Origin of the sequence: Hafnia psychrotolerans, from assembly GCF_014639435.1 — a bacterium.
Lineage (GTDB): Bacteria > Pseudomonadota > Gammaproteobacteria > Enterobacterales > Enterobacteriaceae > Ewingella > Ewingella psychrotolerans.
The window spans coordinates 1-57,671 of the sequence record NZ_BMFZ01000010.1 but is presented as its reverse complement, the minus strand read 5'-3'; the positions used below and the strand labels follow the sequence as shown (position 1 = coordinate 57,671).

Sequence of the window (57,671 nt, the reverse complement as noted above, 5' to 3'; positions counted from 1 at the left end):
GGCGTGGAGTGAATACCGACGGTTTCACGAACACAGTTGACCAACCCATCATGGAGAAGTTGCGAGGTAAATAGGTTTATGCTGCACGTTAAAAAAGGATATTCACGGCACCATTGATTCATTTGAGCAAACGCTTCTTTGATGATCCACTCTCCGACATCCCCAGAAAACGGGCTAACGCTCAGTGTTTCAATAAAGGAAGACGGCTTCAACATACCGCGAGTGGGATGAGCCCAACGTAAGAGAACTTCACAACCCGCAAGCTGAAGCGAGTCGCTGAAAAATTTGGGCTGATAAGCCAGAATAAACTCTCGCTTAATCAGCGCCTGATTAAGCTCATTTTCAAAGGTTCTTTTCGCCTTGTCTACTTCACGAAATTCCGGAATAAATAGCTCATAACGTCCTTTCCCGTTAGCTTTCGCACGGTAAAGAGCAAGGTCTGCAGCCTTCATGACGTCACGTTCATCCTTGCCATGCGTTGGATATTGAGCAATACCCAAGCTGGCTCTTATTTCTATAAGGGTTTCCTCATAGTAAACGGGTTTCAGCAGCCGCTGGAGGAGGCTTGAAGCCATGGTGTCGATGCTATCTTCGTAGGCACCCGCAAGCAATATCGCGAACTCATCGCCGCCAAGCCTTGCATTGACCACCGCATCTTTGCAAATATCTTCCAGCAAAGACGCCACACGACAGAGCACCATGTCTCCCGCCGCATGCCCATAGCCGTCATTAACCGCTTTAAACCCGTCTAAATCGAGTAGCAATATGGTGAAGGGCCTATTATTGGCGATTTTCAAAGCAAGCTGGCGGTACCAGGCAGCCCGATTAGCAAGACCCGTTAACATATCAAGGGATGCGAGGCGAAAAAGGCGGGCTTCGCTTTCATGACGCTCGGTGACATCTCGGACAATGATGCCTATGCTGGTTCTGTCCCCATCCTGCCAGGCGGACAATGACACCTCAGCCGGAAACTCGACGCCCTCTTTTCTCAGTCCACGTAGCGGAAAGACCTTTCCTTCCAGGGCAGAACCTTGCCCATGACGAAGCTTGAGAAACTCCTCTTTGTAAACAGGGATATCTTGCACCGAAATGATTTTTGCCGTCATTTGGCCCAGCATTTCAGAGGGTTTATAGCCAAACATTTTTTGCGCCGCCGCATTCCAGAACGTGATCCCCTGACTGATGTCAGAACAGATAATGGCATCGGGAGAGGTTGACGCAATACTTTCAAATCGCTGTTGGCTGACACTGCGGAGAGACTGAAGACGGTGGAGTTCCATTCTATCCATGACTAAGGCCGTGAGATCGATCAGATTTTGTTCTTCACTTCGACTTAACCCATCTCTTGGCACACTATCAATGATACAAACAGTTCCCAATCTATCACCTGTTGCCGTAACCAGAGGCTTACCAGCATAAAAGCGGATAAAAGGGTAACCCAGCACCAAAGGGTTGGTGGCGAAACGAGGGTCTTTTAGCGCATCAGAAATAAGCAGAATATCGTCCTGCGCTATTGCATGACTGCAAAAAGAGACTTCGCGTGCAGTTTCACAAATAGAGATACCTTGACGGGATTTAAAGAACTGCTTATTGCGGCCCACTAGCGTAATCAAGACGATTGGCACCTCAAAAAGCCTCGCCGCCAGCGCGGTCAGTCGATCAAACGCTTCTTCAGGTGGCGTATCGAACAGCTGAAATTCTGCCAGGGCATGTAGCCGCTTGTTTTCTTGTTCTTGCTGGCTGTCAGCTATTTTCACGGCAGGGCCTCTGGGTTACATTACAGGTAATATACACACTATCATCCACTCTCAAAAATTGTAGAATACCCCTTTAAAGTACTTACTCTGTGTTCATATAGCTCACTATGCCATATCAATTTAGGGATAACGCTCAGTTAACGATAGTTGCCCTGACGACTCTATGCCATAGATCAACTGGACTTATATATAAGCATTTAAAATATAGAATCATTAAATCAGGAAAGAGCCTGGATTGGTCGGAATTAACCGTTCTCACAAAGATGAAATCAGTGTCCTGCTGCTCATTGGCTAGTGCAGATTCTTTTTAAAGGTTGCGAATGCCTTGTCATACATCCAATAACTCACTGGCAGGTCTACGTTTCCGGCTTACACGCAATGCATCAACGACCAGTGAGAATGCAGGGGAATGCTGTTTGCGACTAGGATAATATAGGTAGTAGCCAGGAAAAGGCCTGCACCATTGCTCCAGTGCGCGAACCAGACGACCGTCTTCAATATGTGCTCCAAACTCTTCTTCTGGCAAAAAAGCAATTCCGAGTCCTGCAAGCGCCGCATCAACAATATGTTCCGTTGTATTAAAAATAAGCTGCCCGCTGACGCGCACATTAAGATCGCCGCCATCCTGATCAAAATCCCAAACATATAACCCGCCAGACCTAACCATGCGTTGATTTATGCACAAGTGTCGAGTCAATTCATGGGGTGTCTTTGGGGCCGGATAACGCGAAAAATAATCCGGAGATGCCACGGCGGCCATACGCAATTTAGGACCGATAGGTACTGCGATCATGTCTTTATCAATGGTGTCACCCAGTCTAACGCCTGCATCAAAACGGTCTGCCACAATGTCACGGAAACCATGGTTGGCATAATAACGTACCCGCCGTGTAAAATTTTCAGCAAGAGATCATTAAGCGATGGCGGATAAACGCTATTGCTCTTTTCATCTTTCTTTCACTTTTCAATTTATGACGTTATTCCTACGAATAGCGTTCGGCCCCGGCTTGTTTGAAAACAGCCGGGGATTATTCGGAGTCAGCAATTTATGCCCAAATTATCGAGTGGTACACCACGTCACAAAGAACGCGCGTACTGGAGCGGCGTATTTGCCATGACGTTGTGCGTCTTTGCGCTAATTGCTTCGGAATTTATGCCTGTGAGCCTGCTGACGCCTATATCAGAAGATTTAGGCGTCAGTGGGGGACTGGTTGGTCAGGGAATCGCTATTTCCGGCGCGTTTGCGGTATTGACGAGTCTGTCCATTTCTACACTAGCCCGGGCTCTCAATCGCAAGATATTACTGTTGGGTATGACTGCGTTGATGGCATTTTCCGGAGCCATTATCGCGCTTGCACCCAGTTATCTGATTTACATGGCTGGCCGTGCCCTGATTGGTATTGCTATTGGTGGGTTCTGGTCTCTGTCTGCCGCTACCGCTATTCGCCTGGTTCCACAGCACCGTGTTCCTCATGCACTGGCTATTTTTAACGGTGGCAACGCGCTTGCAACCGTTATAGCTGCACCACTTGGTAGCTATCTGGGTTCTGCCATCGGTTGGCGAGGGGCGTTTCTTTGCATCGTTCCGATCGCGGTAATTGCCTTTATCTGGCAGTGGTTCAGCCTGCCTACAATGACAACGGATAAAAACGATAAACGTACCGACACTGTTTTCCGTCTTTTTACTAACCCGCTTGTAACTGTTGGTCTTGCGGCCTGCGGATTGTTCTTTATGGGACAGTTTTCTTTGTTTACCTATCTGCGTCCATTCCTTGAAACGGTAACTCAGGTGAATATCACCACGCTGTCGCTCATTTTGCTGACCATCGGTGTTACTGGCTTTATTGGTACCTTGGTGATTGGTCTATTTTTGAAGTCCGCCTTTTATCTCACGCTTATTACCATTCCCTTGCTGATGGCCGCAATAGCCGGAGCGCTGATCGCCTTTGGAAACAGTATATGGATTGTTGTACCACTGCTGGGTTTATGGGGATTAATCGCCACTGCTGCACCCACAGGTTGGTGGACATGGATCGCCAGAACAGTGCCGGAGGATGCGGAGGCAGGCGGTGGTCTGATGGTTGCCACCGTGCAACTGTCAATCGCAATAGGCTCTACCCTCGGTGGTTTTGCCTTTGACCATAGCGGCTATCAAACCACTTTCACCATCAGCTTCATTTTATTAATGATAGCGGCTGCCCTGACTTTATTGACGTCACGTAAAGATATCTACCCAACCCACTGAGGATCATCCAATGAGAATATTTACCATGCTACTAGGGCTGTTAATCAGCTCGTTTGCTGCAACAGGAGCGGATATATCTAACGGAGCAAATAATTTTTACAAAAGCGATAAAGTCACCTTGCAAAAGGTAATCTTTAAAAACCAGTATCAAATGAAGGTCGTCGGTAATCTGTTTATGCCGAAAGGGATGGATCAGAACGCTAAAAGTCCCGCTATTGTCATTGGTCATCCGATGGGGGCTGTAAAAGAACAAAGCTCAAATTTATATGCCCAGAAGCTGGCGGAACAAGGATTTGTAACGCTGGCAATTGATCTTTCCTTCTGGGGAGAAAGTGACGGAAAACCCGGTCATCTGATTTCCCCGGAAATATATGCGGATGATTTTAGTGCCGCAGTTGATTATCTGAGCACTCAGCCTTACGTTGATGCAGAGAAAATTGGCGTGCTGGGTATTTGTGGTAGCGGGAGCTTCGCTATCAGTGCTGCCAAAATTGACCCGAGAATGAGGGCAATTGCTACAGTCAGCATGTATGACATGGGGTCTGTTTTTCGCAATGGTCTTAATCATTCGTTTATGCTTGAACAGCGTGAAGCGTTTATTAAGTCTGCTACAGATCAGCGCCTTGTCGAATTTAAGGGTGGAGAAACTGCCTATATTCCAGGAACTGTTAACAAGCTTGATGATTCCACATCTGCGGTTCAGAGAGAATTCTTCGATTTCTACCGCACGCCGCGTGGTAGTTATACGCCACTGGGTGAGAAAGAAGAACTGACTACCAAACCGATGTTAAGCAGCATAGGGAAGTTTATGAACTTCTATCCCTTCAACGATATCGAAACGATCTCGCCACGCCCGATGCTGTTCATCACCGGTGATCAGGCGCATTCGAAAGAATTTAGCGAAGATGCTTACAAACGTGCCGGACTGCCGAAAGAGTTGTACATCGTGCCTGGTGCTGGCCATGTGGATTTGTACGATCGTACTGACATGATCCCTTTTGCTAAGCTGACATCATTCTTTAAAACTAACCTAAAATAATGCCCAAAGCCGCATCCTGAAGGGTGCGGCTAACCTTCGCAGGATTCATCGTATGAAATATCTGAGCACTTTAATACCGATCCTGCTTTTGGATTTTACTGTTACAGTCAATGCCGACACGGCTATGATCCCACATATTAAAGAGAACGTGATGACGATGACAATGAACATTAATGAGCAGCAATTTGAAGTCAGACTTCACGACAATCCAGCAGCTAAAGCCTTTGTTAATACTTTACCTTTACAACTTGAAATGGATGAGTTGAATGGTAATGAGAAATTCGCCGACCTTCCTCATACGTTCCCTTCCAGCCCGGTGCGACCTGGGACCATTCAGAACGGCGATCTGATGCTATACGGAACGCAAACGTTGGTTTTATTCTATTCATCATTTGAATCCTCATATCGTTATACCCCCATTGGGAAAGTGATTAATCCAGAAAACCTCCCCGCCCAGATGGACAAAAATAAAATTTTGGTTAGGTTTAACGATCATTAAAAAAACGATGTTTAGAGCCTTGGAATATATTTACTCTCTCTGATACCGGCGCAGGGCATTGATCACTTTTTCAAAAGCGACGAGTAGGTGTTGTCTGCTGGGATAATAAAGATGATATCCCGGAAAATATGGACTCCAATCTGCTAATACTAGAGATAACTCGCCTGATTCGATGTATTGTTCCACCACATTATAAAGAACATAAGCTAACTCGATCTCCTCTACGGCAGACTGAAGCATTATCTGGCCTAAATATTAATAAATGCATGACACTAAGACGGTCTACTCGATCAGGGGAAATAATGAGAATGACCCATTTTGTTTGCGCTGCGGCGTTCACTTTCCTGACCAGCACAGCGATGAGCGCACAGGCCAAAAGTTTCAGTGAAGCCGACTGTCTGGCCATGCAGCAAACACACATCGGCGCATCGCAAATTGGTCTGCCAACTCACGGTGCCGTCATATATTCTGCAGCCATGGTCGGCCAAGCCAGCGAAAGACACTGTCAGCTCGAAGGGGCGATCAAGCCCGTTGACCCCACGGCACCGGATATTAATGCCCAAATTAATCTGCCGCTGATTTGGAATGGTAAGGTATTACAGCTGGGCGGCAGCGGGTTTAATGGTGCAGTCCGTAAAACGGACACCGCGCGCTTTTCGCCCGTAGCCATTCCGGGCGTGCTTAAACAGGGCTATGCCACCTTTGGCAGTGACGCCGGGCATCAGGGTGGGATCTCCGACGCCTCATTTGCGATGAATGATGAAGCCTGGAAAAATTTCACCGGTGCGCAACTGAAAAAAACCCACGATCTGGCTGTTACGCTGGTTCAGCAGGCGTATGGCGCTAAACCAAAGCGGATGTATTTTCAGGGAAACTCTCAGGGCGGCCACGAAGCACTGGCTGTCGTTCAGCACTATCCACAAGACTATGATGGGGTTATTGCCATTCACCCCGTTTATAACTTCATCGAATTACACGTGGCGGGCTCGCTGTTAGGTCAGGCCATTTATAATGCGCCGGGTGCCTGGATCTCTCCCGCGAAAGCCGCGCTGATTTCCAACGCAGTGTATGGGGTATGCGATCAACTGGATGGCCTCAGCGATGGTGTCATCGCAAACATAAAAGCCTGCGACAACACCTTCCGTCTTGCGGGCCTGCGCTGTCGCGATGGAAAAGATCATGGACCGACCTGCCTGTCAGATGTACAAATATCGCTGGTGCGAAAAATGACCCAGCCCCAGCCACTGGGTGTCAACCTGCCCACCGGCAACCATTTTGCCTCTTGGCCTATATTGCAAGGTGCTGATGCGCCAACGCTGGTGAGCATGTTTGGTACGGGGGTTAACCATTCAAAAGCCATTGTTGCCGCTGAGTTAAACGGTCAAACCGGTCCGCAACCGGGTACGGCTCCGGCACCGGCCAATTTGATCATATCGTTCCCTTACATCATGGCTGACCAAATTGTACGTTACGCTGTCACGCAAAATCCCAAATATGACACTTTATCGTTCAACCCGGCAACGTATCAGGCGCGGTTGCAGGAATTAGCCTCGCAGGCCGATGATGCTGACCCGGACATTCGCGCTTTTCAGCAACGCGGTGGCAAACTCCTGCTGATGCACGGCTCGATAGATATGTCTGTTCCTCCGGCAAATACGATAGCCTACTATGAAAAATTGCAGGCACGCTTCGGCGACAAAGATCTACATCAGTTTGTTCGTTTCTATATTGCACCGGGTTTTGCGCATAACAGCGGCACTTTCGCGGTCAGCTGGGATTCTCTGGGCGCGTTGGATAACTGGGTCGATAAAGGCATCGCGCCAGGTACGCAAAAAATCATCGACACTCGTTTGACGACCGCCGGGCGGGAACGTCCTTTGTGCGAATATCCACAATATCCGCACTACCTGGGACATGGCGATAAAAATTCAGCCTCAAGTTTTCGCTGCGTGTTGGAATAGCATGCTACCCAACGGCATCAAGCCAGGCCTTGCAAAGCGGGAAGCTACTTTGATGTAAAGGACAAATGCCCCACCACGCCCCCCGCGCCACCGTCTTTTGGATGATTGATCCCATCGATGACGTTGACAGAAGAAAAATCAAAGGGGGATACACCGTCAATGCAGGCAACATTGACCCCATATATCTCAGGATTAGTACGACGCTGATGGAAGGTATAAATACCGCATACTGAACAGAAGTAATGAGCGGCTTCTCTGCTATTAAAACGATATTCAGTGAGCTTATCTTGGCCCTTTATTACCTCAACTCTTTTTGCTGATACCACCACGGCGCCACGCATCCGACAAAATGAACAATTGCAGCGAAGGACCGTTTTAAACGCATCGACGAGTTCAACGTTAAAAGCAACTGCACCACAATGGCACTGAGCAGAAATTTTATCTGGCATGGTAATCTCCATATGACAGGTGGGTGAAATGCGGTCAACAATAGGCTGCCTTCGCGCCGCACTCTTGGGCCGCCGATATAAGGTCAATAACGCCTCTCAAAACCGCTTCATTTCAGGATGAACGAATCCTCATTCATTCTCAATAGCCTTTGTCGGGCATTTTGCTTAACCACGGCTACCCGGGTATTGTCAGCAGGCGCGGTAATCCCCCGCCGCTTTAAATGAATCCCCAACAAGTCACAGCATAATACGATCGATGACCGTTTAAGGCGGCTTGGTTGAATAAATCGGATGTCAATAACAGCGCCCTCTTTCAGTCATTTTCTCAGACAGTCTGTACACTTTCTGGCATGCCTGCACGCGTACGTTCTGAGCCGTGCTGATTATTTTTCACAAAGGAACTGACGGTTAAGTGATTCATCAAATTATTCGCTACACTCGAATTGACTCGCCCTGTAAAGCGGTTCAGAGAGTCTCCGTAGCTGAAATAAAGTGTCGAGTTTGCAGGTTGCACGGGCAGGAAATCTTTCCACATATATGTATGTTGTAACTAATTACGAATGTGATAAAGAATGAACAACCATCAAGAGATGGTGCAACGCGATCCGGTTCATGAATAATCGTCCGTTTAATAATGGTAATCACAAAATCATAGAATCTCAGGATTACATAATCTCATCATCGTACGAAATTAAAATGTAAAACATTTTGCATCAAGTTGACATTTATTGTTATGTTATTACATATCAATTAACCCGGGACGATGAACGGATTGAAGGGAATGACGGGAGACACGGCGAAGAACGATGGACTCGTGCTGGCAGTAGCAGGGCTGACGCTTTGGGTTGCCGGAGAAAAACGCATCGCAAACTTGAACTTCAGCGTGAATGCAGGCGAACGTGTCTGTCTGTTGGGCGCATCCGGCTGCGGAAAATCACTGACCGCAAAATCGATTATCGGCACACTGCCCGCAGGCGTGAAAATCAGTGGCAGCATTCGCGTCAATGGCGTCGAGGTATGCGGCCAACCTCCGGTGATGCGCAGTCATGCTGGCCGGGTAGCAACAGTGTTCCAGGATTCATCGACCGCGCTTAACCCGCTGATGACACTGGGCAAGCAACTTCGCCTCGCGTTGCCCGGTGCCAGTCAGGATCACCTCGCCGCCATGCTGGCGTCCGTCGGACTTGCCGATATCCCGCGCTTTGCAGCCCGTTATCCGGCGGAACTTTCCGGCGGCCAGCGCCAGCGTTTATGTATCGCGCTGGCGATGCAGTCATCGTCGTCCCTGTTGATCGCCGATGAGCCAACCACCGCGCTCGATGTGCTGACTCAGCAGCGGGTTTTAGACGTGCTACGCCATGCCTGTGATGATCAGAAACCAGACCGCGCGCTGCTATTTATTACCCATGACGTAGCGGTCGCAGCGCAACTTTGCCAGCATGCATTGGTGATGGAAAATGGCCAGTTGGTCGAATCCGCCAGCATGGTTCAGTTACTGCAGCATCCACAACACCCTTATACCCAGCGTCTGGTCCACGCAGCAAAACGGGCAGCGTTACCGTGCAGCGTTGCCGTTTGATGAATCGGGTCCCAGAGCCTTTTCTGCACCTGCACAACGTCAGCTGCCATCTGGCACTGCCCCGCGCTTTCTGGCGGGCAGCGGCTGAGCGCAATGTGCTGTTCTCGCATTTGTCGCTCAGCATTGGCCACCATGAGCGTGTCGGGCTGGTCGGAGCATCCGGCTGTGGTAAATCGTCACTGCTAAAAATTTTGCTGGCGATGGAAGCACCTGACGGCGGCGAGGTGTTCTGCGGCGGTTCACCGATCCGCCCTGGTTCAGCGCGCTCACTGCGCGAGTACCGCCGCCGCGTGCAATATATTCCGCAGGATCCGGCCGGCTCACTGCCGCCGGAAAGTACCCTGAGTCAGATTGTGGCCGAACCGCTGAAACGTCTCGGCTACCACGGCGAAATCCTGACGCGCGTGCGTGAAGTGCTGGCGCAGGTCGGGCTGAATGAAACTCTGCTGAACCGTAAAGCGGGCGCATTATCCGGCGGACAGGCACAGCGCGTGGCGATTGCCCGAGCGTTGGCGATCTCCCCTGAATTTCTGATTGCCGATGAACCGGTCAGCGGGCTGGATCTGCCGCTGCGTGGGCAAATCAAGCAGCTGTTACACCAGGTGACGCAGCAAAACGGCATGGGTCTGCTGATGGTGACACACGATATTTCGATGGTCGCCGGGCTGTGCGAGCGACTGCTGGTAATGCACGACGGTCAGATTGTCGAAGACCGCGCCACGCAGGATATTCTGCGTTCGCCGCACCATGCGCATACCCGCCAGCTACTGCAAGCGGTCCCTCATTTACCTCTGACCGTTAACGGATAACCGGATGTTCATCTGCACTCTTTCTTCGCGCGCTGGCGATGTGGCAAATCTGCCGCCAGCGGCATCCTCCCGCAATCTGACAAGGAATTTCTGATGTCTCTGTTACGCCTCAGCCCGCTGGCCGGGCTGCTTTCTGCTGCACTTTTACTGACCGGTTGCTTCAACGACGCCGATAAAACCACCGAAAACAGCGGAGATGCACGCCTGCGCCTGGCGATGTTACAGCCGCCGCGCTCCGGCCTGACACCGCTCAGCGACGATGCCTTTAAGCTCTCACGCTGGAGCACAGCAGAAACGCTGGTCGTTCTCGACAAACTCGGCGAAGCCCAACCTGCCTTGGCGACCCAATGGCAGCAGACCGGCGAAAATAGCTGGCGGTTCGCGCTACGCCCAAATGTCAAATTCCACGACGGCACCGCGCTTGACGCCGCTACGGTGGTGAATGCGCTGACCGTCGCGGCGCACGCAGCCCCCAAACCGCGGATTCTGGATGGCGTACAACTGACCGCCGTCGCCGACGGCGAACATGCGGTGATCGTCACCACGGCGCTGCCGGATCCACTTCTGCCACAGCGCTTATCCAGCCCACAGCTGGCGGTGTTGTCGCAAAAAGCCTACAGCGCCAGTGGCGTTGTTGACCCGCGCCACACCGGCTCTGGTCCGTTCGAACTGGTGCAGGTTAACGGCACCAGCAGCGCCCGCCTGGAACGTTTCGACGGCTATTGGGGTGAAAAAGCCAAAGCCAGCGGCATCGACGTCAGTTTTGTGCCGGACGGTACCGCCCGTGGTGCCGCTCTACGCACCGGCACGGCGGACATTGTTGAAGCCATTCCGGTTTCGCAGGCGCCGTTGCTTGAGCAAAGTTTAATCCACGAAGTGCCGATGCCACGCACCAACACGCTGTATCTCAATACCCGTCTTGGCGTGATGCAGGATCCGGCGCTGCGGGCCGCTGTGCGCGAAGCCATTAACCGCCAGCAGTTAGTGGATAACGTCTACGAAAAACGGGCGGATATCGCGCAAGGTCTGCTTGGTCCCGCATTGCCCTGGGCGGCACCGCTGCGCCAGCCCGTAAAATATCCAGTGCCAGCGCGTAAAGCGGCCGGTGAGACCATTACGCTGGCGACCTTCAGTGACCGTGCCGAGCTGCCGGAAGTGGCGGTGTATCTGGCGCAGCAGCTGACCGCTGCCGGGTTTAATGTCAAACAAGTGGTACGCGAATATGCACAGATTGAGACCGACGCGCTGGCAGGCAAATTCGACGCCTTTATTTTATCCCGCGCCACGGTGCTGGATTCCGGCGATCCGGTGGCCTATCTGTACAGCGATTTTTCCTGCAAAGGATCGTTCAACATCGCCCAGCTTTGCCGTCCGGACATCGATCAGGCTCTGCAACAGGCATCGGCCATCCCGGCAGGCAACACACGTCACCAGGCCATTATGCTGGCTGAAAACCTGATCCTCGCCACCGATGCCGCCATTCCGCTGCTGCATGAGCGCGTGATTCAGGGCGAAGCCGCTAATGTGCGCGATGCGGTGCGTGACCCGCGTGAGCGAACGCTGATCAACGCCGCAACGCAGCGCGGAGCTAAGATCGACTGATGAGCGAGTCCCTGTATTGCCGCACCTGTGCGGGCGTCAGCCGTTTACGCCGAAGCCAGCCACGAGGTGCTCTAATACCGCTGATTTCGCGCTTGTTGACGCTGGCCATCATTCTGGTGCTGATCGGTGTGCTGCCGTGGCTTTCTGGCACCGATCCGGCGCTGTCGTTACTGCGCGCGCGTTCTGGTGAGCAAGAAGCCACGGCAGAAACGCTGAATGCGATCCGTCTCTCGCTCGGGCTGGATCAAGGGCCGTGGCACGCGCTGGCGCACTGGCTCGGCGGCCTGCTGCACGGCGATGCCGGGATCTCGTGGGTGTCAGGACTGCCGGTGTTACCGGGCATGTTGCGGGCGACCGGTGTTTCGCTAACGCTGATGACCTCGTCGGCGCTGGTGGCGCTGGTCATCGCCTTGCTGCTTTGTGCCGGCACGTTAAAGCGTGGATTACAGGGCGGCTCGCCGCGTCCGGCCGGTTTTCTGGCGGCGCTGCTGACCGCGCTGCCGGAGTTCTTACTGGCTTCGCTGTTGCTGATCGTCGGCGCGGTCTGGCTGCCCCTTTTTCCGCCCTACGGCTGGCATGGCTGGCATTACGCCGTGTTGCCCTCTTTGGCGCTGGGTTTGCCTGCGGGCGGTTATCTCGGCCGTATTTATTCCGATGCGCTGACCGGCACCTTTGGTGAGAGCTGGCTGACGACCTGGAGCGTGCTCGGCATTAAACGCCGCCACACGGCGCTGGCAGTCGTCACCCGCGCACTGCCGGGGGTGATGCCGCTAACCGGTCTGGTACTGGTGGCGATGACCGGTGGCGCCATTGCGGTAGAAAAAGTATTTGCCATTCCCGGCCTCGGGCGCGCCACTTTGGGTGCCGCCGCTGCCGGTGATTTACCGGCGTTGCAGACCGGTGTGCTGATCCTCCTTCTGCTGGCGAGTGCCATCGGTATGCTGGCAGGTGGCGCGCGGCGACTGTTGCTTGGCCGTGCCCTGTCGCTCGGCGCGGTGCCGGTTCCAATGCAGGCTACCGCAACCGATAAACAGCGGGCGTGGATCCCGCTGCTGTGTCTGGGCATGCTGGTGGTGATGGTACTCGCTGGTTTGCCGCGCGATCCGCTGACGTCTGAGTCTCTGCGGTTGCAGCCGCCTTCATTGGCGCTACCTTTCGGGGCCGATGCGATGGGGCGCGACCTTCTGGCCCGCGTCGCACACGGCACGCTCAATACCTGCTTACAGGCACTGGCTGTTTCGCTGATGTGTCTGGCGATCGGCGTTGCCATCGGCGCATTTCCCCGCACCATGACCGGCCCGATCGAAGTGACCAACGCATTGCCGCCGGTGATCGCCGGATTAGTGGTCGCCGCGGTCAACGGCCCTACCGCCACTGGCGCGATTATCGCCGTCACCGCCGTTAGCTGGGCCCCCCTTGCCGCGCATACTGCCGCATTGGTGGCAGAAATTCAGGCACGACCTTATATGAAAATGTTGCCTGTGGTGGGCGTCGGCGATTTCCGTCGCACCCTATATTACGTGTTGCCAGCCCTTTCCGGCCCGTTACTGCGTCACGCGATGTTACGTCTGCCGGGTATCGCACTGGCGTTAGCGTCACTTGGTTTTCTTGGCCTTGGTGCGCCACCACCGGTCCCGGAATGGGGACGCGTGCTGGCAGAAGGTATGCCGTACATTGAACGCGCAGGCTGGAGCGTCTTTGCACCCGCCGCCGCGCTGGCTGTGTTATCAGTCATGGCGGTCACGCTGAGCAGCCTGAGATGGAAAAACCGGTAATCGTGCACTGAGCCGTTATCGGAATCATCAAATCCCGTTACGCTGTCGGCGGCTCGATTTTTATGGGGAGACGGGAAAGGGATCGACATATATGTGCCGATGTGCGGGCAACAGCAGTTGATAGTAACCCTCGATCAACACCGGCATCTGCCGGCGCATATCCGGATTAACGCCGTAAGCACCTTTGTGCCGACGCTGACATTTCAAACATTATTTCTTTTTATTTAGCATCGACTGCAAATCGGCAAAGGGATTGTAGGTTGCTGCCGCCACATCTTTTTGCGCATCCTCGCCCGCGACAACGTTTGTGCCGTACTGGTCAGCTTCTGTGTACTTCGAGTGTTCGTGGTCATGGCAATACAGACACAACAACTCCCAGTTACTGCCATCTTCCGGGTTATTGGTATGGTCGTGATCGATATGATGGACCGTTAATTCACGCAGGTTTGAATAAACAAACTCCCGTGTGCAGCGTCCACAGACCCACGGATAGATTTTTAATGCTTTCTCACGGTATCCGCTTTCCAGCCGCGTGTAGTTTTTTGGGATCAGAGCCATTGCCGATGTTACCTGTGATAAAGAGATAATTTTACGATAGTGTCTCCAATATATCCCAAAGTAGGACAGAAGGAGAAATGAAAGAGGAATAGGACGTTGATGTTGAATGGTAAATCTTGCATAGGGGAATCTGTGATCCGTAGCTCAGGCGCCCCTAAAAATAACCTATAATTCAAAAGATTATCGCATCATGATTGCCCGATTTCGTCCATCATCAAACAATGTGCAACGCTTTCTGTGTCCCAAAAAGCACGATTCATGTAATCGGTCTAGACCTGTGCGTTCAGCCTTGCAATCTGTTGTCTCATCCCGGTAAAAATGGAGTTCGCTAACTCAGCCGGGAATGATTGAGGCAATAAGGTTGCCACGCGATCAATCACCTCGGGTGTCACTGCAATCACCTCATCAATCATCAGTTCCATCTGCCTTTTGCCCAAGCCGGTTAACTCTCCGTGCTTAACCCAGTGTCGTCGCCGTATCCGATTGATATTATAATAATTGTTGCTGCCACGCACCGCCATTGCCAGCTTGCATTTCTGCCATGGAATTTTGCTGTTTCCATGCCCGATCACTGGCCACGCCGACAAAATGTCATAGAGCGGGGTCATGTGATAATGATTTCTGGGAAGATGCGCAATACTGAAATTTTTCGCATGACCATCCGTGGCGGCCAGTAACCAGAAAACAATCTGCGCCTTAAAGAAGTGATAACGGTCATCTTCAGGCTGCTCTGAGCGGTTGAGGATCGCCATAATCTCGGTGATGCCCGGTCCGCCATCAGACTGATACTTACGCAGGGGTGAAACGCCCATCGCCTGGCACATATCTTCCTGCGGGAGACGGATCCACCATGACTCGTCTTTTGATAACCGTCTGTCGAAGCGTTCAACGATCAGCGCTTTCTGATCTTCGAACTCTCCCATCTCCGTCTTAGCTACCGGAAGTCCGTAGGATCTGACAATAAGAGAACAAATCCATTCGTTCTCAACGGAGGTGCTCATATCCGCCTGCATATTCCCCACCAGGCCTAATGGCAGTTTGAAAATATGCGTCGTCGGCGTATTTCCCTCAGGCAAACACCATTGATCGTTGTGCCAAAGCAACGCTGTTTTCTCCTGCGCTCCGGCAATGGACAGGCGCAAATCGTCATCCTGATCGTTTCGGCCCGGTAATACGGATGCCGTATTGCGCAACATACTGGCAATCGCGGACTCCGAAAGCGGATGTTGTCTGATTGAAAATAATCCTTCCGGACGCTCCCCTTCATTCAACAGCTGGATGGCACCTACACAATCCCGCCCCAATTCTGCCAGCAGGTCGAAAGGCTCCAGACTGTCCGCCTGATAGCGCATAGCCAGACGCCTGCGTATCCCTTCGCTGTCGGGTAACAAGTTATCAAAGTAATCACGAACGACATTCCCACGATGAACCTGATTGCCCGGCGTAAAAGGCAAAGAAAGCGAGAGCGGCCTTCCCTGTTCATCGGCGTCCCACTCTGGCAAATACGCTAAGCGGTCCTCACCTTTCTGCTTTTCCCAGTATCCTACAGCGATACCGTTCATCCATATCGCTAAACGTTGTTGTGCACGACGCATTTCATCACCATTGTTCCTTTCTGGCGGGCGAACTTACATAATCCTGCGTGGTTTCCGCGCGCGAACTGGCAGGATCGGATTCAGAAGAGAATGCCATTTCTATTCCTAGCACATTGAACACGCGAAATAATCTCTCCAGGCTGGCCGCAGCAGGATTTGCCTCCAGACGTGCATACGTCTGCTGGGTCACTCCCAACTTTTCTGACACCTCTTTTTGCGTCAGCCCTTTGGCTTTCCGAAAACCAACAAGCAGCGATCGTAACTGGCTGAGTGTTTTCAACGGGTAGCTTGCGTTCAATGGATTGCTCATATTCATAGGCCTCTGTTCTTTGCATCACTAAGATAATACAGAGTATTAGCTGTATTCCACACAATACACCTTACAGGCTGTAAAAAACAAATACAGCTCACACGCTGTAAAACATTAATACAGCTTAAAGGCTGTAATTCATTCTCCCCCACTTCTCACATGTTCAAATACCTTTTTCCGCGATCTCACAGAAGCACCGATGAAGAAAAGTGAATTTATCGCCCAGGATCTGCTGAGCAAGATTTATCAACACAGTGGAGCGTTGCCTGAATAGTTGCGCCGGAACACCCGCTGGGCGTGGAAGAAGGGGTTTCGCCTTTAAGCGTGCGCAAGGCGCTGGAAAAATTGATGAATATCGGGGCGATGCGGATCGTACAGGGTTCGGTTATTGACATTAACCCTGTCATCAACAGTAGTCCGTTGATATACCACTCGATCACTGAGAAGAAATTCACGGACATCAACGTCAAAATGCCTGAACTGCGTTAGGCGCGCAAAGCCAGAGCGATCGGATGCCGATCATCCTCGGTCCGAAAGACAATATCGGGTAGGAGGCGGTTATCTCGTAGCGGGAACCAGTCGCGACTACAACAGGAAATGTTTCCACAAAAGGACGCAAAAGCCTGACCTCGATGTTCATCGCTTTGATCGACCGCGTTGTATTTTATGGATGTGCTGAAAACCGTCTTCACGCTAACGCTGAACTTATTTATCACGGTGTGGATTTCGTTGACGGTTAACCGGTGCGGCGCCGCACCGGTTGTCTTTTTAACGATACAGCGCAGCTTTACCGACAGAATCAAACAGTGCCATTTTTGCCGCCACCACCTCGCTGGCCGCCTGCATAGGCCTGAGGAACAACGCATTTGGCTCATGCCCGCCCTGCTTCAGTTCTTCCTCCAGGGCGACAAAAAAGGCTTTCTTCATGTCGCTTGAAATATTGATTTTCCCCACGCCATAACGGATGGACTCCGCGACTTCACTGTCTTTATTGCCAGAGCCACCATGCAGCACCAGCGGGATCCCCACAACATTGCGGATTTGCTGCAAGCGTTCGATATCGAGTTTAGGCTGTTTTCCCTTTGGATAGAGACCATGTGAGGTGCCGATTGCCACCGCCAGCGTGTCCGTGCCGGTTTCTCGCACGAAGGTTTCAGCCTGCTGCGGATCGGTATAAAGAATTTCGTTGCTGCCGCCCTCTCCGCTGCCTTCGGCCACACCGATAGTGCCAAGCTCCGCTTCCACTGAAACATTGATGGTATGGGCGATCTCGACAATCTTTTTAGTCAACTGAATATTTTGCTCGAAGGGATGAGCAGACGCATCGATCATGACAGACGTAAAACCGGCGTAAATTGCCTTCATGACCTCTTCCAATGTCCGGCCGTGGTCTAGATGGATCACCACCGGCACGCGCGCCTGAGTAGCAAGCGTACGCAGATATCCGATGAACTCCGGCCCGGTAAACGCCATTTCATCAGGGTGAATTTCCAGAATCAGCGGGGAATCCAGCTTCTCAGCCGTTTCAACCGCAAGCCGCGCAAATTCAGCACTGGCAATATTGAATGCACCCACACCAAAATGGTGACGTTGCGCGACACTGAGCAGGTCTTTCATGTTGTAAAGCATAGTATTTATCCTTGTTTTACAGGAACGGAGACGTCTTTTTTAAGAAACAGCAGGATTAGCGCGGTCAGTAAACTCCCCGCCGCGATAGCGAACAGATAGCCCATCACATTGCTGATCACATTAGGGATAAAGATGACGAAGATGCCGCCGTGAGGGGCGCGGGAAGCGCAGCCGAGAATCATAGAAAGTGCGCCGGCCAGACCCGAGCCAGCGACGATGGCCGGTATCACACGCAAGGGGTCGGCAACGGCATAGGGGATCGCCCCTTCGGTGATAAAGGACAACCCCAGAATGTAGGTCACCTTACCGGTTTCACGTTCCTGCTCGGTGAATTTGCGACGAAACAGCGTCGTTGCCAGCGCGATACCGAGTGGCGGAACCATGCCCGCAGCCATACAAGCGGCAATCGGACCGTAGATACCACTCGACATCAGCCCGATGGCGAACATACACACCGTCTTATTCAGCGGCCCACCCATATCGAAAGCCACCATCATCCCAAAAAGAAGACCGAGAATGGCGGAGTTGGCATTACCGAGTGAGTTCAGGAAATCCGTTAACCCGCCTAGCAGCATCTTGATGGGTTCACCGATCAGCAAAGCCATCAATGCGCCGGTCAGCAGTACGCTCAGCAGAGGCACAATCAAAATAGGCTTCAGACCGGCCAGGGCTTTCGGCAGATGAATGTGATTGATGATAAAAAGGGTGATGTAACCGGCGAGGAAACCGGCGATTAGCGCCCCCAGAAAACCAGACCCCGTATGAATGGCCATCATGCCGCCCACGGCACCGGCAACAATCCCCATTTTCCCACTGATTGACTGGCTGATGCCCAGTGAGAGGATCGGCAGCATCAACGCAAAGGCAGAGCCGCCGCCGATATCAGACAACATTTTGGCGATAGGACTGAAATTTGCGTCCCCTGGTGTGGCCGCAGTAATACCGAAGGAAAAACTCAAAGCAATGAGGATCCCGCCAGCAACAACGAATGGGATCATCAGGTTAACGCCGGTGATCAGGTGAACGTAAATTTGTGAAACAAAGGAACGTGAGCCTGCATCATGCTTTGAATTGCCCGCAGGCGCTGCCGTGGATGATGCCCCCAATGAAACCAGCCTTGGTGCAAGTTCACCGCTTACAATGGCATTAAGCAGACCTTCAGCATCTTTCGCTGCCCGGGTGACCGGCACTTCAATGACATTCTTGTCGTGAAAGCGAGACATCTCGATTTTTTTGTCAGCAGCAATTAAAACAACATCTGCCTGATGAATATCCTCATCACTAAAGATATATTCGCTTTCAACAGCACCTTGTGTTTCAACTAATACATGCAAACCCAATTTTTTAGCCGCTTTCTTTAAATTACTTTCGGCCATATATGTGTGGGCAACACCAGTAGGACAGGCGGTAATGGCAATAATGTTCATAAACGTTCTCCAATAATAAGGAAACGATTTTATATAATTATGTTTTTACTTTTTGAAAGGGATAGCTACAGCGGGGTATTCCCCCAACGAATCACATTCAGTGTAAACACTCTTTTTCATCGCATGTTTATTTCTCCTGATCAATTAATTCAGGCGCCAGAGGAAGACAAGAGTAAATGAAACATTTCCTCCCTGTGTTGAACATTCAGCAGACGTTCAACGACATCTTCATCACCTAAAGCAATTGATATTTTTGCTAACATTTTTATATGACCAACATTTTTATCCGATTCTTTAACTGCAAAAAGAATCACCAGACGGACCTTAGTTCCATCAATGGTTTCCCAGGGAATATCTCGACGTAGTCTTCCGACTGCAATACATGTTTTAGCAACAGCAATGGATTTTCCATGCGGTATAGCGATATGGTTTTCAAATCCAGTGGAACCTAACTCTTCTCGTAAATAAACGTCGTTAAGGAACGTTTCTTTGTTTGTCACCGCACCCACTTGACAGAGCAAATCTGTCAGTTTAGAAATAATTTGTTCCTTACTTTTGCAGTCAACATCAAGAATAATGCATTCTTCTTGTAACACATCATTAATAGCAACGGGGGTATTCATAGTCCATCTCCATGGTAATTAATTAATTGAATTGGATACCAGGCATTCTGTCACTCTTGCAATATCTTTAGCCGAAAAGAGTGCCGACACATATACGACCGGTTTTTCCAGCGGTTCCAGACGAATGGTAGAAATCACGACATCACATTCATGCCGCTTCAAAGAATCAGCGATATTTTTTCCGGGCACAATATCGATTATTTTCCAGTCAGGAAATGCGCGGATAATGCGACCATATAAGAGCTGTGATGTTCCAAGACCGCTGGAACAGACCAGTAAGACTCGTTTTACTTTGATGCTATTTTCAATCGCAGCCTGAATATGAACCGTGAGGTACGCGACCTCATCATCACTGATTTCATCCAGGCCGTATTCTCGCGTCAACTGATTTATCACCGCTTTGACTGCGGCAAATACGCTGCCCAGTTCAGTTTGGATATCATGCAGCAGCGGGTTTTTGATACGAATCTGGTATCTCAGACGGTTCATCATCGGCTTAATGTGTGAAGAAAGCGAAACCAGCAAATCTTCATCGGTGGCAATTTCCACATTGATACGCTGTGCAACGCGGGCGATCAGCGCCTCGGCAAACCTTGTCTCACTCTGCGAAATCAGAGAGTCGTCATAAGACGATGGCTCACCCCCCGTTTTACCAGAAGAGACCAGATACTGATAAATCGAGTGGGATTCCTCAGCAACCAGGATGATGCTATACGCTGCTTCGATGCGTTCAATCACGGCCAGTGAAACCTGCCATGCGTGTTCGTCATTCACCTTTTTTACCCTTACCGCACGGGAATCTCTCGGTTGCATAGGAGCATGGCTCCGATGAATCAACACCAGAATGTGGGTAAATAAATTAATGTAGTACGGGTCGCTTATCGTGTACTGAAGTTGCTGTTCAATAAAATTAATCAACTGAAGGGTAAAATGGACAGCCTGCTCGCCAAACTTTTCTGAAAGATCATGCAACGTTCCTTCATCCAACCGGCTTTCCATCATGTCCTGATGATTATAAATTGACTTTAAAACCAAAGCTTTCATTGCCACACGAATATTATGGTCACTGCCTTTTATACTGGTTCCAGTGCGCCCTTTCATTAAGGTTAAGTCAAATTTATGTAACCAGAATTCCAATATTTTAAGATCATTCACAATAGATGCCCGGCTGATAAAGTATTTGTCAGCCAGTTCGCTGATAGACGAACTTTTAGGTGATAACATTAACAAATCAGAGGCAATTTTTAGCATACGAAAATCACTGTTAAATTCATCACTTTCAGTTGAAAAAATTCTGCGTGCAGATATTTCTGATTGAGCATCAGCAAATTTAATTGTGATCCCGCGCCCACTTTTTCCACTAAGATTTATTCCCTGTCCTGAAAGCTTATCATTAATACCTGCAATGTCCCTTCTGAGCGTTCGTGTTGAGATCTCTGTTTTTTCAGAAATACACCTCAAGCTCATATAGCTATTGTGAGTAATAAGTTGTCGCATAATATTCAGTTGCCGCTCAGTCAGAGCCTTCATCATCTTTAGGTTCCGCTAGATTATGTCGCCGCTTGGTGAGTTATCATCTAAACAAAGTGAATATGTAAAGTAAATATTAAAAAGTGGCCACATGTCGGCGGTCAAGTTGACCACCCTAATGAGAAAGGAAGTAAAATCCGAGGAATAAATATTTAAGTCGATACAATAGCAAAAGCGCGATAGATATCACAAAAACGCAATGGATGCTGGAGAACGAAGATTGCATCATGGTTTTGTTCTCAAAAACGAATGTGCTGTTGTAGCCAAAAGCCATCTTCCCATCAAAAATATGCAATCAGTTAACACTACATCGCGAGGAGTGAGGTTGTGACTAAGCCTTACCTCACAAGGAAAAAGTATGACTCCTCGCTTTTAAGTTGCATGGTGTACAAGCCGTCAGAGTGGCTTATGTGGAATCATTTCCTGATCTCACCCAGTAAGTACTTACTAACCCATTAGGCTAGGAAAAATCATGCATCCAGGATATAGCATGTAAAATATGACCAGCCAGAGGCAACGAAAACGGCGTATCCTGTTAGGTATACGCCGTGATGACCGATATCTGCGATGATACGTTTATCCTGCTGTTTTCTTACTGCGGGCGCTGACTTCGGAGAGGATTTCCTTTTGCTTGTTTTTCTCACCAATCATATGGTACCAACCTGAAAGCTTGCGCAGATCCGGCAATGTGGCCTTCTCTTCAACATCGTAACTCTTTAACTTTTTGCGATATTCTTCAAAAATCGAGATACAGCGGCGCGCCCACTCGCCTTCCAAAGCAGAACCTGTCACCGCACGCGGACGACGTGGTAAGCGCGGACGCAGCGGTTTGCTAGCCTCTGGCACTGATTCATCCACATAAGCGAACTTGACCGACACCACAGTTCTGCCCTGCTTCACGGGTTCCCAGACCACGGAAATATCGGTATTCGCGTTGATCCGGTTGATCGTTGGTTCCAGCAACTTCTGACGAAAGTCTCGATAGTCCTCATATTTGCCCGCTAAACCGGCCTTCTCACGCATCCAGTTGAGATCCAGCGTCACTTCAATGGCTTTACCACTACGACGGCCATAGAGGTTCTTGGCTTTGATTAACCAGCCATATAACCGCACAGAGAACGGCGTATCCAGTTTGGCGATATTCGCAAAATTCAGTTTAGTAAAAGATTCTTTAAGTTCATAGAGATACGGCGCAACGTCCTGACCAAACCTCAGCACGACGGCACTGTGGTCATCACTACTGACATATTCCAAACGAGAAAACCAGGAAAGCTGCACGGTACGCACTTTACCGGTTTTGGTATCTGGCTTGTAAATGGTTACCGGCTTTTTCATCAGACTTTCAGCGGCCTCACGCAGTTGCCGATGGCTACTGGTGGGATTCACACCATAGATCCGCTGATAATCCTGAGGGAAAAGTCGGTAAAGCGTATCAGGCTGGGGTTTCCTGCTGTCAATTTGAGCTAATGCCAAATTGAGTAATCGCATCTCATCCAGCGTGACGCTATACGCGCCTTCAAGAAGGTCGTTTCCCTGAACAACGGTCAGTTTGTTAAGTTCCATGTCGCCGGATCCATAGGTGGAATGTAGATAAATTATTCCACATATAAATTAGTGACGTAAAGCAAAAATAATCACTATTTAATTAAAAATAATCAATGAGTTAAACATACATCCAAAAGTTAGGATCAGGAAAAATCTCCACATAAGATTTTTCATCCAAGTTCCTTGCCAGGGATCATCGGCTTAGGTAAACAGGAAAAGTCTCCACATAACGACGAGAAACCCAAATTCCACACTGCCAGTCAATCCGTGACTTGATCTTCCACACCCGCTTCCCCCTTAAATCAGGAAATCTCTCCACATGTTGTCTTTACGGCGCAGGATCCACGTTGGAAATCGACCTCACGGTACCCTTCCAGTTTATATTTCTATGTACTGTGTTCAAAAAACAGCCCACTCACAGGAAATCTCTCCACATTAGCTTTCTGAAAGACAGGAAAAGTTTCCACATAGCGCCATAGTAAACCGTGATAACAAGGGGCTCACCGTAGAGACAGGAGATTCTTAACAGGAAATCTATCCACATAAACGTGGGTGAAAGGAACAGGTAATCTTTCCACATATACAAATGTGACAGCGTCACAATACCCGTAAGTGGATGATTCCTCGACAAAGCGGGTAAATATCTGGTTCAACATCCCCCTTTCCTTCTTCAGCAGGAAAAAACTCCACATAAGCATTTTCTTGTCGAATAGAGACAAGAACGCCACCCAACCCGCTTTGTTTTCCACATAACGGGTTAGAGGGTGACGCTGTCACAGGAAATGACTCCACATTGAACATCCTGAAAACCCCACAGGAAATCTTTCCACATTAGAGAATCGCACCCGCGCCCTGTTCCTCGTGGCAAAGTCTCTGACACAATGCTGTTAAATCACGGCTGATCTGCTACATTTTTGGCAGACACCAAATGCTAAAAGATATCCACAGAAAATCATTCCACATTGATAAGCTGCTGATCGTTCAGAAGTTTATCCACAGGAAAAAGTTCTACATTAATCATGAAAAGGATCCACATCTAGCAGGAATGATCTCCACGCGAAACAGGAAAAAGCTCCACGTAAAGTGCCATAAGATTATGAAAAATAAAGAGTAAACAGCCCTCTAAAGAGAAAGGTTTAAACTTAAAAAGAAACAAAAGAGTTATTGGATCTTGCGATGCTTAAGAAAAAAACGCGTCATGCAAGCGAAGGGATCGCTGTGTTAGCGGTAAGACAGGGAATGGAAATATGCCAGTAACTGCTTACTGTGACTGGCATTAAAGCAGACACACGTTGTGTTAACCCCGTTCGTTGTGAACCAGCCAGCCCTCAATAAGCTCAGTCAGAACATCTTTCATTTCACGATCCTGCAGAAAGCAGCTGGTTTTAAATCTCTTATGCAGATCTTCATCGATATTGGTTTGCAGTTTCTTCACAGCCACTGGGGGTTTAGATACGGCTTCAAGAGCGCTATTAAGCTGACGATGTTGTCCCAGTTTCATTTTCATTTCAGCAACTCCGTGATTTCTTTGGTCATGATCTCGATCTCCCCTTTGGCATTACCATCGCTGGTATCAAATACTGTACCGCCATCCATCATGGTGCGAATATAAACCTGACGTTGCGTTGTACCAGTGCGAAGTGCAGGAACGCCAGTGTCGGCAATGGACGCTTTCAACACTTCTAGCATCTTTGCTGAAGCCACTTTCTTGGTAATAAGAAATCTGGCAATGACAGGCTGAAGATTTTCGCGAGCTTCGACCACGGCAAGAATTGCGCCACAAGCAGCGAAATCTAGCGGCGAAGGTGTTACCGGGATAAGCACCAGATCGCTGACCATCACGGCAGCGGAAGAAATAGCTGAAATAGCCGCCGCACCGTCAATCACCACGTAGTCATATTGTTTCAGTTGCTTTCTAACGGTATAGACTTCTTTTTCCGACCCGGCTTCTGCCAGATCGAACTGACATTTACTTTCATCGTACCAGTTGCTGATACTTCCCTGAGGGTCAGTATCCACCATCACCACTTTGTGTCCTTGTCTTGCGAGACAGGTTGCAATGTTAATCGACGTTGTGGTTTTGCCTACCCCGCCCTTCCCGTTCAGGAAGGAAATAACTTTCGCTGCCATAACAACCTCTTGGTGATGAATTATTGGATTGTATAATCCGATGATACTTGAATCCTAAGATGATGGAATCTTAAATTACGTACATCTTATTATCTTGGGATTTCGTGATTATCGAATCCGTGAATCTCATGATTAACCCCTACTATAATGTTTGCCTATCAGGATTTCAATATCATTGGATTTTAGGATTTTAATATCTCAGGATTACAGGATTTTTATGGGATGCCGTTGTTGGCACACATCTGCATCAGAATATGATTCTGCCATCAAAGGATTATGGAATCCTGAGATTCCACGATAATAGGATTCAAAGATTGATTCTCGCCACGTAGCAGCATCCAGGGATTCTGTCATCCTGGGAGGACTAACGGATGAGATAGTCCTCCCAGGATGTTGTAAGGTTGGGATTTTTGAATCCTGGGATTCTATAGTATTGGGATTCATACCTTCCGAGCACACACATCATCATAGGATACCTGAATGACAGGATTCCAGGATTATGTTAATAAGCCGATTGTGATTAAAAAATTAACCTTATGCCAATATCCATGAAACATCATAGAATCCCACAATCCCACAATCCCACAATCCCGGAATCATGCAATCCTTTTCAAGGGGGTATAAGTTTTACCATTTCCTCGAACAGCAGGGGAGGGGAGACATGAAGGGGAAAGGGCGGTTCTTATATTAGTTCTTAGTTTTGCATGGTGGGGGTACCACCGCTTCAGCTTCCATTACCAAATTCATCTATGTTGAAAAAATACTCATTTGATGAGATGACAGGATCACATAACGATGAGCCTTAATGAATCCCGGCAATCATGAAATCCTATAATCCTCACCACTCAGGATTATTGAATCTTACTCTCGTTCAATCTGGGGATTATGTAATCCTATGATTTATTGATTCTGTCATCCGCATGCTTGGGTTTGCCTATCCCGGAACGCTAAGTAAAAATCCTGAGATTCAATGATTCAATGATTCAAAAATCATGAGATTCGGAGATTTTAGAGTATCCCAAGATTAAAGGATTATGGGATTGCTAGTGTCTACACGTATGGGCCTTAATGTCGTCTTAAGTCTTTATGGGTAAGGTAGCCTTAAATGTTTCCAATGAGTCTCCATCATGCGCACAAAATACGCCTCGCCTCAGATTTTTCTTCACTGGTTGATTTTTATCCTGGTGGTCTGTACTTACGCTTCTATGGAGCTGAAAGGTTTTGTGCCCAAAGGTACACCGGGGCGCGAATACTTCAATTTATCCCATTACAGCTTAGGCTTTAGCATTCTGGTTCTTATGGTTGTCCGCCTGCTGGTAAAAACCATGTATGTGACGCCCGCCATTATGCCGCCTGAACCAAACTGGCAGCGCTTGGCCGCCATCGGTGCACATGCCCTGATTTACCTGATGTTTATCAGCTTGCCGGTTCTCGGAATTCTATCGATGTACTACAGCGGTAAGGAGTGGCTGCTGTTTGGCGTGAAAATGCCACAAAGCGTGGTGCCGGATGTCATCTTGCAAAAACAGCTTAAGGGTTTACATGAACTGATCGCTAACACCGGCTACTACCTGATTGGTCTGCATGCGGCGGCGGCACTGTTTCATCATTATGTTCTGCGAGATAATGCGTTACTGCGCATGATGCCAGGGAAAACAAAGCAGAACTTTGACCGTCCTCCGTCAGGGCAATAATCTGGCTTTCAAATTCACTGCTAACAACAATGTGTTTTTGCCTGCTCATCCTCAGAGAAACCATGGCGCCAGTGGTCTATCTGTGCGCTCGGGCAGGGCTTAACTTCAAAAACGCACCAATATTTGTTATATTATTGCCCATTGACGTTCATGGATCTGGCATTGCAAACCGCCAGATCACGCTGAGAACTTCGTCTATCAGGACAATAACATGTTAGATTTTCGCTTTCCGACGGCGATGCAGATGGTACTTAGCGTCGCTGTAGCTGAAAAGGTGGGCATACGCTCCACCAGCGCGGTTCTTGCCGCCAGTCTGGAAGCTAACCCAAGTTTTATCCGCAAACTGATGGTGCCACTGACGCGTAACGGCATCATCATCTCGACGCTTGGCCGCAACGGTTCTATCCATCTGGGGCGTCCGGCCAACGAAATCACCCTGCGTGACATCTACACCGCCGTTATTGATGATAAACGTATATGGGCCGCCCGTCCTGAAGTCGCGGCACGTTGTCTGGTCAGTGCTAACGCTTGCTGGTATTTCAAATCGGTAGTGAATGAAGCGGAAGAGGCATCGCTGGATGTTCTGGCCCGTCACACGGTTGCGGATGCCCTGGCGCAGTTCGAATGCAATGATAAGCGTGTTTGTACCGAAGAAAGACAGGATACATTGGCCGATAAGTGATCTGCGGCGGATTGTCACGCCAACGTAATTCAGGCATAAAAAAGGTCAGGTATTGCTACCTGACCTTTTTGCTGTTTTAGTCCTGTCAGTCAGTCACGGCCTCAGCGCGTTCTTTACGCGTCACTAACCGGCGCAGCGCGACGTAAAACACCGGTGTCAGGAACAGACCAAACAGCGTCACCCCTAACATGCCGGAGAATACAGTAATGCCCGTCACTCCGCGGACTTCTGCTCCTGCACCGTGGCCGAGGATCAGAGGAATGGTCCCGGCGATAAAGGCAATCGACGTCATGACGATGGGCCGCAGACGTAGACGACAGGCTTCCAGCGCCGCTTCCACAATACCTTTGCCCTGCATCTCCAACTCGCGGGCAAACTCGACAATCAGGATGGCATTTTTACAAGCCAGCCCCATCAGTACCACTAACCCAACCTGCACGAAGACATTATTATCCCCGCCGGTCAGCCATACGCCAAACAGCGCGGAGAGCATGGTCATCGGCACAATCAAGATGACCGCGAGTGGCAGCGTCCAGCTTTCATACAGCGCAGCCAGCACCAGGAAGGCCAGTAATATCGCGACAGGGAAGACAATCATCGCTGCATGTCCCTGAGTGGATTGCTGATAACTCAGGTCAGTCCACTGGATGTTCATGCCGTTAGGCAGCCGATTCTGTGCCAGTTCGGCCACTTCGGTCATCGCCTCGGTTGAAGACAGCACGCGTGGATCGGCGTCACCAATAATATCCGCTGCGGGATAGCCGTTATAACGGATCACAGGGTCTGGCCCATAGGTGGTAGTGATATTGACCATGCTGCCGATTGGTACCATCTCTCCTTTGTCATTGCGTGTACGCAGATTAGCGATGTCCTCGACGCTCTGGCGATAAGGGCCGTCAGCCTGCGCCATGACTTTCCAGGTACGTCCATAGCGGTTGAAGTCATTGATGTATGACGAGCCGAGATAAGTTTGCAGCGTACTGAACAGTTCATCCAGCGACACTCCCTGTGCTTTGGCTTTATCACGGTCAATCTTCACGTCCAGCTGTGGCACGTTGGCCTGATAAGACGAAATAGGGAAGCCCATGCCCGGTGTTTGCATAATGGCCCCCGATAGGGTGTTAACAGCGGTCTGTAGGGCACCGTAGCCCAGACCAGCACGGTCCTGAATATAGAGTGAATAACCTGAACCCTGACCTAAACCAAGGATAGGCGGCGGCATAATCGAGAACGCAAACCCTTCCTGTAGTGTCGAGATCTTAGCGTTGATTTCGGCGTTAATCGCCGCTGCTGTGCGGGTACGTTCACTCAGTGGTTTCAGCGTAAAGAATATCGTGCCGGTATTCGGGGTGTTGGTGAACTGCAACGCATTCAGTCCTGGGAAGGCGATGGAATCGCTGACACCGTCAACACTCAAGCCAATAGCGCTCATTTTGCGGATCATTGCATCAGTGCGTTCAAGCGAGGCACCTTCTGGCATCTTCACTCCACCGATCAGATAGAGTTTATCCTGTGTCGGAATGAAGCCTCCCGGCACCGTTTTGAACATAAACGCGGTCGCACAAAGCAATAGCACGTAGACCATAAATACCGCGCCACGGCGGTGTAGCGCCCGGGAAACACCCTGCTGATAACGCTCAGAACTCTTATTGAAGAAGCGGTTGAACGGACGGAAAAGCCAGCCGAACAGCCGGTCAATAATCCGGGTTGGAATATCCTTCTTCGCACCGTGAGGCTTCAACAACAGCGCGGCCAGCGCAGGTGACAACGTCAGTGAGTTGATAGCTGAGATCACCGTGGAAATGGCGATAGTCACCGCAAACTGTTTATAAAATTGCCCGGTCACGCCTGAAAGGAATGCCATCGGCACGAACACCGCACACAGCACCAGAGCAATGGCGATAATAGGACCTGACACTTCCCGCATTGCTTGATGTGCCGCCGCGAGAGGCGTCAGTCCCTCCTCAATATTTCGTTCGACGTTCTCCACGACCACAATGGCGTCATCCACCACGATCCCTATCGCCAGCACTAACCCAAACAGACTCAGCGTGTTGAGCGAAAAACCCAGCAGATAAAGCACGCTGAAGGTCCCGACGATAGAAATCGGCACGGCCAGCAGAGGAATAATTGACGCCCGCCAGGTTTGCAGGAACAGGATAACGACCAGCACCACCAGCAGCACCGCTTCCAACAGCGTGCTAACCACTGCACTGATGGAGTCACGAACAAACACCGTTGGATCGTAGGGGGCTTTCCACGTCATGCCCTCGGGGAAGCGGGTAGCCAGTTCGCCCATTTTGGCGCGCACCGCGTTAGACAAGTCGATGGCATTGGAGCCGGGCGCCTGAAAAATACCGATTCCCACCGCATCTTTGTTATTGAGTTGTGAGCGCAACGCGTAACTGCCTGAACCCATCTCGATACGCGCGACGTCACGTAAACGCACCAGGGTGCCATCATCGCTGGTTTTGAGAATAATATTGCTGAACTCTTCTTCGTTTTGCAGGCGGCCCTGAGTATTGATCGACAGCAAGTAGTCACTTTTGGTTGGCATCGGCTCCGCACCGAGCTGGCCGGCAGACACTTGCACGTTCTGCTCACGCATTGCCGCTACCACGTCCGACGCCGTCAACCCACGGGAGGCCACTTTATTCGGGTCCAGCCACACCCGCATGGCGTAGTCTCCTGCACCAAAAATTTGTACCTGTCCGACGCCGGGCAAACGCGCCAGTTCGTCCTTCACTTTCAGCGTGGCGTAGTTACTTAGATACAGTGAGTCATACTTGCCGGAAGGGGAGACCAGATGTACAACTAGCGTCAGGTTAGGGGACTGTTTCTGCGTTGTGATCCCTTGTCGGGTCACATCCTCTGGTAGCCTCGCTTGTGCTTGTGACACGCGGTTTTGCACCTGAACCTGCGCCTGATCCGGGTCAGTGCCGGGGCGGAAAGTCACGGTGATGACCAATACGCCATCAGAACCCGCGACAGATTTCATGTACATCATGTTTTCGACGCCGTTGATCGACTCTTCCAGTGGCGTTGCCACCGTTTCAGCGATAACTTTCGGGTTGGCACCGGGATACGTTGCGCGCACCTGCACGCTTGGCGGTACGACGTTCGGGTATTCACTGATTGGCAGCAGCGGAATAGAAATCACGCCACCAATGAAAATCAGTATCGACAGCACCGCCGCAAAAATGGGCCTGTCGATGAAAAAGCGGGAAAAGTCCATGATTCAGGATCCTGTGGAGTCTTAGTGGGAAACGGCTGGCGCATCGTTAGCGGCAATCATCGCGACAGATTTGGCGTCAACTGACATGCCCGGCATAAACACTTTCTGTGTGCCATCAACGATCACACTGTCGCCACTGGACAGGCCTTTTTGCACAATGCGTAATCCACCGTACTTGCGGCCGACTTCGACATCTCGACGCTGAGCTTTACCTTCTTTGTCCACCACGTAGACATATTTACGGTCCTGATCGGTGAGTATGGCGCGGTCGTTAACCAGCATGGCGTTGAACTGTGGGCTGCCCGGCATCTGCACGCGGGCAAACAACCCAGGCGTAAAACGGCGATCGGCGTTGTCGAGCACTGCTCGCATACGAATGGTGCCGGTACCCGCATTTAGCTGGTTGTCGGTAAAATCAACATAACCGGTGTGCGGGTATCCTTCTTCACCCGTTAGCGCCACTTTGACCGGCAATTTTGTGCCGGGGTCAGTGATGTGCTGGCCGTTGCGCGCCAGCGCCTGATAGCGCAGGAAGGTTTCTTCATCCACATCAAAATAGACATACACCTTATTGAGAGATACCAGTGTGGTCAGCACGCTGGCGCTGTCGCCGGCCGTGACCAGGTTTCCGGCGGTGATCATCGCACGGCTGGCGCGACCATCAATGGGGGCGATGACCTGTGTGAAGTCCAGATTCAGCTGCGCGATATCTAACTGCGCCTGTGCGGCCAGTACATCAGACTGTGCCTGTGATGCGGCCGATTTACGCTGCTCCCACATTTCGGTTGAGACGGCCTGAGTGCCAATCAACTTCTCCGTACGGCCTGACTCGCTGCGAGTCAGACTTGCCTGGTTACGTGCGCGCACCAGTTCAGCCTGTGCCTGCTCGCGTGCGGCGCGGTAAGTGCGGTCATCGATGGTGAAAAGCACCTGACCCTTCTTCACTTCCTGGCCCTCGGTATAATTCACCTTATCGATATACCCGGAGACGCGCGGGCGCAGCTGCACGCTTTGTACCGCTTCGATCCGTCCGTTAAAGTCGTCCCACTGGCTGATGGACTGAGTCACCACCTTCGCGACGCTGACGGCAGGTGGCGGAGGTGGCGCATTCTGTGCCACGCTGCGGTCACAGCCGCTGAGCAGCGCGATAAACAGTGATACTGCTGAAAATTGCAGCGCAATAAGGGAACCGCGACGGCTCCGATTAACCAAGGGGTTGTGCAGGTTTAGCATTATTTTTATTTCCAGTGAGTAACCGTCCGAGGCAATACACCCGTTTTTCCCGCCATACTTGACGCTGCATCTGTGTTGGCGATGCAACGTTCACTCTTTTGGGAAACGATCTACGAGTAACATCCTTTACCTGAAGGGTTTTAGTCCGAATTGCATCGTTCACTGACGCAACTTTGCAGCGAGAAAATGGGGCAGTGCTTAATTTAAAGTATCAATGAAAGATACATTAACTTGAAGGGATTGTAGGGAGACGCCTATCAAAGTGCAAGAATTACTGTTGCACTTAATGTGCTCTTTTTATGGGAGTGATAGGGTGCGGAAAAGACCACGACACTGAGAGATATTTAATGCAACAATAATACTTGCATTTATCGATGGATCCCTTCAGGCTAAAACGATTGCGGAACCACTATGTTTCGTCATTGAGACGGGAGAGATAACATGAAAACGGCTGATTTTATTCACGATTTAACTGAGTGGATCGACAAAAACCTCGAAGAACGCTTGGATATCAACACCGTTGCCGAGCGGGCTGGGTACTCAAAATGGTACCTGCAACGGATGTTCAAAGAGCATACCGGCTCCGCGCTGGGAGAATATATCCGTGCAAAAAAATTGAATATTTCGGCTGAAAGATTAGCAAACAGCGGTGAACCTATCGTCAATGTGGCAATCTCTCTGGGGTTCGATTCCCAACAATCCTTTAACCGCAGCTTTAAACGTCAGTTTGGACAAACGCCCGGTGACTGGCGTAAAAACCTGCATTGCCAACCGGAACGCAGCGCCTGTATGTGCAGCTGATAGTGAAGCCCTTTATGTAGCCGCGCCCGGCCATCTCCGACCGGGCGTGTTATTACGCTTTTATCATCTTCAAAATATCCCCCAACTTCTTCCTTTGCGGCTTGCTAATCTCGCGTCCGGCAGAATAACCCGTGTTGTGGATGATGACCTCATTGAGCGCGACCAGCCAGTCGTAGATGTAAAACGCGGTATTGTTGGCGGGCGCCAGCGTCAGTTTAGTCAGACGCTGGGAAGTGCTCCAGGTTTTTGGCGGTTGGGCGAAAATTTTATGCCCGCGATTAATGCGACTGTCAGGACGTTGTGACTCTTCAATGTTGAGAAAACCCAACCAAGCGACGAAATCACCCATCACGGTTAACACGCGAGAGACCTGACGGTCGGCCTGGCTTTCGGCACTTGAACCGCTAAACGGTGTCTCTTCCAGAATGTTGGCCAGTTTCCCCGCCACATCCATGCGGATCCCTGCGGTAATCACCTCTTCAACCAGCATCTCGACGCCGGGTTTACCAATACCGAGCAGATCCACCAGCGGTGCATTGTCCGGCAAGCTGCGTAAATGATTGACCCAGTGATACTGTGCTTTATGGGCGAAATCCGTTTCAGCCACTGCCGGTGCGACAGTCTGCTCGGTAACGATCGCTTCCACCGGATCTTCGCTGAATAAATCAATGCTTATGCCGATGCCGAAGGTTTCAGTGGCCAGCGGTGACGTTGCACCCGTTTTCTGTACCGCAACCACCGGCGCGTTGGATTGTTGCAGATACAGGCGGCGCAGCTCTTCGCGGGCGGGTAGCAGGCGTTCGAGGAGTTCTCCATGAACACCCGCGCGGGTTTGCAGCGCTTTTAACAAACTTTCCGCGATGCGTTGCTTGCTTTGCAGCTCTTCTGCACCGGCCGGTTGATGCCAACTGCCGAGCAGGTTCTCAGCCAGTTCCCGGCGCACCTCTTCGAGCTGTTCGGTGACACGGGCCTGCTTACTTTGCGCGGTGACCTCCGTTGACAACCATGTTGCCATCCGGTCTATACCGCGTTTATCCATCGCCAGCATGGTGCCCCAGGCATCACCTGGCGTACCCACATAACGTTGTACCGCTTCATCGAAATGCTCGCCATGAGTGATGCGCTGATCAAAAGGTGTCAATGCCCAGATTAATCCCGGTTTACGACGGCTGCGCACCTGCACATTTTCGCCCTGAGCCTGTTTTACCCAGTGGTCGAGTGCTTTTCCTACGCGTTTAACCGACTCACGGTCGCCAGCGGCGGTGCATACCATCAGCAGATTGACGTGCTGGCGGTCGGTATAACGTTCCAGCAGGCAGGCATTTTTACTCTGTAAAATCTCAGGGGAAAGCAGACTGTGTGGGCGGTCCAGGGTATGTGTGTCGATATCAGCCGGGAAAGTCAGCAGATCAACCTGTTCAAATAACGTTTCCTGCGGCGCGGACATCAGCGGCAGCAGCAGCTCCACACTCAGTAGCGTCAGGTCCACCAGTGAAATATTGACCGGGCTAGCTGCGACGTCGTTTTGCAACGGGCGCACCGCTACGGTTTTCCCATTGTTTTCTGCTTCGAATTCACCGCTTAACGTTAGCGGACTCATGATGCCGTCAGCGGGCAGCAGGTGCTCGTCAACCAGCACACTGAGCGGCGCGAGCACCTGCTCAGCGCTGCCAAGCTGTTGTAGCGTGTGCGCAAAATGCCGATAGAACGCCGTCGTATGCACCGCCTCATTCCACAGCACTGAGAATAAGCGTGCCCGATCATCAACACTCAGATAAGGCGCCAGATCGACAGCCGCCGGCCAGAAGTGCAGGGCGCGTGGTTTGTCCGTTTTAGCATCAAAGCGTGCCAGCGCATCCCAAAGCGTAACCACATCATCACCGGTCAATCCATCAACGGCCTGCGCCTGGCGATGCATCGAAAGGCTCTGAATATGCGCGAGGATCTGCTGCTGGTCCCACAGCTGCGTGGTTTGTGTTGCACTTAGCGCCGCGATTTTTATTAGATCCGCTTCACTGAGCAGTACCAGTTGGACAGGCCACTGGGGGTCAATAATATCTTTCTGACGGCTGAAACGGGTGATCATCCCACCCGCCTGATGACTGGGATTAATATGACTGAAATAATCCAGAATGTGGTTGCCTAGCAGTGTTTCTATACGACCATTCTCACCCGCCATTAAAGCATTCAGTAAATACGTTTTACCCGCCTGGGATTGACCATATAAACCTATCGTGGGATTGCAGGATTCTGAGATTTCAAGATTGTGGGATTTAAAACGTTGGCGGCGAAGTTTGAGCTTCAGCCGGTCAGCTTCCATATGTAAACGGGGTGACAGCACACGGTTTGCATCAATCCAGTCCATGGCCTTATCTACGCCATTTATGATGGCTGCAAACTGGCCGTTGAGTGACTCAGGCTTTATTGAATTCATTTCTTAAATACGCTCCCACTGTCGATCCAGTAATGGGTGGCACCTGAACCACTGGCCGCTAACGTGTTAAGTTTCAAACGCAATTGATTAGATGGAATGTGGGTGCCGTCCTGCAATGTTGCATCGGCTATTTCCACTTTTTCCGGGCTGTTTGCATTTTCCTCTTTACTGACTTTCAGTTTCAGCGTCAGCACGTTGTCACCCGCAATACGCCGCGCCAGTTTGTGGTCGCTGATGGACAGGGTATAAAGAGGGGACGCTGGCCAGCGATCGTTATCCAGTTGCCGAAAGCCGAGACAAAGCGGGCCACGCATCTGGAAACTCACCTGTTGGCTGAGCTGGTAGTCCGGCTGATCGAGGTCAATATCGCTGTAGTAGACGTTATCGGCAGTCAGGGCATTATGACTGTCGAGCATGCCGAGATAGCGGATGGTCGAGTAAGGCTGAAAATCGCCGGCCTTAAAGTAGAAACTGTTCAGGCGCAGATCGAGGGACAGCAAACACAGCATGGCACCCACGGCAGCGGTGGATTTCGGGTTTTCAATGCGGCCGAGTTTATTAAACGGATACCAGTCGCTGGTGTGGTAGCCATCCAGTGACAGAATGCGATTAGCCGGCAGCGGCTGTAATAGGCGAAACAGCGCCTGGATCCCCGGAAAACGAGAAGGGCGACCGGTCAGCAGCAAGACGTCACAGGAGTAAAGCGCGACCACTTCACACAGCGAACGCAACTGCTGGGTAATTTGCATGCGTGGCGATAAAAACTCAGCATGTAGTTTGCTCAGGTTGAGTATCAACGGCACTTGTAAAATGTCGAAGGGCGCGGCGTTACCGGGTAACTCACGCTGGACTTCACTATTGATGTGATCAAGCACTTTTTGCGTCGGTGACTGCCCGGTAAGTGAGCCAAAGCAGGTTTCAATTTCGGCACCGGCATCCAGTGGATCAAATGTCTCGTAGGTTTCCAGGATTGCCCGACCCGCGGGTATAAAGATTTGCAGGGTTACCTGCTGGCGAAGAATCGATAAACCGTCCATGCGACCTTCATGGCCGAACAGCTTATCCATTAGGGGCTCAGTATTGGCGATCCCGGCTTTTTTCAGCGCGCCTTGCAACGCAGGCAAAACGTACAGCTGAATCACGTCGAGCAGGATGTCATCTCCCGCGACTTTAAACCCTTCGCGGAACAGAAGACGTGGCAGGATTTTAACGTTATTGCCAACACCGTCGTCCAGCCAGTATTGCGTTATGGCTAAATCGGTGGTGCCGCCGCCGATGTCAATCGAGGCGATGCGCAGGGTTTTACCGACACTTTCGCCCTCGGCCAGCTCTTTGTCTGGGCGTGCCATGCTGGCGAAAAAGTCTTCGGTGCGTCCGGCGAAATTCACCTGCGACTCGTTATAGAGATAGACCATCTGGCCGCAGGTCGCTTCATCCCACTCCATCTGCACTTCCGGCACGGGCATCAGGCTGCTCGCCTGTTGCTCCGGCGTGCTAAAAGGGGCATCAGCAGGGTGCCAACCCAGCGCTTTCCACACTACGCCGATGGCTTCAATCATCCTGCGGCGGAAGATCTCGCGCTCCGGTTTTGGCATCGCCGAAGGCAGTGTCAGGATGATGTTACGCAGCTGACGCGGCGCGGAGGCGTGGATCATTTTCATCCGTTGTGCAACGCTGTTGATTTGCATCAGCGCCTGGGCCAGCAGTTCAGAGAGCATGAAGGTCATTAGCGAACTGCGGCTGTAATGTGGTGAAAACACCGGCAGTCGCTCATCAGCAGGCAGCGTAAACAGCGGTTGTCCTTCATCATTGAAGAGGAAGGTTTGCGGCAGGGCAGTCGCCGGCGGTTCCTGCTCAGAACGGTGATGGCTCTGACTAAAACGCCAGCCTGGCGCGTAACTCTCTTCATCCCACAAATAACGACGCGGGCTTGAGAGACCGGTGGAACCTTCCGTGCCCTGGCGTCGCAGCGCCATACGGCTAGCCTCACGCCCGACGCGGGTGATCGACGGCCAGATAAAAGCGTCGTCACGGCCGCTTTCCACCGAGAAATTCTGTTTGCCGAATGCCGCTTCGGCAAACTCGACACGGCTTTCGAACAATTCATTATAGAGCTTATGCGGTTCGCTGAGATCGCGGATTTGCAGCTCGTAAGTCTGCTTGAGTCCGTTGCTTTCGTCCGGGCTCTCTTCCACCAAAATACCGCAAGTGTGCGAGTTACCCACATCAAGGATCAAGTCAACATTGATGGCCGGTTCCTGTAGCGTGCTGGCGCTGATTTTGATTTCCGGCACCGCTAACTGTATGCCCAGCATGTCCAACAGGTTGAGGTAGTGCGCCTGATACTCAAATTCGCGTAGTGCGGTTTTGATATCCCGTGGATTGCGGTTTTCGCGCAGGCTGGCCTGTTGGCCAAACACTTCGCGAAGCCAGCCATCCACCCAAGTCAGGTCAAGGAAATCGCTCAATTCGTCATTATAAAAAGCCAGAGCAAAACTGACGCCAGTTTTGATGTCATTTTCATTGGGGGCCAGCAGTTCGTTGTTCTGACCTTCACTATAGACTTTAGTATCGAACGCCAAACTGATGCGGTGGGTATGGCCTTCCTGGTCTGGTTCGTCAAGCGCCACAATCTGCATGCGAGCCCAGTTGTCCGGGCCGCCGGAGAAATTACGCGGTGGCGTGAAGCGCAGGAACGGCAGTGGCAGCCACACTTTTTCCAGCAACTTCAGCGATTGTTCCAGTGAAAAACTGGACTCAGGGCGCACGACTTCAACCTGCATACCCGGAACCGGCAGGGAATATTTGCCGGTCAGCGGATCGTGATCCAGCCGCAGCAGCGGGCCATTGGCGCTTTTGCGCACAAATTTATAGGGTAGGTCGGCATCGATGTGCGGCGTTAGCGCAAAGTCGAGGAACTGAATACCGCTGTTCTGAATCAGCGTAATACGTTGTTTGTAATCGGTGATTGTCGCCAGCATCGGTTATTTACTCTCACGCTTCAGGGTCATTGGGAAGACCGTGTTGCCGTCGTAGCGGCCCTTACAATCTGCGGGTCCGGTCAACGCCTGATTACAGACGATCTCCGGCATCTGATAGCGCGAACCGTCGCTACATCTTGCTTTAAACCGGCTGTTAATCACCAGATTTCCAGAGCTCATCAGCCCGGCACTGATCTCTGCCTTACAGCTTGTGCCGTCTCCATACAGGATCCGTGCGGTGCCTTTACCATTTTTAATCTGATACTTGAGGCTCGGCGGCTTGCCGGTGATCGGCGTTTTTATATCGAGGATCACCCGCCATGTGCCGTTAAGAAATTTGACTGTGCCTAATTTTATTGAGTCTGGTGGCATGGTCAGGACGTTTTTATTTTCAGGGACGACCGGCGTAGTCTGTGGCTCAACGACCGGCAGAGCCGGAGGAGTGGCGACCGGTTCAACTGCAACCGGTGCGACGGCGGGGGTCGCCACGACGGTCGCCGGTGGAATAACAACGGCCGATTTTTCTTCTATTACCGGTGTGGCGGGAAGGGCGCGTTTTTCTGCGACGACCGGCATCACGGGTTTTTCCACCGAGGGAGAAACGGCAGGAGAAAATATGCCGCTTAACTGTATCCCCAGCGTTGCCAACAGAGCAGCCCCGGGAATTAACCACCAGAACCGCAGCCAGCTTTTATCCGTGGCGGGTTTGGCAACGGGTGCGGCTATGACTTCTGGTGTTGTATCGGGCTGGGGTTTTGGCGGCGCTTTCGGTGTGACAACGGGTGCCGCTTTGCTGGCCGCGGTGACCGGTGTGTCGACCAGTGAATTCTCCGGTGGCGCGACTGGCGGACGCAGGCAGTCCAGCGCATCGGTGCGGGACTTTTTATCCAGATGGACAAAACCCCAGAAGGTCAGTACCGGTTTGCCGTCTACCAGATAAACGTGGTTCTGGTCAGGAAACTGAATCGCTTTGGCGAGCAGTGCTCCAAATAATTGTTGCCCGGGTTTGTCCGACTTCAAGGCTTTCTGGCACAAAGTGTGAGCGATGGCACGGCACTGTTCGAGCTGCATCACGGCTGACGCGCGTTCGGCATCAGTGGATGCCAGCCAGGATGTCACTTTACCTGCCACCGGCGCATACCAGTCAATACGATCTCCCGCTTCGTTGGGTTGCGGAATGGCCAGGACGTTGGCGACAGACGGTTGATTGCGAAGACGTAACGTTTCGCGTAACTGAAGGGCTGAGGCATACACCGGCTGGCCGTTTTCGCCCAGGGCCAGAATTTCGTCCAAACTTCCACTACGTAAAAATGATTTTGCCACGCAAAAATAACCCCGAATTGGAGATGCAAAAGGAGATGCCAGTGACAGAAAATAATGCACTATCGGCTATTGTGGTGATTTTAGCGTCAAGGACCGGTAATCAAACGCAAGAATAAGGGGGTAAAGCGGGTTTTGTTTAAGGCAACCGGGTGGTTTAACAGCGAATCCGTCCGCACCGTTACCGCTTAAAGGGAGCTCAAAAAGAAAGAACCGCTGAAGATTGATGTGACCTGTCGCCCCTGAGTTGTTGACGCCGTATTTCCCCAACAATCTATTCCAGCCGGCCTGGAGGATGAAGCGCCGTTTTGCCGTGTGTCGGATAGGTAGGGTCCTGCATATAAATAGTAATAACGAACGAGATAAATATGACGTTAATTCTCGTCATGTAAACGCATCAAGCTTAATAAGAAGACTAACGGGAGTAACTCATTAAAATACAGTGAGATCTCATTTAAAAATAAGATCGAAAAAATAAGCTGTAAAAATATTTTCATCGATAGATAATGCGTGCACTCAGTACGGTGTTGCGGTTGATAAAAGAAAAATACTCTATTTTCAACCTCGATGGGCAGGCTCCGCACACATGGCGTTTAATTATTGGCTGGCAGGGGATTGGCAGCATTCACTGTATATCGAAAGATAGGGTGTAGTTTTTTATAAAGAAAAACGGAATCCTGCCGATAACGGGATGATATTCAACTTTAACTTAATACCGTAGCGACACCTGACGCATTGTATTTGGGGTGGATTGAAGATAGCGCAACGGTCAGAAAACCGGCATCGATATGGAAATCCGTAGCACTGCAACTGTACTCCTCTCTATAAAATGCGTATTACCGTTTCAGACCTTCACGCGGATTGCCCGTGGAATGATGGCGATTTCGATGGTTCTTTCGCTTTCTGCTCAGGCCGCATCTCTCAGCCCGGCAGACCGCGACAGCATCGAACAGCAGCAGCGGCAACTTCTGCAGCAGAACCAGCAGCAGCGTCAGGAACTGGAGCGCAGCACGTCAGTCGCCCCCGCACCGCAAACGCCAGCGCAACCCGGCGGTCCGTGCTTTGATATTCACGCCATTACGCTCAGCGGTGCAGACAAAATGCCTACCCGCGTGCAGCGCAAACTGACCCAACCCTATCTGCAACAGTGCCTTGGCATCGGCCAGATTAACGCACTCGTCAAGCAAGTCTCAGACTGGTATATCGGCCAGGGTTACATCACCAGCCGAGCCTTTCTGACTGAACAGGATTTGTCTTCCGGCACGCTCAGCCTGACGGTGATGGAAGGCAAGCTGGAAGCCATCAAAATGGAAAACCAACGCGGCGCAATGCTGGCGATGGTGTTTCCTGGTCTTACTGGCAAAATTCTTAACCTGCGCGATATCGAGCAGGGTATGGAGCAAATTAACCGCCTGCGCAAAACGCCGGTACAGATTGAGATTCAACCCGGCACCCAGCCGGGATACTCCATCGTCAACCTCACCTCAAAGCCTGAGTTCCCGCTGCAGGCCAGCGCCGGTTTTGATAACTCAGGGCAGAAAAGCACCGGCACCGGACAGCTCAGCGGCTCGCTGACCGGCAATAATCTGCTCGGACTGGCAGATCAGTGGTTTGTCAGCACTGCGCGCAGCAGCGACTGGGCCAGTGACCATGATGCGAAAAGCGTGCAGGCGGGCGTCAACCTGCCTTACGGCTACTGGCTGTTCGATTACAACTACAGCTACAGCGATTATCTCAGCACGATTGAATCGCAGGGTTATCTGTGGCGCTCCACCGGCGACAGCCAGACGCACCGTTTCACCCTCTCCCGCGTACTGTTTCGCAACGGCGACATGAAAACCGCCGCCAGCCTCGGGCTGACGCACCGCCTCAACCGAAATTATCTCAACGACGCCCCGCTGGAAAGCAGCACCCGCAGCCTGACCAACTGGACCGCAGGCATTAATCACAGCCAGAAACTCTGGGGCGGCTATGCAACGCTTAACCCGGCGTTCAGCCGTGGTGTGCCGTGGTTTGGCGGCGAAAGTGATGAAGATAAAAATCCGGATGTCCCGCGTGCGGAGTTCTCCAAATGGACGCTGTCCACCAGCTATTACCGGCCTGTCACGCAACGCATTACCTGGCTGACCAGCGCCTACGGCCAGTGGGGCGATGACCGTCTTTACGGCAGCGAACGTCTGACCGTTGGGGGCGAAAGCTCGGTGCGCGGTTTCAAAGAGCAATACCTCTCCGGCGACAACGGCGGTTACTGGCGCAACGAGCTGGACACTCAACTGTTCGTGCTGCCGGTGTTCGGACAAATCAGCGCCGTGACGGCACTAGATGGTGGCTACCTGCAACGCAGCAATCACGACACCAACGCCTCCGGCACCTTATGGGGCGGGGCGGTGGGTTTATCGAGCAGTAATGCACATTTTTCCAGCCAGTTTACCGTCGGCTGGCCGCTGAGCTATCCGGACTCCCTGTCGCCTGACCGCGTCACGGTCTACTACCGTATCGGCTTCGTACTGTAAAAATGAGAAGGAATTCGGCGATGAAATCGAACAATGATCAACCGGTCGCGTTATGGCGTAAAGCACTGGCGTACGGGCTAATGGGATGGCTGGTCTGGCAACCGATGGTCCCGGCCTTTGCGGCGGGTATTACCGTGGCCGAAGGCAACACCCGCACCGATCAGGCGGGTAACGGCGTGCCGGTAGTGAACATCGCCACTCCGAATCAGGCCGGGATTTCTCATAACAAATATAACGATTTCAACGTCGGCCAGCAGGGCCTCATTCTCAACAACGCCACCGGCAAACTGACGCAAACTCAGTTGGGTGGGCTGATACAGAACAACCCCAATCTGACGGCAGGCAGAGAAGCGCAGGGCATCATTAACGAAGTGGTGTCAGCCAACCCTTCGCAACTTAATGGCTACATGGAAGTGGCCGGTAAAGCGGCGAATGTGATGGTCGCCAACCCGTACGGAATTACCTGTAATGGCTGCGGCTTTCTTAACACCCCCAATGCGACGCTGACCACCGGTAAACCGGTGCTGGGCGCGGATGGCTCATTGCAGTCCCTCGACGTGACGCAGGGCGCCATCACCGTTGAAGGCCAGGGGCTGGATGCGCGTCAGAGTGACTCTTTCTCGCTGATTTCCCGTGCAGCTAAGATTAATGCCGGCCTCTATGCCAAAGACCTGAAGGTGACTGTCGGTGCCAATCGGGTGGATGCACAAGGCAACGCCACGCCGATTTCCGGTACAGGCGTACCGGCAGTGGCGATCGATACCGGTGCGCTCGGCGGCATGTATGCCAACCGCATTCATCTGGTCTCCAGCGACAAGGGCGTCGGGGTCAATCTCGGCAACCTGAATGCATCGGTCGGTGACATGCAAATTGACACCAGTGGCAAGCTGACGCTCAGCAATGCGACGTCAACCGGCAAGATCACCGCCAATGCGCAGGCTATCGCCCTCAATGGCACCCAGCAGTCGGGCGGCGATATGGTGCTCAACAGCCAGGGACAGTTGGCGGTGCAGAGCAGTCAAGTGACCAGCGGAGGCAATATGACGCTGGCGGCTGACCAGCTCAATTCAGGCAATACCGCGCAGGTTTCTGCGGCAGGCAATATCCACGCCACGGCGACGCAGGGCGGGCAGTGGCAGGGCAGCCTGACGGCAGGTAAAGATCTCCAACTGAACGCCGGAGATCTCACCAACAACGGGCTGATCGCCGCCAGCGGTAACGCCAGTCTGACCACCCGGCGCCTGACCAATAGCGGCGCGCTGCAGGCAAAAGGGGCGCAGCAAATTCAGTCCGACAGCCTGATTAATAACGGCGCGATCAGTGCCGGAGGCGCGTTGCAACTGACGGCCCATCAGGATCTGATCCAGGGCGTCAATGGTACGACAGCGGCGGATGGCGCGCTGGGTATCAAGGCCGGTCAGGCAGAGCTTGCCGGAAAGACCACCGGGCAACAGGGCGGCCAGATCAACGCCGGTTCCCTCAGCACGCAAGGTGGGTCAACTTTATCCAGCGTGGGCAATTTATCGCTGAATGCGGACAGCGCGCAGATCGGCGGGCTGGTCTCCAGCGATAACCAGCTCACCGGGCGCTTCGGACAGTTAGCCACGCTGGCCGGTTCGCAAATTCAGTCGGGCACGGATGCGGACGTTCAGGCCAGCGGCGTGACTACGCTGGGCGGTAATCTGCGTACCGGACGGGATCTGCTGCTGGGCAGCGGCAGCCTGAACGCCGCCAGCGGTGCGCAGGTGTACGCCGTGGGCAACGTGCAGGCAGACGCGGGCAATAACGGAGTGTGGAGCGGCAGTCTGACCGCGGGCGGTGATCTTGGTGTTAATGCTGCCGACATGACGAATAACGGTACGCTGGCAGCAGGCGGTGACACACAGTTCACCACCCAAAAACTGACCAACGGCGGGCTTATCCAGGCACAGGGCAAACAGACCCTCAATGCTTCGGATATCAGTAATACCGGTAAATTACAGTCCGGTGGTGTACAAAATATCACCGCAAATTCGCTCGGCAGCCAGGGATTGATCGGTTCACTGCAGGGGCTGAACTTCCAAATCGCCGGTCCAATGACCGTGGGTGAAAAGGGCAGTTTGCTGGCAGGCGACCAGCTGAATATTGACAGCGGCCAGCTCACCGTTGACGGCATGCTGACCGGCACCAAAGGGCTGACGTCGACAACGGACTCGGTCACCACCGGCAAAACTGCGGTGATCACCAGCCAGAGGGATATCAGTTTTACCAGCGATCGTGTTGACAATGCCGGGCTGATTGACGCGGGCGGTAATACCACGATGACCACCCAGAATCTGAACAACAGCGGGACGTTGCAGGCGCAGGGTGACCAGACGGTGCAGAGCGCGTCGTTTGCAAACAGCGGAACGGTTCAGGCAAAGGGCGCACAGCACATCACGACGGACCAACTGCGCAACAACGGCGCTATTGGTGCTGGCAAGGCGTTACAACTGCAGGCTAAACAGAGTCTGAGTCAGGGCGCGGAGGGGACGATCGATGCCACTGGTGCACTGGCAATTAATGCCGGACAGGCGCAGCTAGGTGGTCAGATAACCGGCCAGCAGAACAGTCAGTTAGACTTCGGTTCACTGACGACTACCGCCGACTCCACCCTCTCCAGCGCTGGCCATTTATCGCTGAATGCCGACAATGCACAGATCGGCGGGCTGGTCTCCAGCGATAACCAGCTCACCGGGCGCTTCGAACAGTTAGCCACGCTGGCCGGTTCGCAAATCCAGTCGGGCACGGATGCGGACGTTCAGGCCAGCGGCGTGACTACGCTCGTCGGTAATTTGCGTGCCGGACGGGATCTGCTGCTGGGCAGCGGCAGCCTGAACGCTGTCAGCGGTGCGCAGGTGTACGCCGTTGGCAACGTGCAGACTAACGCGGGCAATAACGGTGTGTGGAACGGCAGTATGACCGCGGGCGGTGATCTTGGTGTTAATGCTGCCGACATGACGAATAACGGTACGCTGGCGGCCGGCGGTGACACACAGTTCACCACCCAAAAACTGACCAACGGCGGGCTTATCCAGGCGCAGGGCAAGCAGACCCTCAATGCTTCGGACATTCGCAATACCGGTAAATTACAGTCCGGCGGTGTGCAAAACATCAATGCAAACTCGCTCGATAATCAGGGGTTGATCGGCTCACAGCAGGGGCTGGGGTTACAGATTGCTGACCAGATGACTATCGGCAATCAGGGTTCGCTGTTTGCGGGTGAGCAACTGAACATCGGCGGCGGCCAGATGACCGTTAACGGCACGCTGACCGGTAAGAATGGTCTGACGCTCAATGCAGATTCCCTGAACGGCGGACAAAACTCGCTGATCACCAGCCTCGGCGATATCCAGCTCAACGCAGCACAGCAGGCGCTCAACGGGCAGCTTTCCACGACGGGCAACGTGGGTATCCACGCTGCTGATCTGTCGGTTGGTGCGGCGGGTAATCTTCACAGTGATAAAGATCTAGCCGTTGCGGCGAGCAACGTCGCGACGATTGATGGCGCACTTGACGGACAAACTGTGGAAGCCAGCGGTGGCGTGTTGCAGTTGCACGACAAGGGGGCTCTGAGGTCGCGGGGGGATATGACGTTATCTTCCCGTCAACAGCAGCTCGACGGCACCACCAGCGCCGGAAATAATCTGACCCTCACTGCCGACCAGCTTAACGCTGCCGCCAGCGGCAAAACATCTGCGCAGAACGATGTACAGGCCAACATCACTCAGGGCGGGCAGTGGCTCGGCAGTCTGATCTCCGGGCGGGATCTCGGCTTTTCATCCGGCGATTTCAGCAACGGCGGCACGCTTGCCGCTAACCGCAACGGGCAATTCAGTTTCAGCACGCTGAATAATACCGGCCTGCTCCAGTCTCTTGGCAACCAGCAGCTCAGCGGCGATACCTTCAATAACAATGGCACCTCGCAATCCGGTGGTGACCAGACGCTTACCCTGAATCAGCTCAATAATCAGGGACTGACCGGCACTCAGGGTAACTTAGGGCTGAACGTCCGTGACCTTGTGATCTCCGGCGATGCCGCGACATTGCTGGCGGATGGCAAACTGACTCTGAAAACGGCGCAGGCGGATTTGGGCGGCACGCTGACCGGCTCGCAGGGCGCAGATCTTAACGCCACCACGCTGACCAGCCGCGCGGGTTCCGTTCAGACCAGTCAGGGCGACGTCAACCTGAATGCCGGTGTGGCGAAGCTTAACGGTTTCCTTTCCGCCGACGGCAGCATGGCGCTGACCACGCAGCAACTGACCACCGGTCACGGTTCGCAGACGCAGGGTAAAAATGCGCTGGGGATCAGTGCGTCTACCGGGGCTGATTTAGACGGCAAACTGGTGACGCCGGGAACATTAACCCTGCAGGCTGGCACCCTTAATAATACCGCCTCGCTGGGGGCAAATGATGTAGATATCACTGCCGGTACGCTGACCAATAGCGGGGCGATCACTGCCGATAACCGTCTGCACGCCAAAGCCAATGCTCTGCAGCAACTGGGGAGCCTGGCGGCACAAAACCAGATGAACCTCGAAGGAAAAACGCTGGTTAATCAGGGGACGATCACTGCCGGTGATGTCGACGTCAATGCCAGCGACAGCGTGACCAATCAGCAGTTGGGAATGATTTCTGCTGGCAACACCATGACAATCTCTGCGCCCACGCTGACCAACAACGGCACGCTGGCGGCAAAAACGGTGGGCGTGACGGCGAACGGTATCAGCAACAACGGCCTGCTGCAGGGTAACGGCAATACCACGCTCACCGCCGGGACGTTGACCAACGGCGCGCAGGGCAAAGTGCTGTCTGGCGGTACGCTCGATTTGCATCTGGGCGATACCCAAAATCAGGGGCGTTTGCAGGGCCATCAGTTGACGCTGACCGGCAACAGCCTGAACAACACCGGCACCGCGCTCGGGACTGCCGGCCTTAATGCACAGGTTCAGGGCGACCTGAATAACGCAGGCAGCCTGCTCACTTCCGGTAATGCAACAGTCAATGCGGCTACGCTGGAAAACAGCGGCCAGTTGCTCAGTGATAAAGACGCGACGGTCACCGCGTCGCACATCACCAATCAGGGACAAATTCAGGGAAACACGCTGGCGCTCAGTGCGAACGGCGCGGATAACAGCGGTAATCTGATGGGTCTGAAAGGCCTGACGGCGCAGCTGGTACAGGACCTCAACAACGCGACCTCGGGAAAAATGCTGACTCAGGGTGCTTTGAGCGTCACCGCCGCACACGTCACCAACAACGGTAGCTGGCAGGCCGACAGTGCAGATTTACATGCCAGCCAGCTGGATCTCAACGGGGCAATTCAGACTGCGTCGCGTGCCAACCTTATTCTGACCGGTGCGCTGAACACGCAAGCGCAGGGCAAAGTCGTTTCTACCGGACTGGCCGTTTTACAAGCCGCCAGCCTGAATAATCAGGGGAACTGGTCGGCGAATAACCTCACTCTGCAGGGCGGAACACTCGCTAACAGCGGTGCGGTCAGTGGCGTCAGTCAGCTTGCCACCGCGCTCAGCGGTCAGCTACAGGTGCAGCAGGGCGGTGCTTTACTCAGCGGCGGTACCGCCACGCTGAATGCCGGTAATATCGCCAACAGCGGGAATATTCAGGCCAACAACCTGATCCTGACAACCAACAGCGTGGCTAACGCTGGGCAGTTGCAGGGGCAGCAAAGCCTGCAGGGGACGGTGCAAAACGCGATCAATAACCTGAGCGGCGGCATGCTGCGCAGTCAGGGAACGCTGGATCTCGGCGCACAGTCTTTGCTCAATCAGGGGCAGTTGCAAGGTGACGGCGCCACTCATCTGACCCTCTCCAATAATCTCAACAATCAGGGCACGCTGCTGACCGGTGGCCGTCTTACTGTTTTTGCACCGACGTTGACCAACAACGGCGTACTGCAGGCGCAGGGACTGACGATAACCGGCAGTACGCTTAATAACAGCGGCACGTTGACTGGCCAGGGTAGCAGCACACTCAATGTCGACCAGACCCATAATCAGGGGCAACTTCAGGGCGACTGGCTGCAACTGACCGGTAACGAACTGCATAACACGGGCACCCTGTTTGGCAGCCAGATGCTGGGGATCAACGTTCAGAACGCTGACAATCAGTCGGGTGGCAAACTTTACAGCGCCGGTAACCTGACGCTGGTGACACCAGCACTAAATCAGTCCGGTAGCTTGCTGGCACTGGGCGATATGACGCTACAACTCGGTTCGGGCTTTACCCAGACCGGCACGCTGGCAGCCGGGCAGAACCTCAACCTGAGCACGCAGGGCGACCTGAATGTGCTAGGCACATTGCAGGGCAACGGCATCCAGCTCAGCTCGACCGGCAACTTTGTGAATAACGGCCAACTGCGCGGCGGCGGTGGCACGGTGGGCGTGGATGCCAGCAACATCACCCTCAACGGTAACGGCAGCGTGCAGTCCGGCGGGGATATTCGCCTAAACAGCCGTGGCCTGCTCAACAACAGTGGATTTGTGGGCGGTGCGGGCAATGTCATGATGTACGCCGTCGGTCAGTTGGTTAACCGCGCCCTGCTGTACGCCGGCAATAATATGCAGTTACTGGCCGACAGCATCCAAAATAACCGTGGTGACATTCTGGCCGGTAACAGCCTGTGGTTGCAGCGGGACGCCGCCGGGAATACCAACAGCGAAGTGATCAACACCTCCGGCAATATCGAAACCACCAACGGTGATATCACCATTAATACCGGCCATCTGCTGAATCAGCGGGACGGGCTGAGTACGTCGAGCTCTTATCAGGCGGCGGCAGCCAGCCCGGCATCCGGCGGTGCCAGTTCGATCAAGGTGCGTCTGGGGGATCTGGATGATGATGAACTGGGTATTTACCTGTCAACGTTCAATTATAACAACGGCGGAAGCGGCAGTAATGGTGAGCGCTGGAGCATAACAACCAGCTATCTGGCACCCAACCAAAAAGGATCAGTTAAAGAGTTCCTGGAGGGCACATCAACCGTGACGGCGACGGCCAGCGGAGGTGCCGGACGTATTGCCGCTAACAACAATATCAATATTGCAGCCAACACTCTGGACAATGTCGGCAGTAATATTCTGGCGGGTAAGAATATCTCACTGTCTGGTGTGAATCTGAATAACCAGTCCTATGAAAATGGTATTCAGAATAAATATCTTACCTACACCTATACCGGCACACTGGGGTCTGATAATCCTGATAGCAAGGATTATAAAAAAACGTTTGCTACAACTTCCGATTCCACCCAGTCGACTGTCGGACGCGGGGACAGCGTTGATTCAACCGTGACCTATAACCTCTCTGAAGCACCGACTTATGAGAATGTCAGCACCGGCGAAGGCCTCCGCTCAGTTATTCAGGCGGGAGGCGCAGTCAACGCCAGTTTCAGCAATAACATCAGCAATACCAACACCACCGCCAATGCGGGCGGCTTATCTCATGCACTGAATGCGCCAAACCTTAACGGGACGGCCGGTCTCCAGCCTGTTGGTGGAACACAGAACCAGCCACTGGCCGCGGGCAAAAATCTGGTGCTGGGTTCCGTTCAGTGGAATGATTCCATCAGTAATGCCCTCAGGCAAATCGGTAATCAGGGCGCGGCCCTGACGGATTACCCACTTCCGACCGGCAATAACGGCCTGTTTGTCGCCAGTAAAGATCCGTCCAGCCCGTATCTGATCACCACCAACCCGCAACTTGGCGGGATAGGTAAAACCGATCCTTCGCTGTTTAACGGCTTAAATGACTATCTGTCGCGTCCGACATCTTCGATTTCCGGGATTAATCAGCAGACAACACAAAACGGCGGAGGGCTGAGTTTTGTCTCTGTGGGCTCATCTGGCTCACTGCCAGCCTTATCTTCGTCATCAACGCTGGCTTTCGCGGCGACATCAGCGACAGGGGATAAATTTGTCACTGCGGCAGCTTCTGTCCCAGCCCTGGGCACGGTGGTTAATCGTGTCGTTCAGCCGGGCACGCCTTCCAGCCCGCGGATTGAAACGGCACCGGTCTATACCGACGAGAGTAAATTCATCGGCTCGGCCTACTTTATGGACCGGCTGAATCTGACACCGGATTACGACTATAAATTCCTCGGCGATGCAGCCTTTGATACCCGCTATGTCAGCAACGCGGTGCTCAGCAGAACCGGCCAGCGTTACGTCGGCGGCACCGGTTCTGACCTGGCGCAGATGCAGTATTTGATCGACAACGCCGCCGGGCAACAAGCGGGTCTTGGCTTGCAACTGGGTGTTAGCCTGTCGCCAGAACAGGTCGCCGCACTGACCAAAAGCATTGTCTGGTGGGAGAAAACCACCGTCAACGGGCAGACCGTTCTGGCTCCGAAACTCTATCTTTCGGCCAACGATACCCATGCGGTAACGGGCAGCGTGATCTCCGGCAATACGGTCAATCTTGACGCCGGACATATCGTTAACGCCGGCAGTACCCTTCAGGCTGACACCCAGCTGGTGGCCAAAAGCAGCAGCTCGCTGGATAACCTCAATGCGGGTCTGATCGCCTCTAACGGCAACCTGCAACTGAGTGCACTGGGCGATATCAATAACATCGGGTCTTCAATCGCCGGGCAGACGGTGGCACTGGCCTCGGTTGGCGGGGATATCAACAACGTTACGCAGGCTCAGCAGTGGAATGCCGCGCCGAGTACCAGTAAAAATAAAACCTCGCAGTTGACCTTCAGTGACATCTTGACCGGTGATGTTGCCAGCATCTCGGCCAGCCAAGGGCTGTCGCTCAGCGCCGGTAACACGATCAACAACGCCGGTGCCAAACTCACCGCAGGCAGTGATCTACAACTGGTGGCGCTGAACGACATCAACATCAAAGCCAATGCGCTCAGCAGCAGTAAATCCACAGCAAACAGCAGCAGAGTGACCACCGACAGCCAGGCCAGTTCGGTCAGTGCGGGCGGCAATCTGTCGGCCAGGGCAGGTAACGACCTGACCTTGGCAGGCAGCGCCGTCACCGCCAAAGGCGACGCGAAGCTTGCGGCGGCCAACGACATCAACCTCGACACGATGGACAAAAGCAGCCATCAGACCAACGGTAAAAATCAGACTGATAATAACAACGCCACACGAACCGTGGTCAGCAGCGGCGGTAATCTGGCTCTGAGTGCAGGCCGTGACTTGAACTCCCAGGCCGCGCAACTGACCGCTGACCTCAACGCCTCGCTCAGCGCGGGTCGTGATGTCAACCTGAATGCCGAGCAGACCCGCACCTACAGCGAAACCCACGGTAATAAAAGCGTGAGTATCCGTGAGAATGTGGGGCAGGAAGGGACGGCGATTTCCAGCGGCGGCAGTACCACTATCGCCGCCGGACGCGATATCACCACGCAGGCTGCGGAGGTTGAAGCGAAAGGCGATCTGGCCCTGAGCGCCGGGCGTGACGTCAATCTCACCACCGCACAGGAAAGTGAATACAGCTACGATGAGCAGACCAAAACGAAAAAACGGCTGTTCTCTAAAACCACCACCCACACCGTAAAAGAGGACTACGCCTCTACCGAAAAAGCCACGCAGCTGAGCGGTGACAAGGTATCGATCACCGCCGGGCAAGATTTAACGGTGAAAGGCTCGTCAGTGGTGGGTGATAGTGATGTGACACTGAAGGCGGGGAATAATGTCGATATCGTTGCAGCGACCGACACCCGCTCTCACTACAGCTTAAAAGAGACCAAAAAATCGGGTCTTATGAGTGGTGGCGGTCTGGGATTCACCATCGGCAAACAATCGGCAAAATCTCAGTATGACGGCGCTGAAATCAGTCAGCGCGATGCCCGCAGCATCATCGGAACATCGAACGGTAACATCAGCATCATCGCGGGGAAAAATATTGGGATTGCGGGCAGTGACGTTATTGCAGCCAGAAGCCCGGCGGCGATCGATTCATCGGCAGGTAACATCAGCCTCAATGCGCAAAATATCGCGATTACACCAGGCCGTGATGAGACGCGTGAAGACAGCAAGGTGGAAACAAAAAGCAGTGGTATTGGATTGTCATTAAAAGGCACACCGTATGACGCTTATAAAAACATTAAAGATATTTCAAACACCCAGGGCGGAACTCAAAAAGCTCATCAGTACATTAACGAAATCGGGGCAATGGGAGCCGATACACCGCAACTGGCGCTGAGTTTTGGAAAATCGTCTGGCGTAATGTCGCAACACAGTGAAGGGATTTATCAAAGCGGAAGTGCTCTGACGGCAGCCGGTAATATTCAGCTGAACGCACGCGGCAACGGGCAGACAGATGCATCCGGCAAAGCCACGTCAGGAGATATCACGGTATTGGGCAGTGCGGTTCACGCCGGAGGCGATACCTCCCTGGACGCTGCCAGGAATATCAATATACAGAGTGCGAGTGAAACGCAAACTACCCGGAGTCACTCTTCCGACAGCAGCTGGGGCCTAAGTACTGCCATTGCCGATGTTGGAACCCTGACTCGTCATGTGGGTGGCGGCCCGAATAACGGAGCTGGTATGACTCCTTATGCCAGCAGTCAGAGAAATGAAAAGGAAACCGGTAATGTTGTTGGTCAGGTCGCCAGCACAATCAGTGGTGACAATGTCACTCTGAACAGTCATTCAGGGGATATCAATGTTTCGGGCAGCGCCATCACCGGCACGGGCAATGTGTTGTTAAACGCGGCGCAGGGCAATGTGTTCGTTAATGCAGGGCAAAGCAGTGCACTAAATGAAACGACGGGCAGTTCTCAAAAGATCGGTGATTTGGGGGGAGATGGTTACAGCGGTACTGTGGGCTGGCAATCCTCTGGATACCACACATTAAACAATGTTGATCAGCAAAGTACCTTACGTAGCACCATTCAAAGCGGACTGGGTAATGTAAGTATTTTGGCTGATAAAGACGTGCATATTTCAGGCTCTGATCTCAGCGCAGGCAGGTCAGTGAATCTGGTGGGCGAAAATGTTCTTCTGGATCCGAGTGTTGATACAGAAAAGCGGGAACAAGACCAGCATAGTAAACAGTTTGGTGTAACAACGGCATTGTCGGGTTATGCGGTCAGTGCCCTGCAGTCAATCGAGAAAGTCTCACAATCGGCGGAGGATAAAAAAGACCCACGGCTTACGGCCATTTATGCAGCGCAGGCCGCTCTGGATATCGCTACTCAGACAACAGCGACCAGTATGAATGGTGCAGCGGTAAAAGTGACCGTTAGCGTTGGTGGGGGTTCGAGCCATAGCCAACAGGAAAAAGAAGCCACCACGCGTCAGGGAACCACAATTGCCGCCGGTCAGGATGTCAATATTTCCGCGGGTCAGGATATCAAGGGCGTGGGAGTCGATATCCGTGGACACAATGTGACGCTTGATGCCGGCCACGAGATCTTGCTGACGGCAGCACAGAAAGAAGAGCGTATTAAAGGCAGCAGTAACAGTTCTCATGGTGGGGTGGGCGTGGGGTTCGGCCTGGGGGGTCAGCAAAATGGTTTCACTATCGAACTTTCAGCCAGCGGGCAAAAAGGTATTGAGAATGGGACGTCGCTGAGCAATCAGAACAGCCATATCACGGCATCTGATGGGTTGAATATCAACAGTGGCGGGGACACGACGCTAACCGGTGCCGTCCTGAATGGCGGGCGTGTGCAGGCTAATGTGGGCGGCAATCTGACGATCAGTAGTGTGCAGGATACGGCCACTTACGACAGCAAAGACACCCGTGGAGGCATTAACGTCAGTATCTGTGTCCCACCGATTTGCGCCGGTCAGGTCGTTGCCGGGAACGCCAACCTTAGCCAGCAGATACTTAAAAATAACTATGCGTCGGTGAATGAGCAAAGTGGTATCAATGCGGGCGATGGCGGTTACCACATCATTGTGAAAGACCATACTCAGCTTGATGGTGCCGTGATTGCTTCGCAGGCACCGGCAGACAAAAACACCCTTGAAACCGGTACGCTGGGATGGCGGGATATTGCCAACGTCTCGGATTATCAGGGTTCGGGTTACTCGGTCAGCGTTTCAACCAATAGCGTTCCGACCGGTGGGCTGGCATTAAGTCAGGGGGATGATAAAGGAACAACATCGGCAGCGGTCTCACCGGGCATGATCACCATCACGGATGCGGCTCATCAGCAGCAGGAGGTGGCCACGCTGAGCCGTGATACTGACCATGCCAATGGCAAAGTCAGTGACGGTTTTGACCAGGGGAAAATTGCGGATCGCCTTGAGCTACAACGTGAAGCGGTTGCGCTGAGCGTGCAGACGATGGGGGCGGTTCAGTCCCGGCTGAAAGCGGATAAAGAAAACGAGATAGTGGCCAAATTATCGGCTCAGGGTTTAACCAGCGAACAGATTGCCGCCAGCCCGGAATACAAGCAGATGCAGCAGGATTACGGCATCGGCGGCAAGTACTGGACGGCAGGCGTTTCCTTTACCAGCGCATTATCAGGCTTGCTGGGCGGCAACCTCCAGGGCGCGGCGGCGGGGGCCGCTGCACCGTATCTGGCGAATCTGGTTAAACAAATCAGTGCCGGTGATGAACCATTACGGATTATGTTACATACTGCGCTGGGTGCATTTTTGGCCAGCGCACAGGGCGGTGATGCGACAGCCGGTGCTGCGGGTGCATTCACCAGCGCGGGAACGGCGAAGCTGTTGGTCAAAATGTTCTACCCGCAAGTAAAAGAGGGAGAACTGACAGAAGCGCAGAAGCAGGTCATTGATAATCTGGTGGTGATAGCTGGCTCAACCGCAGGAGGGCTGGCAAGCGGTAGCCTGTCCGGCGTAGGCAGCGGGGCGAATACGGCGAAGAATGAGGTGGAGAATAATGCGCTGAGTGATATCGTACAGGCGCAGTCTGAAGGTAAGACGCTGGAGCAGAAAGCTAGTGAGTACGTTGAGGCTGAAAACCAGCGCTATAAGAAGGCAAACTGCGGCGGAATGAGCGCTGAAGCCTGCTCGGTGAAGATGTACGAAGAGCGGCGTGAGGCGCTGAAAGAAACGGCTTCGCTGGGCGCTGACTTTGTGCCTGTCGTGGGTGATATCAAAAGCTTTGCGGAAGCACAGTCTGCTCTTGATTACCTTGCCGCTGCAATCGGTATAATCCCTGGCGCAGGTGATGCGGCAGGAAAGGTCATCAAGGCGGCAGAAACGGCACTGAAGAAAGGGGACGTGGCTGAAGCATCAAAGCTGATTAACAAGGCCAGTAGTGAAATCCAGTCAGTTAAGGCACTCGATGTAGGATCTTATAAAGAGCTGAAAGCGCGTGAAGTAGTTGGTGATGGATTGGAACACGATCATATTCCGTCATTTGCTGCGCTTAAAAAGTCGAAAGAAAACGAACTGGGCCGTCCTCTGACTGATGCTGAAACTAAAAATCTTTACCAGAATGCAACAGCAGTTGAAGTACCTAAAGATGTTCACGCAACTGGTCCAACTTATAAAGGTAAAAATACACCAGCACAGGTTAAGCAAGACGCGGTGGATTTGTGTGGTGCTGAGTGCCGTGACACAGAATCTTTAAGAAAAAACATGTTGGATCGAGGCTATGATCCTAAATTGGTTGATGATGCGATAAAACAAATCAAGGATAGGAACCAGCAAATAGGAGTAATCAAGTAATGGCTGTTTGGACGAAATGTATCAATTCCTTGGGTAAAAATGAATCGTCTAGCGAATTCACTGACCTCATATTATCCATAGGTGAAACAGCCCAATTATCTGAAGATCCTATTGATGATAACGATCCTATAGGGCATACAAAGCACTATAAATATATTCATTCAGGCCTTGAAATCGGTTTTAGGAATGATCTATTAAATCATATTCATTTTTATTTTGATGGTTCCGAAGGTTACGGCATTTTTAATGGGCAGCTGTTATGTGGAGTCAGCTCAGGACAGAGTGAAAAATCAGTAACAGAAGCGTTAGGTAAGCCTGTTTCAAGTGGTGGTGGAAAAATGGATATGCTATTAGGTTATATAAATCGTTGGGTTAGATATGAGTTAAAAGGCTATGCCTTACACCTTCAATTTGACCAAATAGACCAGTTATGTAGAGCTAGTCTGATATCTTCTGATTAATAAGAAATCCCAGCCCATGCGGCTGGGATTTTTGCTTTAACAGTCAGCCTGCACTCCGCTTCTGCGGCTTCGCCATCACCTGAATCACCCCCAACAGCTCCCGCTGCTTACGGGCTGAGAGCTTCGGGCAGAGCTGGCGCAGGGCCTGTATCACTTCCGGTTCGGGTGGCGGTACTTCTGCCGTCAGCACCAGACAACCGTTCATCACCCGCACGTTAACCGGCGTCCCGGTTGCAAATCCCGCCACTTCCAGCCAGCCACCTTTAAGCGTAATACTGGGCGATGGCTGGAAATGCTTCGAGTCCCGAATATAACCCACGGTATAACGACGGTTTTTTAGTTCCGGCGCTTCAGTTGTGACAACTTCTGGCTTAGTATCCTGTTCAGCCATAATTAACCCCCTAACAGTTAGTTGTGGTCAGCGGGCTGTCGGTGGTGAGACACCTTCAGCCCGCGTTAAAAATCTTCTTTTAGCTGTCCGTTCCTGCCTGCTGCGCCTGTGCTATCACGGCGTCCAGCATCTCCGACACAAACTTCTGCTTACTCTTCGGCAACTGGCCGATCATCTGGATCTGCTGCTCCAGTCGTGAAGCCGGGCCGCGCTTGCGCGGTGATATCAGCGTCTCTTCACCCAGCAAACCTTCCAGAGAAACCGAAAGTATCCTGGCTACAGTGGGAAGTATGGACAGCGGTTTCGGCCTGCCGCCGTTGGGGCGGTAGCCGACGGTGTAATACCGAGCTTGGTGTGGGCGTGGGGTTCGGCCTGGGGGGTCAGCAAAATGGTTTCACTATCGAACTTTCAGCCAGCGGGCAAAAAGGTATTGAGAATGGGACGTCGCTGAGCAATCAGAACAGCCATATCACGGCATCCGATAGGTTGAATATCAACAGTGGCGGGGACACGACGCTAACCGGTGCCGTCCTGAATGGCGGGCGTGTGCAGGCCAATGTGGGCGGCAATCTGACGATCAGTAGTGTGCAGGATACGGCCACTTACGACAGCAAAGACACCCGTGGAGGCATTAACGTCAGTATCTGTGTCCCACCGATTTGCGCCGGTCAGGTCGTTGCCGGGAACGCCAACCTTAGCCAGCAGATACTTAAAAATAACTATGCGTCGGTGAATGAGCAAAGTGGTATCAATGCGGGCGATGGCGGTTACCACATCATTGTGAAAGACCATACTCAGCTTGATGGTGCCGTGATTGCCTCGCAGGCACCGGCAGACAAAAACACCCTTGAAACCGGTACGCTGGGATGGCGGGATATTGCCAACGTCTCGGATTATCAGGGTTCGGGTTACTCGGTCAGCGTTTCAACCAATAGTGTTCCGACCGGTGGGCTGGCATTAAGCCAGGGGGATGATAAAGGGACCACGGCGGCAGCGGTCTCACCGGGCATGATCACCATCACGGATGCGGCTCATCAGCAGCAGGATGTGGCCACGCTGAGCCGTGATACTGACCATGCCAATGGGAAAGTCAGTGACGGTTTTGACCAGGGGAAAATTGCGGATCGCCTTGAGCTACAACGTGAAGCGGTTGCGCTGAGCGTGCAGACGATGGGGGCGGTTCAGTCCCGGCTGAAAGCGGATAAAGAAAAC

General features: G+C 52.3%; 35 protein-coding genes and 1 pseudogene (1 of these 36 running past the window's edge). 16 read left to right on the top strand and 20 right to left on the bottom strand.

The annotated features are described in order from the left end of the window. Together IEV89_RS17040 and IEV89_RS17035 are read right to left on the bottom strand one after the other, a co-directional pair. A protein-coding gene (locus IEV89_RS17040; RefSeq protein ID WP_188474721.1) for a putative bifunctional diguanylate cyclase/phosphodiesterase crosses the window boundary here: on the bottom strand, positions 1–1,757 show its 5' portion. Its footprint begins 412 nt before the window's first position; 1,757 of the gene's 2,169 nt are visible here — the first part of the coding sequence; its start codon is at positions 1,755–1,757; its stop codon lies beyond the left edge, outside the window. Between the two features lie 328 nt (positions 1,758–2,085). Next, a pseudogene (locus IEV89_RS17035) lies at positions 2,086–2,640 on the bottom strand (LysR substrate-binding domain-containing protein); the annotation flags it as partial. Positions 2,641–2,805: 165 nt separating this feature from the next. Between IEV89_RS17035 and IEV89_RS17030 the strand changes: the two are divergent. From IEV89_RS17030 to IEV89_RS17015, 4 genes are all read left to right on the top strand, one after another. Then, the gene (locus IEV89_RS17030) at positions 2,806–4,002 is read left to right on the top strand and encodes an MFS transporter (protein WP_188474720.1); all 1,197 of its coding nucleotides are present in this window, start codon (positions 2,806–2,808) and stop codon (positions 4,000–4,002) included. A gap of 10 nt (positions 4,003–4,012) precedes the next feature. After that, the gene (locus IEV89_RS17025) at positions 4,013–5,041 is read left to right on the top strand and encodes an alpha/beta hydrolase (RefSeq protein WP_188474719.1); all 1,029 of its coding nucleotides are present in this window, start codon (positions 4,013–4,015) and stop codon (positions 5,039–5,041) included. A 52-nt stretch (positions 5,042–5,093) separates the two neighbouring features. Further along, positions 5,094–5,540, top strand: a complete 447-nt coding sequence (locus tag IEV89_RS17020; RefSeq protein ID WP_229746512.1) for a cyclophilin-like fold protein — start codon at positions 5,094–5,096, stop codon at positions 5,538–5,540. Between the two features lie 302 nt (positions 5,541–5,842). After that, complete coding sequence (locus IEV89_RS17015) at positions 5,843–7,501, top strand: tannase/feruloyl esterase family alpha/beta hydrolase (protein WP_229746511.1); 1,659 nt, start codon at positions 5,843–5,845, stop codon at positions 7,499–7,501. 44 nt (positions 7,502–7,545) lie between these two features. Here IEV89_RS17015 and IEV89_RS17010 read toward each other — a convergent pair whose 3' ends face one another. Beyond that, positions 7,546–7,950: a GFA family protein gene (locus IEV89_RS17010; RefSeq protein ID WP_188474718.1), complete on the bottom strand. Its 405-nt coding sequence runs from the start codon at positions 7,948–7,950 to the stop codon at positions 7,546–7,548. Between the two features lie 781 nt (positions 7,951–8,731). Between IEV89_RS17010 and IEV89_RS17005 the strand changes: the two genes are divergently transcribed. The 4 genes from IEV89_RS17005 to IEV89_RS16990 all read left to right on the top strand — a co-directional run bounded on the left by IEV89_RS17005 (position 8,732) and on the right by IEV89_RS16990 (position 13,715). Further along, positions 8,732–9,529, top strand: coding sequence for an ATP-binding cassette domain-containing protein (locus tag IEV89_RS17005; protein ID WP_188474717.1), 798 nt, complete (start codon positions 8,732–8,734; stop codon positions 9,527–9,529). Next, positions 9,529–10,338 (top strand): ABC transporter ATP-binding protein, encoded by an 810-nt coding sequence (locus IEV89_RS17000; protein ID WP_188474716.1) that lies wholly within the window; start codon positions 9,529–9,531, stop codon positions 10,336–10,338. Before IEV89_RS17005 ends, IEV89_RS17000 begins: the two co-directional genes overlap by 1 nt. 93 nt (positions 10,339–10,431) lie before the next feature. Continuing rightward, complete coding sequence (locus IEV89_RS16995; protein ID WP_188474715.1) at positions 10,432–11,940, top strand: ABC transporter substrate-binding protein; 1,509 nt, start codon at positions 10,432–10,434, stop codon at positions 11,938–11,940. Then, a complete protein-coding gene (locus IEV89_RS16990) occupies positions 11,940–13,715 on the top strand; it encodes an ABC transporter permease subunit (RefSeq protein WP_188474714.1) in 1,776 nt (591 codons plus the stop codon). Before IEV89_RS16995 ends, IEV89_RS16990 begins: the two co-directional genes overlap by 1 nt. 210 nt (positions 13,716–13,925) lie before the next feature. Here the strand turns inward: IEV89_RS16990 and yajD are convergent, their stop codons facing one another. The 3 genes from yajD to IEV89_RS16975 all read right to left on the bottom strand — a co-directional run bounded on the left by yajD (position 13,926) and on the right by IEV89_RS16975 (position 16,166). Continuing rightward, on the bottom strand, positions 13,926–14,273 hold the full coding sequence (yajD, locus tag IEV89_RS16985; RefSeq protein ID WP_188474713.1) for an HNH nuclease YajD: 348 nt from the start codon (positions 14,271–14,273) through the stop codon (positions 13,926–13,928). 269 nt (positions 14,274–14,542) lie between these two features. After that, on the bottom strand, positions 14,543–15,868 hold the full coding sequence (locus IEV89_RS16980) for a type II toxin-antitoxin system HipA family toxin (RefSeq protein WP_188474712.1): 1,326 nt from the start codon (positions 15,866–15,868) through the stop codon (positions 14,543–14,545). Between the two features lie 4 nt (positions 15,869–15,872). Then, the gene (locus IEV89_RS16975; protein WP_188474815.1) at positions 15,873–16,166 is read right to left on the bottom strand and encodes a helix-turn-helix domain-containing protein; all 294 of its coding nucleotides are present in this window, start codon (positions 16,164–16,166) and stop codon (positions 15,873–15,875) included. Positions 16,167–16,475: 309 nt separating this feature from the next. Between IEV89_RS16975 and IEV89_RS16970 the strand changes: the two genes are divergently transcribed. Then, positions 16,476–16,667 (top strand): hypothetical protein, encoded by a 192-nt coding sequence (locus IEV89_RS16970; RefSeq protein WP_188474711.1) that lies wholly within the window; start codon positions 16,476–16,478, stop codon positions 16,665–16,667. Positions 16,668–16,946: 279 nt separating this feature from the next. Here the strand turns inward: IEV89_RS16970 and IEV89_RS16965 are convergent, their stop codons facing one another. The 7 genes from IEV89_RS16965 to parA all read right to left on the bottom strand — a co-directional run bounded on the left by IEV89_RS16965 (position 16,947) and on the right by parA (position 25,062). After that, complete coding sequence (locus IEV89_RS16965; protein ID WP_188474710.1) at positions 16,947–17,807, bottom strand: ketose-bisphosphate aldolase; 861 nt, start codon at positions 17,805–17,807, stop codon at positions 16,947–16,949. Between the two features lie 5 nt (positions 17,808–17,812). Continuing rightward, complete coding sequence (locus tag IEV89_RS16960; protein WP_188474709.1) at positions 17,813–19,234, bottom strand: PTS fructose transporter subunit IIC; 1,422 nt, start codon at positions 19,232–19,234, stop codon at positions 17,813–17,815. A 149-nt stretch (positions 19,235–19,383) separates the two neighbouring features. Continuing rightward, positions 19,384–19,857 (bottom strand): PTS sugar transporter subunit IIA, encoded by a 474-nt coding sequence (locus tag IEV89_RS16955; protein ID WP_188474708.1) that lies wholly within the window; start codon positions 19,855–19,857, stop codon positions 19,384–19,386. 18 nt (positions 19,858–19,875) lie between these two features. Then, positions 19,876–21,390 (bottom strand): BglG family transcription antiterminator, encoded by a 1,515-nt coding sequence (locus tag IEV89_RS16950; protein WP_188474707.1) that lies wholly within the window; start codon positions 21,388–21,390, stop codon positions 19,876–19,878. 573 nt (positions 21,391–21,963) lie between these two features. Beyond that, entirely contained in the window at positions 21,964–22,950 is a 987-nt protein-coding gene (locus IEV89_RS16945; RefSeq protein WP_188474706.1) for a replication initiation protein, read from the bottom strand. A gap of 1,279 nt (positions 22,951–24,229) precedes the next feature. Next, the gene (locus IEV89_RS16940) at positions 24,230–24,439 is read right to left on the bottom strand and encodes a plasmid partition protein ParG (RefSeq protein ID WP_188474705.1); all 210 of its coding nucleotides are present in this window, start codon (positions 24,437–24,439) and stop codon (positions 24,230–24,232) included. Continuing rightward, complete coding sequence (parA, locus tag IEV89_RS16935; RefSeq protein WP_188474704.1) at positions 24,436–25,062, bottom strand: ParA family partition ATPase; 627 nt, start codon at positions 25,060–25,062, stop codon at positions 24,436–24,438. The genes IEV89_RS16940 and parA overlap by 4 nt, the downstream gene beginning before the upstream one ends. A 1,127-nt stretch (positions 25,063–26,189) precedes the next feature. Between parA and cybB the strand changes: the two genes are divergently transcribed. Both cybB and IEV89_RS16925 read left to right on the top strand, forming a co-directional pair. After that, on the top strand, positions 26,190–26,756 hold the full coding sequence (cybB, locus tag IEV89_RS16930; protein ID WP_188474703.1) for a cytochrome b561: 567 nt from the start codon (positions 26,190–26,192) through the stop codon (positions 26,754–26,756). Between the two features lie 211 nt (positions 26,757–26,967). Next, a complete protein-coding gene (locus tag IEV89_RS16925; protein WP_188474702.1) occupies positions 26,968–27,438 on the top strand; it encodes an RrF2 family transcriptional regulator in 471 nt (156 codons plus the stop codon). Between the two features lie 85 nt (positions 27,439–27,523). On the opposite strand, the gene IEV89_RS16920 is transcribed toward IEV89_RS16925, so the two are convergent. Then, on the bottom strand, positions 27,524–30,673 hold the full coding sequence (locus IEV89_RS16920; protein WP_188474701.1) for an efflux RND transporter permease subunit: 3,150 nt from the start codon (positions 30,671–30,673) through the stop codon (positions 27,524–27,526). 21 nt (positions 30,674–30,694) lie between these two features. After that, on the bottom strand, positions 30,695–31,906 hold the full coding sequence (locus tag IEV89_RS16915) for an efflux RND transporter periplasmic adaptor subunit (protein WP_188474700.1): 1,212 nt from the start codon (positions 31,904–31,906) through the stop codon (positions 30,695–30,697). Positions 31,907–32,347: 441 nt separating this feature from the next. Here IEV89_RS16915 and IEV89_RS16910 point away from each other — a divergent pair, with 441 nt between their 5' ends. Then, the gene (locus IEV89_RS16910; protein WP_188474699.1) at positions 32,348–32,707 is read left to right on the top strand and encodes a helix-turn-helix domain-containing protein; all 360 of its coding nucleotides are present in this window, start codon (positions 32,348–32,350) and stop codon (positions 32,705–32,707) included. Positions 32,708–32,759: 52 nt separating this feature from the next. On the opposite strand, the gene IEV89_RS16905 is transcribed toward IEV89_RS16910, so the two are convergent. The 3 genes from IEV89_RS16905 to IEV89_RS16895 are packed head-to-tail and all read right to left on the bottom strand — an operon-like array spanning position 32,760 to position 39,445. Continuing rightward, complete coding sequence (locus tag IEV89_RS16905; protein ID WP_188474698.1) at positions 32,760–35,141, bottom strand: virulence factor SrfC family protein; 2,382 nt, start codon at positions 35,139–35,141, stop codon at positions 32,760–32,762. Next, positions 35,138–38,122: a virulence factor SrfB gene (locus IEV89_RS16900; protein ID WP_188474697.1), complete on the bottom strand. Its 2,985-nt coding sequence runs from the start codon at positions 38,120–38,122 to the stop codon at positions 35,138–35,140. Before IEV89_RS16900 ends, IEV89_RS16905 begins: the two co-directional genes overlap by 4 nt. Before the next feature lie 3 nt (positions 38,123–38,125). Then, the gene (locus IEV89_RS16895) at positions 38,126–39,445 is read right to left on the bottom strand and encodes an SrfA family protein (protein WP_188474696.1); all 1,320 of its coding nucleotides are present in this window, start codon (positions 39,443–39,445) and stop codon (positions 38,126–38,128) included. A gap of 869 nt (positions 39,446–40,314) precedes the next feature. Between IEV89_RS16895 and IEV89_RS16890 the strand changes: the two genes are divergently transcribed. From IEV89_RS16890 to IEV89_RS16880, 3 genes are read left to right on the top strand one after another with little or no spacing between them, the layout of a single operon-like run. Continuing rightward, positions 40,315–41,955: a ShlB/FhaC/HecB family hemolysin secretion/activation protein gene (locus tag IEV89_RS16890; RefSeq protein ID WP_188474814.1), complete on the top strand. Its 1,641-nt coding sequence runs from the start codon at positions 40,315–40,317 to the stop codon at positions 41,953–41,955. A gap of 20 nt (positions 41,956–41,975) precedes the next feature. Then, the gene (locus IEV89_RS16885; RefSeq protein ID WP_188474695.1) at positions 41,976–55,607 is read left to right on the top strand and encodes a hemagglutinin repeat-containing protein; all 13,632 of its coding nucleotides are present in this window, start codon (positions 41,976–41,978) and stop codon (positions 55,605–55,607) included. Beyond that, a complete protein-coding gene (locus IEV89_RS16880) occupies positions 55,607–56,068 on the top strand; it encodes a DUF6392 family protein (RefSeq protein ID WP_188474694.1) in 462 nt (153 codons plus the stop codon). Before IEV89_RS16885 ends, IEV89_RS16880 begins: the two co-directional genes overlap by 1 nt. Positions 56,069–56,111: 43 nt before the next feature. Here the strand turns inward: IEV89_RS16880 and IEV89_RS16875 are convergent, their stop codons facing one another. Together IEV89_RS16875 and IEV89_RS16870 are read right to left on the bottom strand one after the other, a co-directional pair. Continuing rightward, complete coding sequence (locus IEV89_RS16875) at positions 56,112–56,459, bottom strand: SymE family type I addiction module toxin (protein ID WP_188474693.1); 348 nt, start codon at positions 56,457–56,459, stop codon at positions 56,112–56,114. A gap of 79 nt (positions 56,460–56,538) precedes the next feature. After that, positions 56,539–56,706 (bottom strand): hypothetical protein, encoded by a 168-nt coding sequence (locus tag IEV89_RS16870; RefSeq protein WP_229746510.1) that lies wholly within the window; start codon positions 56,704–56,706, stop codon positions 56,539–56,541. Between IEV89_RS16870 and IEV89_RS16865 the strand changes: the two genes are divergently transcribed. Next, a partial coding sequence (locus IEV89_RS16865) for a hemagglutinin repeat-containing protein (protein ID WP_308420888.1) occupies positions 56,655–57,671 on the top strand: 1,017 nt, incomplete at its 3' end. The genes IEV89_RS16870 and IEV89_RS16865 overlap by 52 nt on opposite strands.

Coding starts and splice junctions, on each gene's coding strand:
- IEV89_RS16945 (WP_188474706.1), bottom strand. CDS start 22,950: ATGGAACTTAACAAACTGACCGTTGTTCAGGGAAACGACCTTCTTGAA.
- IEV89_RS16955 (WP_188474708.1), bottom strand. CDS start 19,857: ATGAATACCCCCGTTGCTATTAATGATGTGTTACAAGAAGAATGCATT.
- IEV89_RS16940 (WP_188474705.1), bottom strand. CDS start 24,439: ATGAAAATGAAACTGGGACAACATCGTCAGCTTAATAGCGCTCTTGAA.
- IEV89_RS17000 (WP_188474716.1), top strand. CDS start 9,529: ATGAATCGGGTCCCAGAGCCTTTTCTGCACCTGCACAACGTCAGCTGC.
- IEV89_RS17020 (WP_229746512.1), top strand. CDS start 5,094: ATGAAATATCTGAGCACTTTAATACCGATCCTGCTTTTGGATTTTACT.
- IEV89_RS16875 (WP_188474693.1), bottom strand. CDS start 56,459: ATGGCTGAACAGGATACTAAGCCAGAAGTTGTCACAACTGAAGCGCCG.
- IEV89_RS16885 (WP_188474695.1), top strand. CDS start 41,976: ATGAAATCGAACAATGATCAACCGGTCGCGTTATGGCGTAAAGCACTG.
- IEV89_RS16965 (WP_188474710.1), bottom strand. CDS start 17,807: ATGCTTTACAACATGAAAGACCTGCTCAGTGTCGCGCAACGTCACCAT.
- IEV89_RS16915 (WP_188474700.1), bottom strand. CDS start 31,906: ATGCTAAACCTGCACAACCCCTTGGTTAATCGGAGCCGTCGCGGTTCC.
- IEV89_RS16980 (WP_188474712.1), bottom strand. CDS start 15,868: ATGCGTCGTGCACAACAACGTTTAGCGATATGGATGAACGGTATCGCT.
- IEV89_RS16925 (WP_188474702.1), top strand. CDS start 26,968: ATGTTAGATTTTCGCTTTCCGACGGCGATGCAGATGGTACTTAGCGTC.
- IEV89_RS17030 (WP_188474720.1), top strand. CDS start 2,806: ATGCCCAAATTATCGAGTGGTACACCACGTCACAAAGAACGCGCGTAC.
- IEV89_RS16910 (WP_188474699.1), top strand. CDS start 32,348: ATGAAAACGGCTGATTTTATTCACGATTTAACTGAGTGGATCGACAAA.
- IEV89_RS16890 (WP_188474814.1), top strand. CDS start 40,315: ATGATGGCGATTTCGATGGTTCTTTCGCTTTCTGCTCAGGCCGCATCT.
- IEV89_RS16920 (WP_188474701.1), bottom strand. CDS start 30,673: ATGGACTTTTCCCGCTTTTTCATCGACAGGCCCATTTTTGCGGCGGTG.
- IEV89_RS16990 (WP_188474714.1), top strand. CDS start 11,940: ATGAGCGAGTCCCTGTATTGCCGCACCTGTGCGGGCGTCAGCCGTTTA.
- IEV89_RS17005 (WP_188474717.1), top strand. CDS start 8,732: ATGACGGGAGACACGGCGAAGAACGATGGACTCGTGCTGGCAGTAGCA.
- IEV89_RS16880 (WP_188474694.1), top strand. CDS start 55,607: ATGGCTGTTTGGACGAAATGTATCAATTCCTTGGGTAAAAATGAATCG.
- IEV89_RS16960 (WP_188474709.1), bottom strand. CDS start 19,234: ATGAACATTATTGCCATTACCGCCTGTCCTACTGGTGTTGCCCACACA.
- IEV89_RS16905 (WP_188474698.1), bottom strand. CDS start 35,141: ATGAATTCAATAAAGCCTGAGTCACTCAACGGCCAGTTTGCAGCCATC.
- IEV89_RS16900 (WP_188474697.1), bottom strand. CDS start 38,122: ATGCTGGCGACAATCACCGATTACAAACAACGTATTACGCTGATTCAG.
- IEV89_RS17025 (WP_188474719.1), top strand. CDS start 4,013: ATGAGAATATTTACCATGCTACTAGGGCTGTTAATCAGCTCGTTTGCT.
- IEV89_RS17015 (WP_229746511.1), top strand. CDS start 5,843: ATGAGAATGACCCATTTTGTTTGCGCTGCGGCGTTCACTTTCCTGACC.
- IEV89_RS16995 (WP_188474715.1), top strand. CDS start 10,432: ATGTCTCTGTTACGCCTCAGCCCGCTGGCCGGGCTGCTTTCTGCTGCA.
- parA (WP_188474704.1), bottom strand. CDS start 25,062: ATGGCAGCGAAAGTTATTTCCTTCCTGAACGGGAAGGGCGGGGTAGGC.
- cybB (WP_188474703.1), top strand. CDS start 26,190: ATGCGCACAAAATACGCCTCGCCTCAGATTTTTCTTCACTGGTTGATT.
- yajD (WP_188474713.1), bottom strand. CDS start 14,273: ATGGCTCTGATCCCAAAAAACTACACGCGGCTGGAAAGCGGATACCGT.
- IEV89_RS16950 (WP_188474707.1), bottom strand. CDS start 21,390: ATGATGAAGGCTCTGACTGAGCGGCAACTGAATATTATGCGACAACTT.
- IEV89_RS17010 (WP_188474718.1), bottom strand. CDS start 7,950: ATGCCAGATAAAATTTCTGCTCAGTGCCATTGTGGTGCAGTTGCTTTT.